Below are 57,671 nucleotides of genomic sequence, written 5' to 3'. Positions count from 1 at the left end.
TACTAACGCGAGCAGCATGATCGCAATTCCAATGGCAACTGCAACGGCAGAACGATACAAATTGAATTCGGAAAATCCAATCACGGAAAAACCGACAAGTACGGCGATTCCGGAGAAGAGGACTGTTTTGCCGGCAGTACGGTACGTGGCGGCAATCGCATCCCATAGATCGTCGTGCTTAGCGAGCTCTTCCTTATACCGACTGAGGAGCAGGATGCAGTAATCCGTTCCAATTCCGAATAAGACAGCCACCATAAAGATTTGCGTGAACGTCGATAACGGGAATTGGGTGCTTTCGACAAGAAATGCGACAATGGATTGTGAAATGATATAGCTCAGACCGACTGTTAGCAGCGGAATGAAGGCTGCGACGATTGAGCGGAAGACGAAAAATAGGATGGCTAGAATGAATACAACGGTAATCAGTTCCGACTTCTTCAAGCCCTCTTGTGAGCTGACGAGTTGGTCATTTTCAATCAGCTTTTGACCTGTAATGTAGTGCTCAACAGAAGTAGAAGCGAGTTCTTTATTGATTTGATCACGAATCTCTACGGGATTCGCTGTCTCGGTGCTGACTAATAGGGAGGTGAGTACAGTTTTGTTGTCTTTGGAAATTAATTTAGCCTTTAATTCCGACTGTCCGTATGGTTCGAGCATGGAGACGATATGAAGGCTGTTTTTGTTTTGATTGAGCTGTTGAATAGCTTGCTGAATGTCTTTGGTGTCCTTATCAGTCATTCCATTTGGATTATGGAAGACCAGTGCCATACTCGTTTCATGCACATTGCCTTTCGCATTGGACACTTCATCCATGATGCGGATCGCTTCTGCAGAGGAGTAGCCGTCAGGTACGCCAATCGTACCATGCTCCTTCACGAGCTCACTAAGCGACGGTGCTGCTATTGCAAGAATAACAGCAACCGCAATCCAGGCTGCCAATACAGCCCATTTTGCTCTCAGTATCATTCTCATTTTTGATTCTTCCCTTCTTTCATCAAGCGGGCGAGCTTCTCGTACGCTCCGATGAAGGCTTCAACTTCCGTTTCGCTGAAATGAATCAGATAAGAGGCGACAATATCCTGCACCTTTTTGTCCGCATGCTCTAATACAGTTCGTCCTTCCTCCGTTAAGGACAGTACGATTACACGCCGATCCTCCTCAGCAGGCGTCCGTTCAACGTATCCGCGATCGACAAGTCGATTAATAATGGCAGTAATAGAGCTCTTTACGACCTTGAATACTTCAGCCAGATCGGTGGAGGTGCATTGGCCTCGCTGATGGAGTACACACATGATCTGGTATTGGTCGATCGTTAGATGATCTGGAATCGCCTCTCCAATCTCATTAAATAAATGCTTTATTACAGTAAATTCTGCAGCAATATACCGTTCAATAATGGTTTTGGCATCTCGATTCATGAAAATAACTCCCTTGTCATTTATTATGGTTCGATAGTCGAACCATTCGATTGTAGAACTATAATAATTCATGCTAAATTCAGTGTCAATTCGATCGATGTAAATATTGTGTAAAGATAACTTCGATCCTGATGCGATGGAAGAGGAAGCAAAGCAATAGGCTTGCCTTCTTGGTGTATAATAAAACAATGAAATGTGAGGTGAACATCAGATGGCATTCAACATCGTATTAGTTGAACCAGAAATACCAGCAAACACAGGAAATATTGCGCGTACTTGCGCTGCAACGGGCACCCATCTGCACTTGGTTCGTCCACTCGGGTTCCGAACGGATGATGCAACCTTGAAGCGTGCGGGGCTCGATTATTGGTATGCAGTTACGATTCATTACTATGATTCGTTCCAGGAGCTGCAGGAGAAATATAAGGATGGACGTTTCTTCTACGCGACGAAAAAAGCAGATAACTGCTACAGTGACTTTTCCTTCCAGGATGGGGACTTTTTCGTGTTCGGCAAAGAAACGAAAGGACTTCCTCCGGAAATAATTGATGCGAATCCAGAGACATGCATGCGCATGCCAATGACAGACAAGGTTCGATCGCTCAACTTGTCTAATGCGGCGGCAATTGTCGTGTATGAAGCACTGCGTCAGGCAGACTTCATGAATTTGAGGTAATTAGCACCTAATTACAAGAATTGAATAAAAACGAATTGAATTGACAAATTTCAGCAGGATTTTGGATCGGAGCATCGAAGTAGTAGGGGCAGTAGTTTCGAGGGTAAACAAGAGAGAAGAGTATATACAAGAGAGGTGGAACTGATGAAACCTGCCGGTGTTGTCCGTAAAGTCGATCAATTGGGACGCATTGTACTGCCTAAGTCGCTTAGGAAGCGTTACCAGATGAACGAGGGGGATCCTGTTGAAATTTTAGTTCAAGGAGATCATATTATTCTCGAGCGCTATCGTCCGAAGTGCGTATTCTGCGGTTCAATGGACGGGGTAGCGGATTTTAAGGATCGTTACATATGCACGCAATGCATGCACGAAATGACCCACTTGGCAAGATAGAGAGAAACATGGAAGCGAAGCATCACATTCGGTGGTGCTTCTTTTTTATGGGTTATTTCTATTGTACAAAGATGCTCATGCGTTCACATGTCGGAAGCTTGTCCGCAGGAGTAGAGCATATGGTGAAAAAGCCAAGGATAGGGAATTCCCTATCCTTGACATTATGGCTTCCGTTCTGAGCCTTGTTCTATGCAAGTGCAGTAGATTGGCATGCTAGCAGATCAACATGCAGAATATCATTCGTTACAGGGTGACGTTGTATCTCTTGAACCTGTGCCGTAATTGGATTTGCCCCATCAATACTCAACTCCAGCTGGTTGTGAGCCGCATCTCTAACCCATAGGGCGAACGCTTTGGCATCCATGTGAAGGTTCACACTGGCTTGTTGTTGAAGGAGAACGCATGGAATTCTCCCTTCAGAGCGAAGCTGCCGGACTTCGCTTCGTTTTTCAATATTCCGTGTCACTGCTTGAAACTGCTGCATCATCTTTTATACTCTCCCTTATCGCAATTTGTGAGGGCAGCTATGGTTCGTGCTTCCCAGCAGGAACGCTAGCTGTCCGATAAACAACCAATATACAGCTTCTTTGCTCGGAGATATCGCGATTCAAGCGATACCCAGCCGAGTATTTAATCTCAATCACCTGCTCTTCCAGCAGCGTGGCCAAAAAATCATTAGCCTTCTCTTCTGCTGTTGCAGCACTTACATCCACAAACTCTTTAACCTGGATCATTGCATCATTCCTTTCTTCTGCAGACCATTAAATGTAAAAAACCTTACATATGCACGAAGGCACCTCGCCCCATCGGGGGCGAAATGCCTCGTTATTCCTACTGTATCAAGATAGGTAACGGGTGTCAATCGAACCTGATGTATCCAGATTTAGAAATCGTACATAAAGTCTCATCTTACATAAAGCATTCCAAGAATAAAGCATAAAAAAAGAAGCCTTCCGGATTCGGAAAGCCTCTTCTTCTTACAAGCCGCTCGTCTTATCCTCATTGTAGCCAGCAGTCAGCATAGCCGTAATGAACATGGCGAATACGAGCATAATAATCCAAAATGTTACGGACATGATATGCACACCCCCAATGGATGCTTTTATTATACCCAAAACATACCAAAATGAAAATATGAAAAGCAGGTTGTTGCGCAAGTTGTCACTTAAAGAATAAGAAATGAGTAGGAAGAGAGCGCATCTCACCATCAGATGGCGTATTCACAACCCGGCCATTGAACACAAGTGTCGATGATCCGCCGCCATCCAGGTTGTATGCATCCCTGATACCAAGATTGGCCAGCTTCCGCTGTAATTCTTCCAAGGTTGCTCCTGAACTTCCGCTTTCATTATATCCGTCCACAACTAAAATGAGCAGTTGATCATCCTTGTAATTGCCGATAACCGTGCGCGGGGCCCGTGCAGGAGATGTCTTCCACTTATCAGGGATCGTGAGACTTGCACCATTTTTGAGCAAGGCAGGAACGAACGTTGCCCCATACTTTGGCTGGAGCTTGTCCAATTCTTCCTTCTGATAAAATTTTCCCCCGATCAATCGAGAGTTAACATCCATCCCAACGAAGGACAAATTTTTGAAGCTCGGCTCAAAGGAAGAGATATACTTGCCATTCATGACGGTGGTTCCGAGCGGATAACGCTTGCCTTTGCTTTCTGCATAACCGCCAGCATTAATGCCAGCAACCGCGTTATAGCGCTTCACGGCCTGCATGGTTGTCTCCGAGCCGCCATATTCATCATGGCCAAGTGTCATTCGCATCGCTTTAGGATCCTTCAACTTGACCTTCATTGCATATCCGCGATAGGTTGGCTGATTAATGATATATAGCTCCGCACGCAGCTTCTCACTGTCGATGCGTTCCTGAGGAGTGCCCAGCCGAGCTGTAATCCGTTGATCATAGATTCGCTCCGGACGCTTAGCCTGTTGGCTTGCCGTTAGGACGATGTCATTCATCGTGGTCGTCGTTTGCTTATACAAGGTAGAAATATGACGCACGGATTCAACGGTGTGGACAGCTATCTCCTTAGCCTTATCTAATTGTGAGGATACTCGGGACTGCTTTTCATTGAATGATGCCGGCTCAGCAAGCGGCGCAGTCTCTAATTGAAGCGACACACTTTGCGAAGAAATCAGCATCCATATCATCATGCCAAGAAAGGGTGCGGTAATCATCATGAACATTCGGTTGACTACTTTAACTTGCAACTTCATAAAAACCGCCTCGCTTGTTATTTCAACAAATCCATCTTCTTCTGCAGCGCTGCCAGCTGCTTTTTCACTTCGTTCAATTGAGTATACAGCTTGTTGCTGTTGTCTGTTTTGTTCGAAGTATTATCTTTCGTAAACGTAAGTAGTTCATTGAACGATTGAACTTTGCTTTGCATGGCGTCCATCTTCTTATTTAACTCGCCAAGCTGCTTTTCATAGTCTAATTTGACTTGCTGCAGCTGGGCTTGGGTTTGCACTTGGAGTTCCTGAAGCATCGATTTCTTCATATGGGTGCTGTAGAAGTAGGTAGCAGTTACTCCAATGCCGATCATAATGACCCAGAAAAGGAGAAACCATTTGGCGCTAGCTCCGCTCGTCTTCGTTCGGGAGCGACGTGCACTGTCGCGTTCTGTCTGTGCTGTTGGTTGCATTGAATCACCTCGAAAGAAGTCGAATGGTAAGATAAAAACAATACTCATTCTAGCATGAATTCTATCATTTTTGGTGGTGAAAATGCAAAATTCATACAAATCCTGCATTGAAGTTACAGGAGGGGTTCGATAGAATAAAGGAGGGTTTATGATGAAAAATGTCGATAAATGATACTTCCGTCAGGGGTAAAGAAAAGGGATGGAAAAAATAGATATCATATCAAAATACTTGAAAACGTTTACAAAAATAGGATTAATTGTATTACTTCTATTACAATGCTGGTTTGTTTTTATTACGGTTCGATATCCGTACCTAGGGCTTCGCGTAGAGATTGAGCAGGGAGAATGGAAGATTGCTGAATTTTCCAATGGCCAATTTGCGAAGCGTCAGCAACTAGAGGTTGGAGATCGCATCGTAAGCATTAACGGCAAGCCGCCGCAAGAGCATCCGACCGTACGTCGATGGCACACCGTTGAACAAGCTGAATATATCGTTATCGATCATCTTGGGCATAGCAGGTTAATCGATATGGCGAATGAACCGCGCCATCCATTTTCCGGTGTGCTGCCTTTCGCAAGTGAATTCATTTTTATTGTGCTTGCAGGATACATATGGTGGAAGAAACGTTCTGCTTTATCCATGAGGATGCTGTGCTGCTTGCTGCTCATTATGATCATCATTTATATGAGTATGGGGGCTACCTTCCGTGGAGATCTGATTGGGCAAATCATTATTTGGTCTGCTGTTGCCTTAATGCCGATCGTACTACTGCACTTCATTGCACAATTTTTCTATGAGAAGGCTGGGATTACATACTCGCGTCGAGGCATTTATTTGTTCTATGGAATCGTCGGCATGTATTTCGTATTGAAATCAACATTCTTGTTGACCGATTATGTGTATGATGTATATCAAATCGATAATTTTGTTGCAGATTGGCTCTTTTTGAGCGGTGTCGCTTACAACTTCTATTGGGTTGCGTCGACCTATTATCGCAATCGTCAAGGTTCCCCTCATATTGCAGCGGTCATTCGTTATGTATGGATATGGATGGGGATTGCGTTTGCACCAATTCTTTTATTGACCTATGTTCCAATGCTGTTCCGGCAGGATCCGCTTGTATCGCCGCTGCTGACGGGGTGGTTCACGCTGCTGATGCCGTTAAGCTTTGTGTACTTGAATCAGTTCCATAAATTATCCGACCTCGAGATCGTAATCAAACGTGTAGTGGCGCTTGTCCTTATTGCGATGGTTCCTGGAGCGCTCGTGGTTGGACTAAATGCGATCATTTTCGTTGAATCGCATACGATTGTACAGCATGTGTTCAGCTTTGGTTTTATTGTTATTTTACTGTCTGTAGTGTTGTACAGCTTCCCTTACTTCAATCGGAAGCTCACGACAGCGATTTTTCCTAGCGATGAGCGGCTGAAGGAGTCTCTGCAATTGATTACGGGTCAATTAACGGCACTTGATACGATGCAGGAATGGGGGAAGGCTATCCTTTATTCCATTATTCAAAATTTGAACGTTCGAGGAGCGGCGCTCGTCATCAAAAACCCTCACAATGATGTGGAACTCTATATTGATGGTGCACTGGATGCAACGGAAGTGGAGCGTCGGGTTCGCTCGGGTCAATTTTCTTCGGAATCGGCTTATTGGTTCGAGGTTGAGCGGCATGATGTGTATATTGCTTATTTGGTAGTCGCACATCGTGAAGATGGGTCAGAGCTGAACATGGAAGAGCAAGAGTGGATTCGCCAATTGATCCGCTATATGAATATCGGCATGAAAAAAGTAATGATGATTCATATGCTGAATACGCAAATCGAACAATTAAAGCAGGAAACCGAGCGGCAGCCTGTGACCCTCCAGTCCTTAACAACAGGACCATGGGTAATCGAGAAAATGTTTGGTTCCATAGAGAAGGATAAAGGGAAGCTGTCTAACATGCTGCAGCATACCGTTATGCGACGTTTGCATGATATTGGGATTCAGCTTGATGCGATCCGAATGAGCACGGAAGCGGATGATGCACGGCAGCAGGCAGTCGAAATTGAAAAGCAGCTGACCGATGTAAATATGAAGCTGCGGCATACCTGCTTGGCACTCGATCCTCAGCTTATGCACACGGCGGGATTCGCCAATGCGGTACGGCAATTTATCGAAGGAGAATGTTCAGAGTGGGCGGAACGGGTGCAGTTCCAGGTTGATCCTGAAGCAGGGATAGACGCACTGTACCCCGTTATGAAGCTCCATGTATTCCGGATGGTGCAGGAGCTGCTGTATAATTCTTTTTACCATGCTTATGCACGCTCGATTGAGCTTCAATTGTACAAGGTAGATGGGCAAATTGTTATTTTGTATGAAGATGATGGAGTCGGCTTTGAAGCGGCAACTGTGTTCAATGAGCGTGCCAAGGTGCGGGGGCTGAAGCTTCTCCGTGCACGTGTATTGCTGGTAAATGGCAGTATGACATGGAAGGCTTCCCCTGGAGAGGGTGTCTGCATTATTATTTCGATTCCATTCCGAACGATAAATGGTTTGCTTCACAGTGGAGAGCCGACTGTTTAGAATGGGTGGATATACCAGAAAAAAACATATTCGTGTTGATCGCATAAGGAGTGCCTAATCATCTTATTTATAGTGGTAGGGCACTCCTTATTATTCGAAATGAGTTACGTATGATGGCAAGTTAAATGTTACAGTAGCAAGCATACAGGCATACAAGAATACAAGCATGGAAGGAGATAATGCACGAAAGTTTGCTGTTCCTTAATCGATAGCTAACTAACATGTATTGGGGCATAGATTTCGCTTTCGCTTAAACATATAATTGAAGTAGTGAAACAGCCTGTACGGGTGCTTACACAATGAGAACGATCACTATATAATGTAATTATGATGCCGGATACGCTTACACAGGTGACAAGATTGTGATGACTGCAAATCATACTGACCGTTGCATTAATAATGCGTTGGGTGTATCATTTTTGGAAATAGGAAGGGATGATACGTTATGCAATATAATTTTTCTGCTCGTGTGCGCTCTGTAGAGAGTTCGGTAGTACGCGATATACTTAAACTGACACAAGGCAAGTCGATAATCTCATTTGCTGGTGGATTGCCTGCAGACGAATTGTTCCCGATCGATGCGATTCGTGAAGCTTCTGGGCGTGTATTTAGCCAAGGTCCCCAAGCCTTGCAGTACGGATTGACTGAAGGGGCCGTTGTGCTGCGCGAGAGACTGGCAGCTCGTATGAAGGTGAATCGTGGCATTCAAGCAGAAGTGGATGAGATTCTAGTTACATCAGGCTCTCAGCAAGCGATAGATTTATTCGCAAGAGCGTTGTTGGATCCAGGTGATGTTGTTCTGGTGGAGAACCCAACATATCTTGCATGCCTGCAGGTGCTTGGTTCCTATAATGCCCGCATCATTCCGGTGGAAAGCGATAGCAACGGCATGGTGCCAGAAGATTTGGCTGCTAAGCTGAAAGAGCACAATCCGAAGTTTGTCTATATCGTACCAACGTTCAGCAACCCAACAGGGCGGGTATGGAGCTTGGAACGCAGACAAGCGCTGTTGAATCTGTGCCTTGAGCACGAGGTTCTCGTATTGGAAGATGATCCGTATGGCGACTTGAAGTTTACAGACAATAACGTACCGAATATTGCTTCCTTAGAAGGCAAACCGGAGGAGCGAATCGTTGCATATACGAGCACATTCAGTAAAACGGTTGCCCCAGGTCTGCGTACAGGATGGATCGTTGCTGACAAGCAGGTGATTCGCATGATGGCAAGAGCGAAGCAATCTGCGGATCTTCACTCCAGTGTCCTGGATCAGCTGATCCTAGGCGAGATGCTTCTTCCTGAAGTGTTTGATCTGGATGGACATATTCGCAAGCTGTCTGGAGTATATAAGGAACGCATGGAAACAATGGCGTCCGAGCTGCAGCAAGAAATGTGGAAAGACGCGAAATGGAATACTCCGCAAGGTGGCATGTTCTTCTGGGTAGAGCTTCCAGAAGGTTTGGACGCGCAAGCATTGTTGAAGGTTGCAGTAGAGAAGGGTGTTGCGTTTGTTCCGGGAACTTCCTTCTACGCTGGGGAGCCAAATCGCAATACGATGCGTCTCAACTATTCATTTGCGGAGCCTAGCGTAATTCGTACCGGTATGGAGCGCCTGACAGATGCTGCATCCGAATTCCTTGGCCGCTATTCTGGTGTATAAGTCAGTATACTGAAAATTGAATCTTTCGCAGTTGCACAGAAGTGCAGGTGGAAGCGATGGAATAGATAAAAACAAGCATCCCTTTTGAGGTGCTTGTTTTTTTATGGAGTCAGGATAGCGGCTATTTGATACAGAAAGTAAGTGGAATAGGATACTGTCATCAGAATTTGCAACTGTTTTTGATTCTGTTTCTATTTCTGCTCCTGTCCTCGCCCCTTTTCTCTCTTCCGCTGCTTTGGTACACTCTCCCCTTCGCTCAGTTACTGTGGATCGTTGCTGCGATTCCGAATCGTTGTTCTGCGAATTGATCTACTGAGAATTGCTGTTCTGCGAATCGTTGTTGTTCGAATTGATGTATTGCGAATTGATGTATTACGAATCGTTGTTCTGTAATCACTGTTCTGCGAATCGTTGTTGTTCGAATTGATTTACTGTGAATTGCTGTTCTGTAATCGCCGTACTTCGAATTGTTGTACTTCGAATCGTTGTCCCGCAATCGTCGTACCACAAGTCAACTGACCCATGGGGATAGTGGAACAAAGGGAGGAAAGGACTACATACGTGCTGAAATCATCCATTTATCTTATTACTGAGATAGTCCGGGCAGCTTCGCGATAATGTTCGCATACTGCGTGACGGCCGTTGTCCCTTCAGGTGTAAGTGTGTAAATACCACGGCTTTGGCGCTCGAACCAACCGTAATAGTTTCGTTGCAGTATGCTCGCCGCATCACCAACTCCCGCTCTGCTGCGCACAACAGCAGCTCGAAGAGGGCCCTCCTGCAAGACATTCGCCACGCGCAGTGCCTTCTCGCGATAGGCCGTAACGAGTGGCTGCTTCGTCGTACCGCCAACATTATAGTCACCGCTCCGCGCATGGAATTCACGAACGAGCCGGGATGTTCTGGCCTTGACCGTTTTAACTGGTTTAGGCTTATATAAGCTCCCTTGCTCTGTGCTTGTCCAGCCAGGAGGATGGCATATAGCCTCTACAAATGGTGCCTTGCGTTTGTAGAAGGTGACGAGAAGGAAGCCTATCCCAAGGCGTTCGCACAACTGACGAAGTCCATGAATAGAGTGGCTGCTTCGGGTTGCTTTTTTTTTGGCAACAGCAACGTATACTGTCGAGGACAATTTCATTCGATCTAAGGCCTGCAGCAGCAGTGTAACATTAAAGGAAGATTTCAGTTCTATAATAATGGGCTCTGCTTCTGGTGCACCTGGGCGGATGGCAACCATATCGCAATGGCGAACCTCGCCGCGAACTTGATATCCAATCGCTTCGAAGTATGCCTTTATAGGGGCATACAGCTCTGATTCCTTGCGGATTGCCCTCGAAAGCTCTGCTTGCTGCTCCTGTTGCTCAAGCCGCCCAGACGACAATGGTTGATTGATGATTAGCTCTGCACTTGACGCTTCGGTCTGCAGATTCTCAGATTTTTTTGCTCTACCGATTCGAGTAGTTGATGCTGTTGATTTGCCCATACCCAAGATATACTCCTTTCCCGATGAAAAAAAGGGGAGCTAAACATCATTATGACTCCTCCTCCCCCTAATTTCCTACTGCTCATTGCTCCATTATATCACGCTCGAGATCTACCTGAGGTTCGGAAGTATATGCAGTAAATTTTCGTGATATTCATAGGCTTGTTCCGCATAGTTATGTAGTACACTAATTTTTTCTCTAAAGTGAGACAGACGCAAAGCGGCGATAATGGCTGAGTTGCAAATCGGGAGCAATGGAGGTTTAAAGGGATGGACATATTCAAACGGATTTCAGAACATCGCGCCGAAAGTGAACAATTGGCCTGGACCGGAACATTCAAACAATATGTCGAGATGCTGCGTCGTGACCCCGCTCCGGCGATGACGGCACATGCGCGCGTGTATGAAATGATTGCGTCGTATGGTGTGGAAGAGGTTAACGGGCAGAAGAGATATAAGTTTTTCGATAAAGAGATTTTCGGTCTCGACCGTGCCATTGAGAAACTGGTGGAAGAATATTTCCACTCAGCTGCCAAGCGGCTTGATGTGCGGAAGCGGATATTGCTCTTGATGGGGCCTGTTAGCGGAGGGAAATCAACGTTGGTCACGATGCTGAAGAGAGGCATGGAGCAGTTCTCCCGAACCGAGCGGGGAGCTATTTATGCAATTAAGGGCTGCCCTATGCATGAAGAGCCGCTGCACTTGATACCGAATGAGCTTCGATCTGAGGTGGAGCGTGAACTGGGCGTCCGCATTGAAGGGAATCTTTGCCCGTCGTGCCAACTGAAATTAAAAACGGAATATGACAACGACATCGAGCAAGTGCTGGTGGAGCGGGTAATTGTATCCGAGGAGAATCGGATCGGGATCGGAACGTTCAGTCCATCAGATCCAAAGTCGCAGGATATAGCGGATTTGACCGGGAGTATTGACTTCTCCACGATAACGGAATACGGTTCCGAATCCGATCCGAGAGCATATCGGTTCGATGGAGAACTGAACAAGGCGAATCGTGGGCTGATGGAATTCCAGGAGATGTTGAAGTGTGATGAGAAGTTTCTATGGAATTTGCTGTCACTTACACAAGAGGGAAATTTTAAGGCAGGGAGATTTGCGTTAATTTCGGCGGACGAACTCATTATCGCACACACGAATGAGGCCGAGTATAAAGGTTTTATCGCCAATAAGAAAAATGAGGCGCTGCAATCTCGTATGATTGTCATGCCGATTCCGTATAACTTGAAGGTATCGCAGGAAGAGCGTATCTATTCCAAGCTGATCGGTCAGAGCGACATGGGGCATGTTCATATAGCACCTCATGCCTTGAAGGCAGCCGCCATTTTCTCTATTTTGACCCGTTTGAAGGAAAGCAAGAAGCAGGGTATGGATTTGGTGAAGAAGATGCGAATGTACGACGGTGAAGAGGTGGAAGGCTATAAGGAAAATGATCTGAAGGAAATGCAAAGTGAATTCACCGAAGAAGGAATGTCAGGCGTAGATCCTCGGTATGTCATTAATCGGATATCGAGTGCGCTTATTAAGCAGAACCTTCAATGCATTAACGCATTAGATGTATTGCGTGCCCTAAAGGATGGATTGGATCAGCATGCTTCAATTACCAAGGAAGAGCGGGAACGCTACCTCAACTACATCTCGATTGCTCGCAAAGAATATGACAGTCTTGCGAAGAAGGAAGTGCAGAAGGCATTCGTCTATTCGTTCGAGGAGTCGGCGAAAACACTGTTCGAGAATTATTTGGACAATATTGAGGCGTTCTGCAATTGGAAGAAGTTACGTGATCCGCTTACAGACGAGGAGCTGGATCCGGATGAGCGGCTGATGCGTTCCATCGAGGAGCAGATTGGCGTATCGGAAAATGCAAAAAAAGCGTTCCGTGAGGAAATTCTCATACGGTTGTCCTCATACTCTCGCAAAGGACGCAAGTTCGACTATAACAGTCATGACCGGCTGCGCGAAGCCGTGGAGAAGAAGCTATTCTCTGATTTGAAGGACATTGTCAAAATTACGACGTCCACGAAAACGCCGGATGAAACGCAGCTGAAACGCATTAATGAGGTCTCGGCCAGACTGATGGAGGAGCACGGCTACTGCCCGGTCTGTGCAAATGAATTGCTTCGTTATGTGGGGAGCTTGCTTAATCGCTAATTTAATGAATAACTGTAACTTTAACCTGCAGCTTAATGCTTGCAGGTTTTTTTATGAGGTCGACTGAGGCAAGAACTGTAAGGCAATGACGAGTGAGGGATGCCGAATTGCACTGTAAATCGAATCTACGAATTGAATAAAACGGTAAAAAGTAGTGTGAAAGGCGAAATTACACTTCTTTCGACATGAATAGACATCTTATTTGTTGTACTTTGTAGAATAATGTTGAAAAATGTTCACAAATATCCTCTTTCATTTCTCTTATTTTCGCGTAAAAAATAAGTAGAAGGAGTGGAGAGATATGGAAGAGAGAGAAACTAGAGCAGGATTGCAATGGAAGAGGCGGAGACACCGCTTACGATTTAGAAAGCCAAGCGATGCCCCATTGCTCAGTGTGTATACGGATTGTTCCGCACCATTTTATGTAACAGAAATTGAGCCGTGGGAGCGGGAAGAACGGTGTCAGATTACACCGGATGAGTGCATTATGGACGATGAATATTACTATATACACAGCAGATTGACCGTCCCGTTCCGCAATGGAAGAGGGCAAGTGAGTTGGGACGTATGGGTTCAAATTGAGCCGGAGCATGCGCAGCATTCTTCGTCCAGCAAGGTGCGCCATGTGAAGGGCCGCTTATCTTCCGCAATTCCTGGTTACCCAGACACGCTGACCTTGCCTGTGCAATTGACATTCCAAGGCTCATCGAACTTGCCAGAGGCGCATCTTGGCGAGACCGAGCATCCGCTCTATGATGAGCAGCGGGATGGTCTATCGTTCCAACGCTGGCTGGAATTGCGTCCGCTGCATAGCCAGTATCATCAACTGTCAGATGCCCGTTAGAGGAGCAGCAGCACAACAAGTAGAATGTCACTTACCTAACTGAAAACCTATACCGTGCATTCATACAACAAGGCACCTGATCTTTTGCTTTTGCAAATAAGATAAGGTGCCTTGCTGTCGTTTATATATAACAATTTGTTCGAAGCCAGCTTTATTGTTGTGGCTGCTGCTTTCCTAGCACGTAAGCTGCAATAAATCCGAGTATCATCGTAATAACGCTCACAGCCAACGTTCCAAGCGAGCCATTAAGCCCAGGATAGACCACGACTAACGAGCCGACCACCATCCCAATAATAATGGCATACATAATAGACGGGAATTTCGCAAGCAAGAATCGGATGAACTTGGTGCTGACAACAAATCCGACTATGACACCCGCACCAATAATGGCAATGAGCGGCAAGTTCAGCGTAGACAAGGCGTGAATAGCCGTCGGATATGCGCCAAGCAGAAGCAATACGAACGATCCGCTTACACCAGGCAGTATCATCGCCATGCTGCCAAGCCATCCAGCGAAAAATAGAAATATACCAGACGATGCAGTAAGCTCGATAATTGTGTTGTGATCGTCTGGTTTGAAAAATGCAGTACCCGCCACGGCCGCAGCTGCAATAAGCAGTAAAATATAGTGGATAGGCTTAAAGTTACGGGATCCATCAGCTTCTCTCCATAAAAACGGCAATATACCAACGATTAGTCCAAGGAAAAAGAAGAAGGTTGGCTGAGGATGTTCCGCCAAAAGCCATTTCATCACTTTGCTAAGCAGCAAAATAGCTGAACCAACACCGATACCAAGCGGGATAAGGAAGCCAAGATGCTTCTTCCATTCCCGGCTGAAGAACCCGCTGATCGAGGCGATCAGTTTCTCATAAAATCCGAGTACAACCGCAATTGTACCACCGCTTACTCCGGGAATTAGGTCACTTGCCCCTATTAGAATCCCGCGAATAATATTTTTCCACTCAAACACGTATCTATCTCCTTTTCTAGTACTTATCACTCCATTGTACATAAAAAGGACGCCGAGTCCAAACGAAGGGTGACTCCTATTAGAAAACTTTACTTGAGTTAATTTAAATACTTAGGTATATTTATTGTATTGCCGGCAAGAAAGGATTGAACTACCCGATGGGGATGACGAATATCCCGCTGAGAGAGCGGAAAAAAGCGAAAATTAAAGTTGCTCTATATGAAGCTTGTTTAGATATGAGCATAGAGCAATCATTTCGCGACATGAAGGTGGAAGAAATTTGCGCTCGAGCAGAAGTGTCGAAGGTTACCTTTTTTAAATGTTTTCCGAAAAAGGAAGATGTGCTTGTTTATTACATGTGTGTCTGGTTGACGAAGCGTTGGCTGGAAATTGATGAGCAAGGTCTTCAAGGATGGGAAGCAGCGAAGCATTTATTCGCCTGCGTAGCAGAAGATGACCGTCAAAGGCCAGGTATTATGCTTCGCTTAGTTGGACTGCTCGCTGAAGAGAAAATGCATCCATCTATGCCCCTTTTGTCGGATGCAGAGATATCTCTGCTTTTTCCGGAAAAAGAACAGCAGGCCCGGGAGATAGATCCGAATTTATATATTCTCATGAAGCGGATTGCGGAGGAGGCGATTTCAAAAGGAGAAGCCACGGAACGTTACAGTATCAAGCAGATGACGGAAATGTTGTTTACGATTTTTTATGGAGGGTATTTAACAGCCCATCTCATGATGAGGAGTCATGAGATTATGGCTTGTTATATGGAGCATTTAGAGGTTCTTGTTAAATAGGGGGGAGAGAATATGGGGATTCATGTAGGTCGTTTTGCTGCAAGGATGGAAGGATCGTTCGTCGTATTCATTATTGGAATGCGGGTCAACCGCTGGTTTGCCATTCATAAATGGCTTCCGGTCATGCAAGCAATGCCGCGCATGATGAAGGAGCTGTATCAGGATAAGGAGCACGGATTTTTGCATGCTGAATATTTTATAGGTCGAAATGGTCCGATGCTGGTGCAGTACTGGCGATCCTTCGATCACTTGGAGCAGTATGCCAAAAAGGGATTCCATAAGGAAACATGGCGCAAATTCCATCAGACAGGCAAGGGTGGGAAGGTCGGTATTTTTCATGAAACCTATCGCATTGAACCTGGGCAGTACGAAGCGGTATACAATCATATGCCAGCATTTGGGCTAGGAAAGGCAGGCCAGCTTATACCAGCGGATGGGGAATATCATGGAGCTCGCCAGCGTATGAGCCAACCACGCGAAAAGAAATAAGTGCGTAAGAAAGACGCAGTATAAAATTTAGTATGAAATACATAATTGTTCCTCCTGTTCACATACTAACATCGTGCGCCGTGAAGATGAGAACGGCATGCGGATAAGATGAGAACGTATAGGAGGAATAGGCAAATGTCGAACGAATACTACTTGCGTCAGCCAGGTCAACAGCAATTTCGGGATTTGGAGCAGCAAGTGAACGCAAGAACGTCCAACCCGGTATCTTATACAAGCGATAGCAGCAACAGCTATGGTACGGGAACTACTTCGGGTTACGGAATGAGCAACTATGCGGGGACAGGAAACTATGGAACGTTAAGTGGTGGCGTGGCTAGAAATAGTTCACAACAGTCGACTGGATATGTACATAGTTATACTGCGCAAGATTCGCAACAAAGCGTGGTTCCAAATAATTTTCAAACAAGTGGTTATGTTGGCGATATTTCATTTGGAACGTAGGGTAGGGTATATGCTCGGTCAAACCCACAGAAGGCTATGTGCAGAGTTAGGGGCACGATTCCGTCCATATGATATGACGATTGAGCAGTGGGGAGTGCTGATCCGACTCATTGAAGAGGAAGGCATTACGCAAAAGAAATTAGCAGAACGATGCGGCAAAGATCAGCCGACTTTAACGCGAATTATACAGTTATTGATGCGCAAAGGCTGGGTAGAACGAGCGATCTGTAAGCAGGATCGACGTGCATATCGATTAGCAGCTACCCCTGCTGGCCGAAGTGTTGTGGAGCAGCTTGTGCCGATCGAGCAGGAATGCATCGCACAAGTAATGGCGGGGTTCACAAGTGAAGAGGAGCAGCGATTGCTGGAGTCTCTGCAGCGAATCCAGAATAACGCAGCATTGGCGGAGAAGGAACGCTTGACCGCTTCCAGTAACGAAAGCGGTGAGGATAGATGAGGGCAAATATTGAAAAATGTAATCCTCAGAGCGAGGAAAGGCAGCCCTTATGGACAAAGTCCTTTATTGTGCTAGCCGGATCGAATTTTCTAGTGTCGTTGAATCTGCTGATGATTACCCCAGCTCTTCCAGCTTATGTGAAGGAAGCTTATCAAGCAGACAGCATGACCGTGAGCTTCGTCGTGAGCTTATTTGCGTTATCGGCTATCGTAACCCGCTTGTTCGCAGGGCGATTTTTTGATCGATTCCAAGCAATGAGCATATTGATTGTAGGCCTGCTCATTTATGCGTTGTCGACGGGTGCCTATGCATTTGTTCCATCCTTAGCCTTGTTCATGTTAGTTCGCATGATTTACGGCGCTGGATTTGGCATTGCGAGCACCGCACTAGGAACGCTGGCCACTCGCATTATTCCGCCACGCCGAATGGGTGAAGGAATGGGTTACTATGGCCTATCCAATAGCCTATCGATGGCAATTGCTCCAATTATCGGCTTGTGGCTGCTGCAAAGCTTCGGGTATGAGTACTTAATTGGAACGACGTTTGTACTAATCATTATTATTTTTCCAATGCTGCCCTTGTTGAAGAACAGAAAAACAGCAAAGAGCCATGCAACGGTTCGAGCGACAGGTTCATGGATTGACCGAAGGGCATTGCTGCCGTGTATTCTTAACTTTCTAGTCACAATAACATACGGAGGCATATTGTCATTCATCACGATGTTCGGTCAAGAGAAGGGGATTGGCCATGTGAGTCTTTTCTTCTTATTCAATGCTATTTCGATATTGGTTGTTCGTACGTTTGCTGGCAAACTGTATGACAGTAAGGGCCATATTGCGGTGGTACCTGCGGGAGGAATTGTTTTGGCTGTCTCGCTAGTCGTTCTAGCTTACAGTACATCCACTTGGATGCTCTGTGCTGCCGCTATCCTATATGGACTTGGTTATGGAAGCCTTCAGCCGGCATTTCAAGCATGGGCTGTTCAGCGAGTGCCTGCCGATCGACATGCTGCTGCTACAGGGATGTTCTATAACTCCATCGACCTAGGTGTTGCGATTGGCTCATTAGCGCTCGGGGCAATTGCTTCTGTAACGACGTATAGCAACACATATCTGGTGTCTTCCATGTCCGCTGTAATCTTGCTTCTTATTTATATGTCCGTAGTGATACGTGATCGGGCTTCACAGTTTAGTGGAGAGGAAAGCACTGATGGTACCTCCATAAGTGCAGCAAAATAACAATTAAAGATTCTCAAATGGTTCATTGCTTTGGTCGTGAAAATAAATTTAACTCATTTACTTGACAAAAGTAAGTATGGAGTTTATTATACTTACATAAAGTAAGTAAATGTTATTAAATAGGCGGACAATGCTGAGTCAACATCAACAATTTGCCGCATGCTATGAGTTGTCTTATCGGAATGAGCATGTATCCGTAAGTTAACGAAACAAATCCATTTTTGAGGTGAACTGATGAAAAAGGTACTTGTTATTAACTCCAATCCAAAACCAACTGAATTGTCTTTCGGTCTTCGTCTTGGTGAGCACTATTTGGCTGCTCTTCAAGCAGAAGCTAATGTTCAAGTCGAACGCGTAAATTTGTATGAAGAAAACATTCCATTGATCGACGGCACAGTATTGGATGCTTGGGGTAAAGCTGGAGCAGGCGAAGCTTTGTCTGCTGAACAAACAAACACATTGGGCCGCATGAATGAGATTTTGGAGCAATTTATTGCAGCAGATGTTGTTGTATTCATTACTCCAATGTGGAACTTGAGCTATCCGCCGCTTCTTAAAGCATATATCGATAACGTGATTATCGCTGGCCGTACATTCAAGTACACAGCAGAAGGCCCACAAGGCTTGCTCGGAGGCAAGAAAGTGGTACACATCGAAGCGCGCGGCGGCATATACTCCGAAGGTCCTACAGTTGGTCTTCGCTTCGCAGACACTTATCTGCAAGCGATCATGGGCTTCATCGGCATTAGCGATTACGAAAATATCGTTGTAGAAGGCATGGCTGCGACACCTGATCGTGCAGAAGAAATTCTTGCTTCCGCGAAGCAACGTGCTGAGCAAAGCGCTAAAAGCTTGGCAGCATCTATGAAATAAATAAATTGTAACAAATGATGAAAGTTCGCACTTGACTATAAGTCGGCTCCAATTGGAGCCGGCTTATTTTTCGTTGTCACCAAATGGGCTCTTGCACATATGATGGTATCGAGTGACAGGAGGAAGGAGGTTGCAGATGGCGGTCATTAAGGTGAATTCAGAAGATGTCAGGCTCCTTGCACGCTTATGCGGGCTGAAGCAGAAGATGAGGGGGAGCCTGGCATGCTCACGGTAGGCAATGTCGGGTAAACCGAATCCGTGGGACTGCTTAGATTTCCAGGATATTCGCTCAATGAGGGATATGGTATCAAAATCCAGGGGATTGAGGCGGCGCAGAAGGGTTATTCCGATCAGCGTGCCCGTGATGCCGATATTCGGTTGGCGCAGCGAGCGATTAATGGAAACGCACCTGGCCTGCTTCATAATGCACTATGTTCTTCAGACCAGTTGGAGATTGCCCGGATACGTGGTTCAATCAACAAAATTCAGGTCGCTATAGGGCACATAGTTTCTTTTCTCCATCTGGAGACGACTGTCCAGAAGTATACAGTGGGTAATGGTTAGTCATTATAAAATCAGTCCATGTAGAGACTGTAAAGGAGAGAGTGTTGCATGAATTACATGAGTTATGGTAATCCAACTCCAAACCAATCCGATTTTCATTCGATTTCTCCAATGAGCATGTCAAAAGGCGGGTCTTGCTGCGGCTCAACAGCTCCGACTAGCCCAACACCGACACCATATCCTGCTCCGTGGACGCAAGGTGTAACGATGCAGCATATGGCAATGCACCACCCTACTGCAAATCAGCCTATGGCGATGCAGCCGATGGGAATGCAGCCCATGTCAATGCAGCCTATGGCCATGCAACAGCCTATGTCAATGCAGCAGCCTATGTCAATGCAGCAGCCTATGGCGATGCAACAGCCTACGACAATGCAACAACCAATTGCTATGCAGCAAGCTACACCGCCTATGGTTTCCAGCGGAGATTTGATGACACCTTCCGGCACAATTACGGGGCTTCCTCAAGAGCAATCTTTCATCGAAAATATTTTACGTTTGAACATTGGCAAGGTCGGGACGTTCTATATGACATATGAGAACAACTCGGAATGGAACGCTAAGATATTCCGTGGAAAAATTGAGGCTGCTGGCCGTGACCATCTCATTATTAGCGATCCAAGAACAGGTCAGCGCATTATGCTGTTGATGGTTAACTTCGATTATGCCACATTTGATGAGCCTCTTAACTATCAGTATCCTTTCCGTGAGACTGAATCCACAGAAGAGCAATAATCAATGAATAGAAGGTAAATCCGCCAGCAAGCCGCCGCCTCTCAGAGGGACTGGGCGGCTCTTTGCTTTCTATTCACAAAACATCCAACTTCCGTTAAATCTCTGATGAGGATGAAGCGTTATAATCCGAAGGAAAGGAGAGAAAAATAAAATATCCGAAGGAAAGGAGGAAAAATAAAGAATGCAGAATGCTGCTTACAAGATCATGATCTTAACGTCCCGATTCGGGGAGGGGCATTGGATGGTTACACACGCACTCAAAGGTCAGTTGGAGAGGCTGGGGGCGCAGGTTATCGTTGTAGATTTAATGGCAGAGGCGCATCCGATGATGGATGCGATGTTTCGTTTTTTATTTGTGCAAAGTCAGACGTTGTCGCAATACGGCATTCATTATTATGGATGGAGCTACTATTCAACCCGTCGAATAGAACGAACACATCCTCTTGTGCGAACTGGCTTTACGCTAGGCAAGCGAAAACTCAAGCAGCTTCTGGTGGAGCATCGGCCAGATGGCATTATTAGTACTTTTCCCTATTTTGATGTATCCTCTGTTGTCCGCAAAATGAACAAGCATATCCCTACGTTTACAGTAATAACTGATTATGATCTGCATCATCGCTGGATATTGTCCACAACGGATCGGTACTACGTCGCTACGGACGATCTAGCTGAACAAATGATTCTCTCAGGCATCTCTCCAGAGCTTGTGCATGTAAGTGGGATTCCCATTCGCGATGAATTTGAGATGCAGCCAGCAGCCTCGAACAAGCAGCATTTTCTTTGTTCTAGCCATTTGAAATCAGAAGCTATGTACCGTAAATATGGATTAAATTCGAATCTTCGCACCACTTTAATCATGTCAGGTGGACTCGGAACTCAGGCGTTATCGAATCGATTTCTTCGCTTGCTTGAAAGAATACCGAATCATCAGACTGCGATCGTATGCGGCAGAAATGAACGCCGGGAATCAGAGCTTCGGGCGAAGTTTATCTATGCTGGGAATGTCCATATATTCGGCTATGTGACAGCAATTCACGAGCTTATGTCTTGCGCCGATGCGATGGTGACGAAGGCAGGAGGCGTTACGTTGACCGAAGCACTTGCCCTGCAGGTTCCGCTATTTATTGCACGTCCCCAACCGGGTCAAGAGCGAGAGAATGCTCGATATTTCGCCCGACATGGGGCAGCCCTTGTTGCGCGGCAAGATATAGAGCTGGCGATAAGATTGTGCGATGCGTACAATCAGCCTTCACTGCTAGAAACGATGAAACGCAGTATGGCGAGTCTAACGCACCCGCATGCTGCACAGCGGATCGCAGTTGACATCCTGGATACGATTACGACGGAACGGCCGTACTCATTCTTGTTTGCGGGCAAGCCAATGCTTAGCCGCAATGGTCAATAAAGCTACACATACAAGCAGCGAAGAAACGGCGAACGCGGCAGAAAATTGATATTCGTTATATAGAATTTCAATATGGAGCGGCATCGTGTTCGTCTCGCCTCGTATATGACCCGATACGACGGATACTGCTCCAAATTCCCCCATTACCCTTGCATTGCAAATGATTATACCGTACAACAGCCCCCATTTTATGTTCGGCAACGTTACGCGCCAGAACATGCGCCATCCACTAGCTCCTAAGGTTGCGGCTGCCTCTTCTTCCTGTATGCCCTGCGTCTGCATAAGCGGGATGAGTTCTCTTGCTACGAAGGGAAATGTAACAAATAGAGTAGCTAGCACAATGCCAGGCAGCGCAAATACGATCCGAATGTTATGATCATCCAGCCATTCACCGAACCACCCGTTAGCGCCAAAGATCAGAATAAATAAAAAACCTGCAATGACAGGCGATATAGAGAAGGGGAGATCCATTAAGGTAATAAGCCATTGTTTGCCGCGAAAGGAGAACTTGGTTATGCACCAAGCTGCAGCTAGACCGAATAGGGCATTCAAGGGCACAGTAATTGCCGCAGTGAACAGCGTAAGCTGGATAGCTTGCAAGGCATCCGGATCAAGAAGTGCTGCCAAATAGACATCCGCACCTCGCTTGAAGGCTTGCACGAATACGGCCGCTAATGGGAGCAGCAGGACGAGACTAATAAAACCAAGTGCAATCACAATAAGTGTATATCGGACGACGGGTGATTCCGTGGTGCAGTTGTTAGCTTGAGAGGCTGACGGTGGGCGATGATTGCGATGCGACTCCAATTCCTGCAGGAGTTTGGGCTGAAACTTGGAATGGCCGTGCAGCAAGGGAATATGTGTCATTCAGATGTTCTCCTCCTTAGGAAATAGATTTATGAAATAAGACAGATCTGGGTAATTTGTTCTAGCTGAAAGTTCGAGCGCTCATCCGCCATTGAATCAGATTGATCAGGAAGAGGAGGATGAAGGAAATGACCAGTAAAATAAGCGCGATTGCAGTGGCTGCGGCATAGTCGTATTGTTCCAGCTTCGTCATAATGAGCAGCGGAGCAATCTCGGTCTTATACGGCATATTGCCGGATATGAATACGACAGAACCATATTCGCCAATTCCTCGCGCGAAGGCGAGCGCAAAGCCTGTCAGCAGCGGTGGAACCAACTCGGGAAGAATAATTTTCATAAATACGGAGGAGCGCTTGGCGCCTAATGTGGCAGCTGCTTCTTCGACTTCTGTACCCCATTGTTCCAGAACAGGCTGAACCGTGCGAACGACGAAGGGAAATCCAATAAAGGTAAGTGCTATCATAATGCCAAGCAGTGAATAAGCGCTGTGAATGCCGAGTGGGTACAGCAGCTGGCCAACCCAACCGTTCTCCGCGTAAATGGATGTAAGAGCAATGCCTGCTACTGCGGTAGGCAGCGCGAACGGCAGGTCAATCAGTCCGTCGATCCACCGTTTTCCGGGAAATGAATAGCGGACAAGCACCCAAGCGACGATGAGCCCAAATCCAACATTCAAGAGCCCCGCGGCAAAGGAAAAGATAAAGCTGATTCGATAAGCAGCGATGACGCGCTCATCAAGAATCGTGTTCCAAAACTCATTCCAGCTCAGTTCCGATGTTTTCAAGACAATCGCTGATAATGGGATAAGCACAATAAGGGACATATACAGTAAAGTATAACCCAATGTAAAACGGAAGCCGGGAAGCACGGAGTAGGGGCGCTTCCGCGGCGGTTCTGGAGAGCGGCTCAGGGCGGTGGAGTGTGAGGTCATGATTACCGTGCTCCCTTCTACTTTTTATAGATTTGATCGAATAATGCTCCATCCGCGAAGTGCTTTTGATGTGCCTCTTCCCAACCGCCAAAGTCATCTTGCATGGTCAACAGCTTCAACTCTGAGAACTGAGACGTATGCTTGGCAGCAACAGCCTCAAGCCGTGGACGATAATAATGCTTCGCAGCGATCTCTTGTCCTTCCTCTGAATAGAGATACGCTAAGTATGCCTCTGCAACTTTACGTGTTCCTCGCTTATCGACGGTTTTGTCGACGACAGTTACAGGCGGCTCTGCCAACACACTCAGCTTCGGCACCACGATTTCGAATTTGTCCTGCCCCAGCTCGTTCGTGGCCAGAAATGCTTCGTTTTCCCATGAGATGAGAACATCGCCAATCCCTCGTTCGACGAAGGTGGTTGTTGCCCCGCGCGCTCCCGAATCCAATACAGGGACATTGGCATATAGAGCTGAGAGAAATTGCTTCGCCTTTTTTTCATCCTGATTGTTCTCTGACAACGCATAGCCCCATGCAGCAAGATAGTTCCAACGTGCTCCTCCGGAAGTCTTGGGGTTCGGCGTGATTACTTGAATACCGGGCTTGATTAAATCATCCCAATCATGAATTTCCTTCGGATTGCCCTTACGCACCAGAAATACAATCGTGGAGTAATACGGGGCGCTATTATGCCCAAATTGGGACTGCCAGCCGTCCTGGATTAGGCCAGCCTTGCGAATTGCATCAATATCGTACGCGAGCGCCAAGGTTACGACATCGGCCTTTAAGCCGTCGATGACAGCACGAGCCTGCTTGCCGCTGCCGCCATGAGATTGCTTTATGACGACATTTTGTCCAGCGACCTCCTTCCAATGTGCAGCAAAAGCTTTATTGAAGTCTGCGTACAACTCGCGAGTCGGATCGTAGGATACGTTCTGCAGTTCAACCGTCTCCTCGGAGGCAGGCTGCTTGGCGCCTTCCGCTGCTTCCGGCTTGCCTGCTTCTGTTCGGCCGCAGGAGGCGAGAAAGGCTAGCGTCAATACGGACAGCATGATTACGAAGCGCACCGGCAATCGTTGTGTCTTCATCGAGAATGCCTCCTTCCCTTCGTACTTTCCAGCTCGAAGCGGGTGCGTTCTGTACGTTCCATTTGTACAATGTGGCCGTCATGAATCGTAATGGTCAGTGATCCGTAGTTCAAGCCTTTCAATTGTTCTGCGATGCGATCCAGCCATTTCGGATGGATGCTGTTCAATTCAAGCTGCGATGGTTGACTGTTCATGCATGTTCCTCCCTTATCGTTGTAATAAATACAAAAAACCGAAGACACCCCTAATCATGCAGTTAGGTATGCGTCTCCGGTGATCCGGTCGACTGAAATCATAAGTCGTCGTTGTTGGGAATTATTATATTTCCTATAAGATAACTGAGGTATTGGTGTTATGGCAGTATGTTATCAGCATCCGATTGGGAAGTCAATGCAGTAGTCTACTTATTTCCAAAGTTATATTAAGTTCTTCAGATGTGCCGGGTGCAACGATGTTGTACGCATTTGCCATATCTTTGTAAGGAGATCCGACATGATGGTTTGCACCAGACTGCGGTTTAATACTATACTAAAATGGATGAATCAATCTGCTTGGCGGTGCCTAGAGCGATTCAAGAAGATGGAGCGGAGAGGTCGGATTAATGACCGAGTTCGTTACAGGGATGAAGGAGGCAATGAACATGCAAATTACGTTGAATAATGGCTTGAGCATGCCGCAGCTAGGACTTGGGGTATGGCGCGTAGAGGAAGGACAGCAGGTGAAGGATGCGGTGAAGACTGCATTGCAAACAGGCTATCGCTTAATTGATACGGCCGCTATCTACAAGAATGAAGCAGGCGTTGGCGAAGCGATTCAAGAGTCAGGCGTGAAGCGCGAAGATATATTCTTGACAACGAAGGTATGGAATTCTGATCAAGGATACGATGCTACCCTGAAGGCATTTGAAGAGAGCTTACATAAGTTGGGGACAGACTATCTTGATTTGTATTTGATTCATTGGCCAGTACCTTCTCAAGATTTGTATGTAGATACGTACAAAGCGTTGGAGAAGCTGTATGCAGACGGTCGCGTACGTTCGATCGGTGTATCCAACTTCCATGTTCCGCATTTGGAACGCCTCATGCAGGAGTGCAGCGTGAAGCCGGTTGTGAACCAGGTGGAATGCCATCCTCGCTTGGCTCAGAACGAACTCCGTGAATTTTGCCAACGCCATGATATCTATTTGGAGGCTTGGAGCCCTCTTATGCAGGGCGGAGACATTTTGCAGAACGAAAAAATCACAGCAATTGCTGCCGCACACGGCAAAACACCAGCTCAAGTCGTGATACGCTGGCACTTGCAGCACGGACATGTCGTGATTCCAAAATCGATTACACCGTCGCGCATCCGCGAGAACTTCGACGTATTTGATTTTGAGTTAAGCAGCACGGAGCTGAGCAGCATTGATGCACTGAATGAGGACAAGCGAGTGGGCCCGAATCCGGATGAGTTTGCTGTTTTGTAAAAGCTAAAAGCAATCACACTGAGACGGAATCATAGATATAACATTTAAATAAAACACGGTTTGCCCCATATGTTGGGACAAACCGTGTTTTATTTGTCTTCTTCGTCCTTATTCCAATTGGCAAGCGCTGCGAAAGGATTGTCTCGCTCTTCGTCGCCTGTATCGTCCCGGTATACGACATTGCTTTCATAGCTTGGATGCTCTTGAACTTCATTGCGAGTCAGTTGTATGTGTTCCTGCATGCGGATATATATGAGTGCCGTGTTGTAGGCATCATCCAGCGCCCGATGCTGATTACCGACGAACGGGACGTCCAATGCCTCCAGCGCAGACTTGAGTCCAATTTGCTGGTTATGCTCACGCTTCATAGCGGTCGATACTTGCTTCTGCAAATTGTTATGGTTGCGCAGCCAGTGCAAAGGAATCTTCTTCTGGCGGCATTCTTTAAGAAATTGTGTTTTGTCATCAGGGCCCCAGGAGCAGAGTGCATAGTCATCTGTATCGATCCATGCGATGAATTGATCCAGTACATCCTGCAGGGTTGATGCGTTTGTAATATCCTCTTGTGTAATACCTGTAAAATTAACCGTATCTTCCGTCAACTTTGGGGAAAGAGTCGGTTTGACGAAGGCTTGAAACGTATCGGCAATGACGAATTTATCGTCGCTCTCCGTTACCTTAACCGCTCCAATTTCAATGATTTCGGCAAACGCCCCTTTTTTACGCTTCACGGTCATTTCCAAATCATAAATAATTGCTAACATGATGCCGCTCCTATCCTTTTTGACAGCGTATGATGGTTCTATTGTAACACAAGTTGCGCCGGTCGTTGGAGGAACTACTTGGATTCCACTGTCGCCCGGAGGGGAAGCAATTGATTGACATCGTGAACGATGCTTACTACAATGGAGTTGCATAAATAGAACGGTATGCACCAAACTCTGTTCGCAGCCCCGGCAGCGGAGAGAGAGGCGAAATTTTGCAAAGGCGTGTGAATGGCCGCGTTCTCAGGTATAACGTACTGACTCGTAATGCCATAGTCCGATCCCTTTGGTTTCGTTCGCCCCCTGCCAATAGCGCAGGGGGCTTTTTTGCGTGCATATAGTGAGAGGAGCCTAACATCATTATGAAATTGCTTCAGTATGCACTTCTTGTATTCCTTGGTGCTTGCAGCTATGGAACCTTATCATCGATCATGAAGCTGGGAATCAGAGAAGGATTTACTGTTCCAGAAATTGTAGGGGGACAATATTTCTTTGGATGGCTAATGCTAGTTGGAATGGCATTACTTTTCTCACGGTATAAGCTTCGTTGGAAGCAAGCAGCGGTTTTGCTGGCTTGTGGTTTGTCTGTTAGCTGCACATCAATTACGTACGGTCTTGCCGTCGGGGAATTGCAAGCATCTATCGCTGTTGTATTTCTATTTCAATTTACATGGATTGGTGTATTGCTTGAGTCTATTGTTACGCGGACACGCCCTGAGCGCATGAAGGTCATTTCGGTTGTCATTTTGCTTGTGGGAACTGTCTTCGCGGGAGGTTTGGCTGATCATGGACTGTCTGGGCTGAGCTGGAAAGGGGCGATATTCGGAATGATTTCCGCGATCTCCTTTGCCGTTTATATTTTCGTAAGTGGAAGGGTTGCAACCGATGTACCAATTTTAACGAAAAGCCTGTCGATGATTACTGGAGCGATGCTGGTTGTATTCGTTATGTTTCCTCCAGCCTTCATTTTTGACGGCACCCTGAGCAGTGGCCTGTGGAAGTTCGGCCTGCCAATGGGCTTGCTCGGCATTATTATTCCGGTCATCTTTTTCGGAATCGGAGTTCCGAAGATTGGATCTGGACTAGGAACCATATTGGGAGCGGCTGAACTGCCTGCGGCGGTAATTATGTCTGTACTTGTTCTTAGGGAGCAGGTAACCGTATTGCAGTGGGCAGGGATCGTGCTTATTTTTGCAGGTATTTGTTTGCCGCAGTTGACGCTATTCCAACAGAAAAGATTGAATACCGAAGACGTGACAGAGCGTGCAGGCGCTTAATTAGGAAGTATATGGCATAACTTCGCAGCAATGTCAAGTGGAGTGAGAAGGGGAAAGGGGACACGCTGTCGAAATGAAAGCTAAGTAACTGAACAACATGTGGAAAAGGGAGAAATGCGAACATGCATCATGTGGTGTATCGGAAACAAAAAGCAGTTGCCCAATTGTTCATTGCACTTATTTGTATTCTATTTTCGGCAGGCCTTCTTACTCTGGCCATTCTCGATTTCAAATTGACGCTCAGCTTGCGGATTGCTCTTGCAGCTGCTGCATGCATTGGGTTTGCCTATTGCGGCAGCAATCTTGTTGTATCATTACGGGCATTGACTGCACGAAACAATAAGATATTGTCCTACGATGACGAGACTATATGGAATGAATATGGGCTTCGTGCCGCGTGGACTGATGTAGCAGATATTCGTATAGAGCAAGGACGTGTAGGAATTTTGTTCATACCCGTATTTCCTAAGTTCGTCGTCCTTTTCAAGGACGGTTCAAGCAAGAAAGTAGATAACTTCCACACATTGTCTGACCAAGAGATGATCGAATGGAGAATGCACATGAAGCGGCATCAAAAGTCGATTCAGGACAATTTGTAGACGGGGAGTCTTCTTGGAAAATGAAACGAGAGAAGATTAATGCAATTAATTAACTATATATCTAATGTTGGAACGTTAAAGAGGCTGGTGCATTCCTTACGAGCAGGAGAGCAGCAGCCTTTTTATTTGTCCATTATTTTTTGTTACAAGAGCAGATGTCTTAGCTTATCATTCTGTTTCGAGCCATAGCTCTACAGGGCGTTTCACTTCTGCATGGAACGGCAGCTCGATCTTGCGGCCTAATCTGGCGGATGCATAAGCCGCATAGATGATTTCGAGTACGGCTCGCCCGTCCTCTCCTGTCACGCAAGGCTCCAAATCATTTTGCACGCATGCAATGAAATGCTTCAGCTCCTGTGGATATCCTTGATTAAATGCTTCTTCATAGATCGTAAATGACCACCCCTGCGTGGAGCCAGCCTTCTCCATCGCATAGTCATATCCATGCTCACTGTAGGTCAGCGCAGAGTTGCCTTGAAACAAGTCTGCATAGCTAACCCCTTTCGTACCATATACCTCTATGTTGTCCGTCATGCCGCCAGGTTTCGCCCAGCTATCCTCTGCTATGGCCGTAACGCCATTCTCGAACTCCACTATCGTGATCGCATTATCTTCTCCCTTCGTTATCGCTCCATGCCGTACCGTAGACATTGTTGCATATACGCTTTTCACTTTGGCTCCGCCCAGCATCCAGCGGAACCACTGCAGTGCATGGCAGCCCAGATCCATGAGTACGCCGCCGCCTGATTGCTCGATATCATAGAACCAGTCGCTGTGCGGCCCCGAATGCTTTTCTGTTTGCTTCAGCATATAAACATCACCAACAGCGCCCAACTCAACCAGCTTGCGTACCCGCTCGAATTTCGGCGCGAAGCACAGTTCCTCCGCATACATAAGCTTTACCCCAGCGCTTCGGCAGGCATCGATCATATCATCGGCTTCTTCCAGGGTGACGCAGAGCGGCTTCTCCACAATGACATGCTTGCCGGCCTTTGCGGCTGAAATGCATGCGCGATGGTGAAGGAAATTCGGCAGACAAATATCGACCACATCACATTCGGAATGCGATAATAGTTCAGCTATAGCTGTATACACCTGCGGAATTCCATGCCGAGCTGCGAAGGCCTCTCCTTTTTCACGATTTCGGGCATATACAGCAACAACCTCTGCTTCTGGAACGAATCGAGCATAGGATTCCATATGTATATCTGCCACGAAGCCCGCTCCGAAAATCGCTACTTTTACTTTTGTACGATTCATTTTGTTCATCTCCTTTCTAATGTAGCACCTTGCTGATGTGCAGCAGGTGCTGCTTCTTTCGACTTGAATAGCAGCAAGAACAACAGCGCTACGACGAGCGCAGCTCCAGCTGGATACAACCAGAATCCCTTCCATTGCTCGAGCGCCGCCGCTCCGTTGGTCGTCACGGTCTGATTGAACAGGCTTCCGGCAATGAGCGAACCGAAGTAGATTCCGATGCCCTGGGTGAAGAGGAGCAACAAGCTTTGCGCTTGGCCTTTTACTTCGTCGCCTGCTTGCTGCTCTGCATAAATAAAACCGGTTACAAAGAAAAAGTCATAACAAATGCCGTGAAGGGCAATGCCTATTATCATGAGCGGTGCAAGCTGATCAGGCGCGCCGAAGGCAAACAGTACGTATCTGAGTGTCCAAGCAAGCATGCCTATCAAAAGCATCACTTTGATGCCGAAACGGAGAAAAAAGAAGGGAATGAGCAGCATGAAGGCGATCTCTGACATTTGGCCAATTGTCATGACACTGCCCACATTGGCGAATCCAGCGGCCTCTAAAAATGGGGAAGCGAATGAATAGTAGGCGGCCAGCGGGATGCAGATCAACATGGAACAGACGATAAAGATACAGTAGCTGCGATCCTTCAGCATATAGAGTGCATCCAGGCAAAGCAGATCGCGGGCAGACAAAGGCTTCCCTTTAACAGGTGCGGGTGTGTGAGGCAGTGTAAAGCTAAATACGCCCTGAAGCACGGAAGCGATGGCGGAAATATAGAAGATGACGGAGCTGTCCGAATAGCCCAGTTGTCCAATTAAAATGCCTGCGACAATCCAGCCGATTGTGCCGAACACGCGGATCATAGGGAACGTCTTCGCAGCATCCGCAATATGGTGAAAAGCTACATTGTTGCTTAACGCGAGAGTGGGCATATAACACAGCATATACAAAAATAATATCCACAGCAGCGTCGTTCCGCTGCCAGCTTCGACTTGCTTGCCAACTACCCAGAGAAGCAGGCCTCCAACGCAATGAAGGAGCCCCATTACTTGTTCCGAGGCGAAAAAGCGGTCAACAATCATGCCAAGAAAGAATGGAGCAATAATGGATGCAATCGCACCAACGGAGTAAGCGGTTCCAATAATGGACGACAAGCCGTATTTGCTGAGCGCGAGGCCCGCGGTTGCGTACCATGCTCCCCACACAAAAAACTGCATGAACATCATGACGGATAAGCGTGGAATGACAAGCCTTTGCTGCATGTGTATCCTCCTCAACATGGTTTTCAAAGGATGAATGTCTAGGCTGTAACGCTATTAATATTCATATTCAGCATCATTGTCTACTAGGCTTGAAACGTATAACTTAGCTTTGTAGGGGAGATAGCTGCAGTGTTGGACGCTGGCAGCAGCTTGTTATGAAGCAAAAAAAGATAAAAAATAAAAATACGAAATTTTAGGAAATTTACGATTGACAATTTGTAAGCGCATACAATAAACTATCTCCAACAAGACTTTGTTAATAATTTTAACTAACTTAGATGGGAGGGGGAGGGCTTTTTGATTGGCAGGGGCCAAACGGGAAACGCAAAATTGGTGAAGCATATTAACCGTGAGGGAATTCTTCATCAATTGCGAGATAACCCTCGAGTATCGCGAGCCGATTTGGCGAAGTTAACGGAATTAAGCCGGCCATGCGTATCCGCACTAGTGGATGAAATGATTATGGAAGGCTTGATCAGCGAAGTCGGCTACGGCGAATCGAAGGGCGGCAGAAAGCCGATTCTTCTGGAATATAACTTCGATGCATATGGTGTCATCGGCGCGGTATTTGAAGGCAGCACTTTGCAATTGGCGATTGCGAACTTAAAGGGGGAAATGCTCGTTTCGCGCACGACGAACTTACAGCATTCCATGAATGGCGAGACGGCAATTCAGAGCATTCGGCGGGGCCTAGACACACTGCTTGCCGCAAGCGGCTTTCCGAAGGAGCGTCTGCTTGGAATGGGACTTGGTCTGCCGGGAATTACCCAACGTACTGCCGGAACCGTCAGCTACGCCCCCAGTACAGGCTGGATGGGACTTCCGGTGCAGAAGGAGATCGAGGAAGCGCTGGGTCTGCCTGTTGTCATTGAGAATGACGTAAACTTGATGACACTGGGTGAATTTCATAAGGGGATCGGCGTAGGTCATTCCAATCTCATCTACATGTATGCAGGTACGGGAATCGGCGCTGGCATGATTATTGACGGACAGCTATATCGAGGAGCTAATGAGGCAAGCGGCGAGATTGGATACATGATGATCGGGCCCATTGGCAATCAAGTCAAAGGCGAGTATGGCGTGTTCGAGCGCAATTATTCGGTAAGGGCGATCTACGATAAAGCTATTAAGCTTCTCCCTTCTATGGAGACAGGAACAAGCATCATCAAGCAGATTGTTGATTTGTCCAATCAAGGAAACGAAGCAGCCCAATTGTTATTCGATGATGTCTGCCGGCATTGGACATATGGGATTGCGAATGTAACAAGTGTGATGGATCCGGCGCTGCTTATCTTAAGCGGTGAAATGCTGCATATTGGGGACGAAGGCATTCGCAAAATGCAACATTGGCTGAATGAATGGGTTCCTTCTGTTCCGATCATGAAGATGGCATTGCTTGGCGATCAGGCCGGCTTGATCGGGGCTATTCATTGCACGCTGGAGGCTTTCCCCTCTACGGCCAAATTTCAAAGATAAATGATGCGATATTTCCCGCACATATTGCTTTATGACATAGCTGGCTTCAGAATTTGTAAGAATCACACCTATCACATTGACATCAAGTCAACTCTACTTCTATTGCAGAAATCCAACTTAGATGGATGCACTACTCACAAATGCAACTCTCCCTTTTATCAACGTAGAACGACTACTCATTTGATCGATATTCTACTTAGTCACTTTACCACCTTACGCATCTTACATATTTTACACATACACACACTTCGCATTTACTCACACCGACACTCATCATAGAGAAAAAGCAGATCATCCCTGTATTCCTGCAACAGCAAGGCGAATTCAATCGTGATTTTTTATGGTGAAAAGGGATTGCCCGCAAGACGAATAACAAGCACACATGGCTGTTTAGTTGGATGAATTCAGGCTATTGTATTGTGCATTCGCATAGCTTTTATCCATATTGCTTAGATTCATTTCGTCCATTGAAGATGAATTCATTCGATACAGTGCGAAACCAGAATCAAAAAAATGAATGGTAGGGGGAACGTCATGAAACATTCGAAGGGGAACGCAAAAACTTGGTTGATGAGCTCTGTGCTTGTCCTTGCAATGCTGGCACTTACGGCTTGCGGCGGCGGTTCCGGGACTGCATCTGAAGGCGGACAACAAGCGGGGGAAAAAGCATCATCAGGCAAAGAAAAGCTGGTTATCTACACAGCGAGAGACAAAAACGTCGTTGATGAAATTATCCCGAAGTTCGAAGCGAAATACCCGGATATGGAAGTAGAAGTGCTCACGATGGGTGCGCAGCAAATCTTGGAGCGCGTACGTGGGGAAAAGGCGAACCCGCAGGCGGATTTCTGGTGGGGCGGTACGCAATCGGCGCTGATGACCGCAGCAGGTGAAGACCTGCTGGAAAGCGTGAAGCCAAGCTTCGCTGACAGCATTCCTGCTTTGTACAAGGACAGCCAGGATCGCTGGTATGGAGAGATGCTGCTGCCTGAGGTCATTATGTACAATTCCCATGCCTTGAAAAAAGAAGACGCCCCAAAAGACTGGGACGATTTGCTCGATCCAAAATACAAGGACAAAATCATCATTCGCGGGGTGCTTGCCTCCGGCACGATGAGAACGATTTATTCGTCGATGATTTATAAGCAGGATGCCAATGACCCGGCGAAAGGCTTTGACTGGCTGAAGAAGCTGGATGCCAATACGAAGGAGTACGCTCAAGATCCGACTAATCTGTATTTGAAGTTGGCTCGCGAGGAAGGCACCCTGTCACTGTGGAACCTGCAGGACATTATGATTCAGAAGGAATTGCAGAATCAGCCGTTTGATTTTATTTATCCGGCTAGCGGAGCGCCAATTTTGGTTGACGGCGTCGGTGTGGTGAAGGGGGCCAAGAATAAAGAGGCAGCTATGAAGTTCTATGAATTCCTTTTTGACTCTAAATTGCGGGTAGAGCTGGCTGAGAAGTTGTTCCAGATTCCAACGCGTACAGATATCAGCAAGGATACGCTTCCTGCTTGGCTGAAGGGCTTGGAATTGAAGCCGCTTGACATGGATTGGGCGGTAATGGCGCAGAAGGAAAAAGAATGGATGCAGCATTGGGACGAGAACATCAAGGGCAAAGGTTCAAAATAAAGTGTTCAGGCGGAGGATGGGCCCTTCGCCTGACCTTGATCAGTTTACCGACAGGAGGGAGCCAGCTTGATAGAGGTTGCACTAGAGCATGTAAGTAAGCAATTCGGGAACGTTAAGGGAGTTACGGACGTGAATATCCGAATTCAGCCGGGGGAATTTTTTACTTTCCTCGGACCGAGCGGCTGTGGCAAAACGACAACACTGCGCATGATTGCAGGATTTTATTTTCCGAGCGAGGGGCGAATCGCATTTGGCAATCAGGATGTGACAACGGTTCCGCCGAATAAGCGCAATACAGGAATGGTATTTCAAAATTACGCTTTATTTCCGCACATGACTGTGTTTGAAAATATCGCATTTGGCCTTCAGGTGCGAAAGGTTCCAAAATCAGAAGTCGTGGAGCGCGTGGAACGCGCGCAGCGGCAGGTTCATTTGGAGGGCTACGGCAATCGCCGCAGCGACCAATTGTCCGGTGGACAGCAGCAGCGTGTTGCCTTGGCGCGAGCGCTGGTCATAGAACCGCAAATTTTGCTTCTTGATGAGCCGCTGTCCAATCTGGATGCGAAGCTCCGTGAAGAAACGAGAATCGAAATTAAGAGACTGCAATTAGAATTGGGGATCACGACTATCTACGTCACTCATGATCAGGCCGAGGCAATGGCAATGTCTGATCGCATTATGGTGATGCAGGGCGGGGTTGTGCAGCAGATAGGCAGTCCTGAAGAAATATATAATCGGCCGGTTAACCGATTCGTTGCCTCCTTTATTGGGGAGTCCAATCTGTGGGAAGGTACGGTAGAGCAGATTGAAAATGATGAGGCGGTCGTTCGCGTAGCACCCGGGCTGAGCTTGAGAGGGCTCGCAGCGAATGTATCTCCAGACTGCACGTTGGAAGCAGGCAGGCAGGTGACATTGTCGATTCGCCCAGAATCGATCCGCGAGGCGCGGCAAGATGACATCGGCGACAACATCGTAACGGGCAATGTGGTTATATCTGAATTCACTGGTGTTAGCGTGAACTATGTATCGCAGGTGGCGGATCAGCAGCTGAAGGCGATGTTCGTCAATCAAGGGCATCGGGTTCGCGGGCGTGGCGAAGCCATCTCCCTGCTCATTCCGAAAGAAAGCATTTACTTCTTAGGATAGAGAGGGGATGAATGATGATAACGAACACACCTAACGCGCCTCGTCCATCCAAGCCAAGAGTGGGCGTACTCCGCCGATCGGGCCCGATTACGCAATCGCCGTATTTTGTATATGTACTCGTAGCGCCGCTCTTTCTTGTTCTCTTGGCATATGTCGTCTATCCGCTATTTCAAACATTTGTACAAAGTATTCAAGTCGAGGACGCATTTTCGCTGGCGAACTACACGAGATTTTTCAGTCTGGAGCATACGTCTAATTTGGAAGCATTGTGGACCAGCATTTATATTTCGGTGTTAAGTGTGATTACGTGCGCGATTGTGGGTGTATCGATGGCATTTTTGCTGGAGCGGTATGAGTTTCCCGGCAGGAAGGTGCTGGCTGTGCTTGTGCTCGTTCCGATGGCGCTGCCGCCGCTTGTCGGCGTATTGTCATTTACGTTCTTATATGGGGAGAGCGGGATCATTCCGCGCGCACTTAAGGAACTGCTGCATCTCGACCAAGTTCCTTTCTATTTGAAAGGGATTTGGGGCGTGCTGGTGGTACATACGTTTACAATGTACACCTATTTTTACATGACGGCTTCATCTGCAATTCGAGGGCTCGATCCTTCGCTCGAAGAAGCGGCAGCAAGTCTTGGCGCTGGGAGATTGTATATTTGGCGGCGAGTAATCCTGCCGATGCTCACGCCGGCACTCGTTGCGTCATCGCTCCTTGTGTTCATGATCGCTATGGCATCATATACAGCGCCGCTCATTTTCGGCATTGAACGAACGATGACGATGCAGATTTATTTGTCCCGAACGAACGGCAATTTGGATATGGCTGCTGCGCAGTCGACGATTCTTTCCGTTGTTTCCATCGTATTTCTGCTTGTCATGCGTTGGTATCAAGGATTGCGCAACTACCAGAACATGAGCAAGGGCATCAGTGTTCACCGTACTGAGGTGAAGAGTGCATTCGGCAAGTACATGGCGATGATTTTATCGATTATTGGTGTCATCATTTTGCTGCTTCCGATCTTTGTGCTGGTGCTGATCTCTTTATCAACGAATGGCACATGGACGACGCAAATATTACCGCCAGAATACACATTTGAGCATTATATGAAGCTGTTCACGGACAGTAAAACATGGAGACCAATAGCGAACAGCTTCCAGATGAGCTTCGTGGCGACGATTGGAAACGTCATTTTTGGCGTCGCGGCTGCATATGCGATGGTTCGCTTAAGGTTTAAAGGAAAGACGCTGCTGGATGTCTTGATTATGCTGCCATGGGCACTACCGGGTACCGTCGTCGCGGTCAACCTGATTGCGGCCTTTAGCGAGCCTACTGTATTCAGCTTTAATCAAGTCCTGATCGGAAGCTTCTGGATTTTGCCGCTGGCGTATTTCGTGCGTCACTTGCCGCTTGTGTTCCGTTCGACTTCGGCAATCTTGGTGCAAATGGATGCATCTGTCGAGGAAGCGGCGCGCAACTTGGGCGCATCGTGGTGGTACAGCTTCCGGAGAGTCGTGTTCCCAATGGCATTAAGCGGCATCTTGGCGGGAACGCTGCTCGCTTTCGTTCAGGGGATTGGGGAATTCGTTTCTTCCATCTTGCTCTTTACTGCCAAGAGCACGCCGCTTTCGGTCGAAATTTTCCAACGGATGTATTCATTCGAATTCGGCACGGCTTGTGCCTATGGTGTTCTGCAAATTACATTGATCATCATTGTGCTGTTCGTATCCCGCAAAATAACGGGCGACAACACGGCTATATAATCGATGGTCATTGCGTGGGAACCGCCTAGGGGTTCACTTTCCACGTTATGATATACAGCTGGGAAATGGCCATTTCCAGCAGAATAACTATTCCACCATTCGAGGAGGGATTTGATGATCAAAGGTAAGTCGGCCTCAACGTTCTGTTCCATCGTATTAAGCGTTGTATTGGGAAGCAGTGTGCTGCTGTCCACGCAAGCCGAGACCGTATCAGCGGATCGGGGGATTGTTGATTTATGGAAGTCGATCAAGCCGCTGACGACGATCGCAAGTGCGATGAACACGGGAGCTCACCCTGATGATGAGCACAGCGCGACCTTGGCGTACCTTTCCCTGGGAAGAGGAATCAATACGTCAAGTGTGATCGCTGTCAGAGGGGAAGGGGGACAGAACGAGATTGGAAGTGAGCTTGAACAGGGTCTTGGGGTTATACGAACTCGGGAACTGCAGGAGGCATCCAAGATCACGAATGTGACATTGGGAATGCTCGGCGAGCAACTGAATGATCCAATCTTCGACTTCGGGTTCTCGAAGAGTGTAGAGGAAACGCTGGAGAAATGGGGGGAATCAGTTGCGTACGAGCGCTTAATTCGCAAAATACGCGAGCTTCGCCCAGATGTCATCATTCCTGCATTCTTGAATGAAAACTCTACACATGGTCATCATCGGACGATTAACGTGCTTACGGTGCGTGCGTTCAAGGATGCAGCAAATCCTGACGTATATCCTGAGCATCTGAAGCAGGGGCTTCAGCCGTGGCAGATCAAGAAGCTGTATTTGCCTGCTAACGACAAGGATTATACCGTAAGAGCCCCAATTGGGGAGTACAACAACATCTATGGGGCCTCTTACCTGCAGCTCGGGGAAGAGTCGCGCTTCATGCACAAGAGCCAAGGAATGGGAAGGGTGTATGACGAGGGGGCCTCTCAAGGGGATAGCTACTATAAGCTCGATTTGAGCACGGTGAAGACGAAGGAAAAGGAGCAAGATTTCTTCGACGGCATCGCATTTACCTTTGCAGATTTGGCGAAGGAAATTAGCTTGAAGAGCAAGGACAATCAAATTGCGAAGGATTTGCAAGCTCTACAGCAGGATGCAGACAGGATTGTGGCGGCTTACCCAAGCTTCGCCAACGTCTTGAAGGAAGTCCACGGCATGAAGGCAGACGTGCAGACTGCGCTTGCTGATGTCAAGAAATCAAGCTTGGATGCAGTGACGAAGGAGGATTTGCTCCACCGCCTTCATGTGAAGGAAGAGCAGTTGAACAAGGCGAGTATGGAAGCGGCATCTGTTGTGGTGAAGGTTAAGCCAGATGCCAACGAACTTGTAGCTGGCCAGACGACGAAGGTCGTCGTCACAGCATTTAATGGCGGTTCTACCCAGTTGAACAGCTTAAAGCTCAGTTTGAACGTGCCCGCAGGCTGGACAGCAACGCCAGTCGGAACGACCAGCGTAGGGAAGCTTGGCTATAATGAGACAGCTTCAGCTGTATTCGAGGTCAAGGTTCCGGCAGATGCTCCATTATTCAAACCATACGAGGCTTCAGTGTTCCAAGGGAAGGTTGATTATGAAGCGTATAAGACGGCAACAACCTTGGAGGCAACACCGCAAAATGCAGTTGCGGTGCTGCCTCCATACTCAATGACACTCAGCCCAAGTGCTACGATTCTGAATACGCTGAAGCCGGGAGAGCCGATTCCTGTGAAAGTTACGGTACGCAATTATACGCCGGGTGCATCTAAGGCGACTGTCTCTCTAAATGTTCCAGCAGGCTGGACATCCGAGCCTGCCGCTGAGGAGCTAAGCTTTGCAGCGAAGGGAGAGACGAAGTCTGTTGCTTTCTCTGTTAAGGCAGCGTCGAATGTAAGACCAGGCAAGTTCACGGTTACAGCAACTGCAAAGAACGGCAATGTGCAGAGCATGCAAGGCACGCAGGTCATTCAATATCCGCATATCGGCAAGACCTATCTCGTGCAGCCCGCAGAGCTCCAAATTCAAGCCTTCGATTTGAAAACACCGGAGAAGTGGAAGGTAGGCTATGTATCCAGCGGCTTTGATAATATTGATCAATATTTGCGTCAAGTAGGCGTCAATGTGGTCAATTTGGATGCGAAGGATATTGAGTCGGGCGATCTCTCTCCATACAATGCGATTGTGCTTGGCATTCGCGCCTATGCCTTCCGTCCAGAGCTGATCCCGAGCAACCAGCGCTTATTGAATTATGTGAAAAATGGCGGAAATCTGGTCGTGCAATATCATAAGCCGGAGGATAAGTGGTCGCCGGATCTTGCACCGTACCCAATCAAGATCGGCTCGCCGCTCATTCAATGGCGGGTGACGGACGAGAATTCCAAGGTTACAACGCTTGCTTCGGAACATCCAATGTTCAGCGCTCCGAACAAAATCTCAGATCAGGATTGGAACAACTGGATTCAAGATCGTTCGGCCTATAATCCGTCGGAGTGGGGCAAGGAATACACGGAGCTTATATCCAATGGCGATCCGGGCGAGAAGGAATTTACAGGTACATTTCTGACCGCGAACTATGGCAAAGGTGTATATACGTACAGTTCACTCGTGTGGTATCGCGAGATTCCGGCACTGGTTCCGGGCTCTATTCGCATGTTTGTGAACATGATTAGTCAGCACCAGTAATCGTGGTTCTTCACGGATCACTGGAATCGGATAGTAAATTGTCTCATTGAGCTTTATCCATCAGGATATCGGCAGGGAGATCCCATGGGCCGGGGCTACACACGTACTACAATGGCTGGTACAACGGGAAGCGAAGCCGAGGCAGGGGTTCTCCCTGCACGATGCAGACGCAGAGGGGGAAGGAGCATATGGATGTAATATCGGAGTTCATGGGCCCATCACGAACGGTTGCAGAATCAGCAACTGGAGCCTATCCCGATGCCAGCTTCCTTCTGATCAACTAGTAGCAGATGGAAATTGTCGAATATACGCAGCGATGCGGACTGTTCAAAGGCCAGGCAGGAAGAGGACATGGCGGGCCGTATGAAATGTCTGCCGTGAAGGCGCTGCATCCGGAGATGGTAACCGTGAAGGAGTCGGACTTGGAATTAGATTCATGTCCTCCTTTATCTTCACTGCCTTATGTATTGGTAAAAGGAACCCCTCAAGGCTGGGATGGATATACCAGAAATATACATCAATGCTCTTTAGAGTCAGGCCAGCTTATTGCAGAAGAGGCTAACCGAAATATGAACCTGCTCATACGAGAGTGGCTCGATAGGAGAACTATGTTACAGATGAACAAGGAGGCTTATTAAGCGATGGGATACCGTGAGACATGGATGGAAACAGAAGGGACTGCTTTCCCGGGGAAAACATATACCGAGGTTGTGCTTGAACCAGCTTTTAATGAAGCGAAAGCTCACCTGCTTGATCCCATGATGGCGATCAATAAGGCGCATCTGATCATGCTGGAGAAGCAGCAGCTTATTACGCATGAGGAAGCGGAAGCCATTGCTCGGGCCATTCAGTCGATTGACCTCAAGGCGCTCCAGCAGACCAGCTATACGGGACAATTCGAGGATTTATTTTTTCAGGTAGAGCATCAATTGCTTGAACATGCAGGCGATATCGCGGGCAACCTGCATTTGGCTCGCAGCCGCAATGATATGGGAATTGCAATTTATCGAATGGTGTTGCGCGAGAAGCTGATCGTCACATTATCTTCCGCGCTGCAGCTTAATGAACAGCTTCTTTTGTTTGCTAAGGAGCATCAGGATACGCTCATGATCGGCTATACGCATACACAGCAGGCGCAGCCAACGACGCTTGCTCACTATTTCATGGCTGTTGTCGATTCGCTCAATCGCGACATTCGACGAATGATTGCGGCATACAAGAATTGCAACCGAAGCAGTATGGGAGCGGCGGCGCTTACGACATCAGGCTTTGCGATCAGCAGAGAGCAGATGATGGAGTTGCTCGCCTTCGATGAGCTCATCGATAATTCATACGATGCGATCGGAGGCGCCGACTATTTGGGTGAAGTAGCGACTAGTGTTCAACTGGCAGCGATTAATTTAGGCCGTGTCGTTCAAGATATGCTGCTGTGGTGTACGCAGGAGTTCAGTACGCTGAAGGTGGCTGCCCCTTACGTACAGATCAGCTCCATTATGCCGCAGAAGCGCAACCCGGTGTCGTTCGAGCATATGCGCGCATTGCTGTCAAGCTGCGTAGGGAATGCGAATACGGTGCTGACGATGATTCACAATACCCCGTTCGGAGACATCGTCGATACGGAAGACGATATGCAGCCTTATGTGTGGAGAAGCCTGGCGATTATGGATAAAATGTACCGGCTATTCGCTGCTGTTATCGGCACGATGGATGTGAATAAAGAGGTGCTGCGCGAACGGACACGGGGCAGCTTCGCAACGGTAACAGAGCTGGCGGATACGCTAGTTCGGACTGATGGATTGTCCTTCCGCAAGGCTCATCATATCGTGAGTGATGTCGTTCAGCATTCCGTGGCGCAGGGCTTGGCAGCCAATGAAATTACATTGTCGATGGTCAATGAAAGTGCTCGTCATCATATCGGACGGGATACTGCACTAACGGATGAGACACTGCGCGAAGCACTCGATCCAGATCATTTTGTAAATATACGCTCCTTGCCAGGCGGGCCGAGTCCGAAAGAGATCAGCCGTATGATCGAGCTTCGATGGAAGGATCATAGCGGTTATGCGAATTGGCTCGGTCAAGCGGAAGGAAGCATACAAGCAGCAATGATCCATCTGGATCAAGTCATCATGGAGTGGAGTGGTTCTTGATGGAGACATACCGCATTCCTCTGCTGGCGGTAGATGGCGGAGGAACGAAATGTCTGGTGAGGCTGCTGGATCGAGAAGGGACTGTTCTTGGACAGGGCAAGGGAGGATCCTCGAACTATCAGGGAGTTGGCGGGGACGAAGTCATTCGCGCGTTGTCTCATGGTATTGAAGCAGCACTGCATGATTACTGCCGCAGGCATGAATACAGAATGTCGTACGAGGCTGTTGCGATCGATTGTGCCGTATTCGCCCTAGCTGGTCTGGACACTGAGCATGATCGCCAAATCATAACAGGCCTTGTGCAGAGCGTATTGAATAAGCTGTCCCTTGAAGCGGATCACGTTATTGTGGAGAATGACGGCTATGCAGCTCTTCTTGGCGCGACAGGCGGTGAGCCCGGTGTATTGGTCATTGCCGGGACAGGCTCGATTATTTTTGGCGTCAATGACGATGGGCAGACCGCTAGGGCAGGCGGCTGGGGTCATCGCGTCGGAGACGAGGGAAGCGGATATTGGATCGGCAAGGAAGCGATACGAACCATTTTGAAATCGTATGACGGTAGAGAAACAAGCACAGGGCTCGGAGAATGGATTCTTTTGCATTTGGGGGTGAACAACGAGGAGGAGCTGTTTAATTGGACGTACAGCAAGGAATATTCCATTGACAAGGTAAGTGAACTAGCGGAAATTGTGAACCGAGCTGCGGTTGCAGGCAATCGGGAGGCATCACAAATCCTTGTAGCGGCAGCAGATGAGCTATTTCAAGGTGCAGCAGCGGTAATAAACCACTTGTCCTTGTTGAATACTCGGTTTACAATGGTTTTACAGGGCGGCGTCCTTCGACATGAAGGACACGTTCGCAATCGACTCATGCATAAGATAGAAGCATATGCGCCGAAGGTATCCTTTCACGAAGCAAGCAGGGAGCCCATTGATGGCGTAACAGCCATGGGAATTTCCTATTTGCAGAAGAAGATGCCTGCTCGGTCATAAGGAAGATAAGAACAGCAAGGGGCTGAAGGAACATGAAGAAAAGATGGCTATTCGTTTTCGCCCATCCCGACGATGAGACCTTCGCAGCGGGTGGGACGATTGCCAAGCTTAGCAGTACAGGGCATGAAGTATATTTGGCATGTGCCACATCGGGATGTAAGGGGAAATCAGGCGAATTCCATTTTTCTTCCCGTGAAGAGCTCGCCCGATTTCGAGAACAAGAGATGCGCAGTGCCTGCTCGATTTTAGGCGTGGCCGATATTGCACTGTATCGTTATCCTGACGGCGGATTACAGTCTCTCGATATAAATGAATTGGCGCAGCGCATTACATCGACGATTATCGAGCTGCAGCCGGATGCGATTGTGACCTTCCCGCCAGATGGAGTGACCGGACATCTCGATCATATAGCAATTTCCAAAGCAACGGTGATGGCAACACAGTTGGCGGAGGCCCATTTTCAGCAAAATAAGCAGCCGTCGCTATATTACACGTCAATCCCGCATTATTATGATTACTGCAAAGAATCGGGCCCGAAGGATAAGTGTCCAATCACGGCCAGAATCGATATTAGCGATTATCGCGAGCATAAGGGTAAGGCGCTTCAAGCATATCGAAGCCAGATTTACTCCGTGAATCGCGCCTACCCAGGCGTCATGGAGAACGATTATTCCGTCATTTGCAATTATGAATTTTATACGTTAGTCCGTGCGAACGGTCAGCCTAGACAGGAAAAGACAGCACTTCCGCTGGATGAGCTGCCGATGCTGGATTTGATGGACTAAAACTAGAAATACGCGAAGAATTTGATATCCCGTTACATTACCGTTCCGCAATAGATTACAAAATGAAAGAAGCTGGCGCCCTTGAGGTAGGGAAAGCCAGCTTTTTTACTGGGCTAAATAAACTTCCGTGACACCTTCTTGCCATCGTAGGTGAATACAACATGCTTGTCATCGACGGTCGTTTCTACGTGTACTGGCTTGCCCCACAGGGTAAACACATAAGGCAGCGTCCGCTCTACGTATTTTAAATCCAGCTCAACGCCTTCATATTGATGCATGAGATACAGCTCGCCGGAACGCTGGTAGTCTCCATCCTCAACTGTAATGTAGGGGAATCCCCCGTTGACGCGTGAATAGACGAGCTGATCACGAATATTTTCCCAGGACTTATCGGTTATTTTCCACTCTGGCCCCTTTTTCTCAAAGATGTACAGATCCAGTTCCTCGGTCAGCTTCTTCGTCAAATAATTGCGAAGGAACGATTGATCGGATTCGAGTTCACGCACCTCGAAGATTTTGGCGCGGCCTTGGCCGGGCTGACGGCCATACCGTTCCCGTTCTTCCTTGGTAGGATTATCCCATCGCTTCTCTATATCCTCGAACAGCTTGATTCCTAAATAATAAGGGTTCAGGCTATGGCGCGACGGCTGTACGACGGAGCTGTTCAGCTTTGCATACTCAATCGTTTCTTCGCTGCTTAAATCAAGTTCGCGGATAATACGCTGATGCCAATACGAAGCCCAGCCTTCGTTCATGATCTTTGTCTCGATTTGCGGCCAGAAGTAGAGCATTTCATCGCGCAGCATGGACATCATATCGCGCTGCCAATCCTCCAGAACGGGCGAGAACTGCTGGATGAACCAGATGATGTCCTTCTCCGGCTCTGGAGGGAAAGGGCGGTTCGCAAACTCATGGAGATTTGACTTGGATGATTTAGCAGCAGAGCCTCCATTGTCCAGCTCCCACAAGTCATCGTATCGGCCAGGCTTGCTTGGCTGTGCTTCTCGCAGCTCGCGCTGCTTCAGCTCCATATAACGCTCCTTATCGAGATTGCGCGGCTTGACGACATTCGGATCGATATGCTCCTGTATGCCGAGCACTGCGTCGATGAAGCTTTCCACCGCTTGCGTGCCATACTCCATCTCATATTGATTGATACGTTCAGCCGTAACGGACATACTCTCTACCATATTACGGTTTGTATTCGAGAAGCGGGCGTTATTTTTGAAAAAATCGCAGTGAGCGAGCACATGCGCCACAATCAACTTGTTTTGGATGAGTGAATTGCCTTCTAGCAGGAAGGCGTAACACGGATTAGAATTAATGACGAGCTCGTAGATTTTGCTTAGCCCGAAGTCATATTGCATCTTCATTTTATGGAAGGATTTACCGAAACTCCAGTGACTAAACCGGGTAGGCATGCCGTAAGCCCCAAATGTATAAACGATTTCGGCCGGGCAAATTTCATAGCGCATCGGATAGAAATCGAGTCCGAAGCCCTCGGCGATTTCGGTAATTTCGTCGATGGCATACTCTAATTCCTGCATGTTATTTGCACTCATGTACGGCTCCCTCCCGGCTGTTTTTTAAAAAAGTGCTTCAGCGCCCGGTACACCTCTCCCTTTTCCTTAATGACATAGTGCATAAAATGGGGCAGTTGAATATTGCGGTAGGCAGACATGAGGGTGCTGCTGCGGTTGTATTGATTTACTTCGCCGTAGCCGAACATGTTGGCTCTCTTTAGGATTTGGCCGATCAGCTTCACACAGCGCTCGTTATCGCTCGTTAGGTTGTCACCGTCAGAGAAATGGAATGGATAAATATTGTAGCTGGCAGGCGGAAAACGTGAATCGATGATCTCCAGCGCCTTCACATAAGCGGATGAGCAGATCGTGCCGCCGCTCTCGCCACGTGTGAAGAACTCCTCTTCGGTTACTTCCTTGGCTTCGGTATGGTGGGCAATGAATACCAATTCGACCTTCTCATACTGCTTGCGCAAGAAGCGCGTCATCCAGAAGAAGAAGCTGCGCGCACAATACTTTTCGAAGCTGCCCATGGAACCAGAGGTGTCCATCATCGCAATAATGACGGCACTCGATTGCGGCTTAATGATTTCCTCCCACGTCTTGTAGCGCAGGTCGTCAGGGCTGATGTGGTGAATGCCAGGCTTGCCGGTTAGGGCATTGCGCCGCAAATTTTCTAAAATCGTACGCTTCTTGTCTATGTTGGACATAATGCCCTTCTTACGGATGTCATTGAATCGAATATCGGTAACCTCGACCTGTTCTTTGTCTTTCTGCTGAAGATTAGGCAGCTCCAATTCGTCGAACAGCATGGTTTCCAAGTCTTCGATACTGATCTCAGCCTCAATAACATCCGCACCGGCCTGATCGCCAGCCTGCTTTCCCTTTCCTTGCCCTTGAGATGAACTGTCCGTGCCGAGCACATCTCCAACCTCACTGTCACCGTCTCCCTGACCGACATGCTTCTTCTTGTTGAAGTTATAGACGAATCGGAATTCGTCCAGACTGCGAATAGGAACTTTAATGATTTGCTTGCCATCGGACATGATAATGTTCTCTTCGGTAACAAGATCGGGCAGGTTTTGCTTTATCGCTTCACGCACCCTCTGTTGATGGCGCGCTTGATCTTGATAGCCTTTGCGATGGAGCGACCAGTCCTCGCGGGACACAATGAACGTCCGTTCATTCAATGGCTGACACCTCCTGTTGGACGTATTAACTAATGCCTGTGCTGCTAGTTATGATCAATATATTCACGGGTTGCCGGGATAATGAAACGAGTGCTGTGCCAGCAGCGCGATCTCAGCATGCAGAGTGTCGTATGCGTACGATATTTACAAATGAGGTAGACGAACAGGTTGTGATACAATACAAGGTACTTGACAACCTATTTCAGAGTAAGATGTAAATGAAGAAAAGGAGGGACATAGGATGACTGTTGGTTCAGAAGAAGAAGTACAAGGATTGAAGGAAATCGGCAAAATTGTAGCGTTGACTATACAAGAAATGAAGAAAAGTGCAAGACCAGGGATGACGACCAAGGAGTTGGATGAAATCGGCGGTGAAATTCTGGCCCGCCATGGGGCAGTGTCTGCACCAATGAAAGATTATAACTTTCCCGGACATTCGTGCATCAGTGTAAATACAGAAGTTGCGCATGGAATACCTGGCAAGCGGGTTCTAAAACCTGGGGATTTAGTGAACGTGGATGTATGCGCGAAGAAGAATGGATTTGTGGCCGATTCGGGACAATCGTTTCAACTTGCGCCTCTAGATACGAAAATTACTGCACTGTGCCGATATACGCAAGAAACGATGATGAAGGTCATTTCTTCATTGAAACACGGGGTGAAAATAAACACAATTGGGAAAATGTTTGAGAAGGCTGCTGAACAAGGAGGATATACGGTCATTCAAAATTTGTGCAGCCATGGCGTAGGCAGAGCGGTGCATGAAGAGCCAAGCATTCTTCCGATCTATAATCGACTTGATACGAGGATCTTGAAGGAAGGCATGGTCATTACGATTGAGCCATTTTTATCAACAGGTGCGGATTATGCAGTACAGCAGGCTGACGGCTGGACATTATGCACACCGGATGGAAGTATTGCCGCACAATTCGAGCATACGATTATTATTACGAAGCAAAAGCCTATTATTGTCACGGTTGCATAGCGCTTCGCACGAGACTTCGAACGATCCAGACTTGCTTCATGTATAGAAGCAGCTCTGGGTCGATTCAGCTTAGCTTCCTTAAAGCTTGCAGAGTAACGAAAAATCTACATTTATAAAAGTGGGAGAGAATGCTAGGTTTGACATGAAACCATTTGGTATCCTATAATCATAACACCAATACGAAACCATTTGGTTCCGTAATAATGTACTTATCGTTGGTACATGCTGACAATACAATGATGAACTGGAGGACTGACATCCATGACAAATCAAGCATCTCAATCTCCACAAGATATCCGCAAAACGATTACATTGAACGCACCGATCCAGAAGGTGTGGGACGCAGTTGCCACATCGGAAGGAATAGCTGCCTGGTTTATGCCAAATGATTTTCGGCCTGAGCTAGGTTATGAATTTCATTTGAATGCAGGGCCGTTCGGGAATTCACCATGCAAGGTGACAGAGCTAGACCCGCCAAATCGTTTGTCATTCCGTTGGGGCAAAGACTGGACGCTGACGTTTACCTTGGCCGAAATGAACGGGGTAACGGAATTTACCTTAATTCACTCTGGGTGGAGTCCAGAGGGAGTTACAGAGTTTGGCGAATCGCATGCGATCGTACGCGAGCGCATGAACAATGGATGGGACGGTCTGGTTCAGAAGCTGCGGTCCTACATTGAGGCGTAACATGGGAGCATCTGCACCGAAGCATGATGTCTTTCAGGCGATAGCAGACCCTACAAGGCGCAAGCTGCTGGAACTGCTCGCAGATAACGAGCTTCCAGTTACAGTCATAAGCGGGCATTTCCCCATGACTCGAACTGCAGTGTCCAAGCACTTGCGAATTCTTGCAGAAGCGGGACTTGTGAAGGATCGAAAGATCGGCAGAGAGGTCAGATACCGGCTCGATCCGGATCCGCTGTTGGAATTGAAGCGATGGCTGGCCTATTATGACCGTTATTGGGATAATAAGCTGTCCATGCTTCAGCATTATGTAGAGAGTATAGGGAATTCGGAACGGACTGAGGAGAGTGCCGGCTTGCAGGAACTGATTAATAACAGCAATAGTAACAGTAACAATCGCAGTGACAGCGAGAAATAAACCGTGATGTAGCTGTTTACTAAAAGTTTCGACCAGTCAGTACAAGTAAGTACAACTTCGCAATCCGCCAATCCGCAGCAATCTGCTATAAGCAGGGCGTTGCGGATTTTTTTATATTGAACGGGAATGTCTATATGATGTCCACCTTCTTTCTCACCTTGCCAAACAGACTAAAATGATCTAACAAAAATTTGAAAAACAACCGATAAATAAGTAAATAGTTCTGAAGAGGACGTACATGTGAATTGTGCCGACAGCGCATCTGTAGATCACGATGGATCGAGGAATTGCCGTATGGACAACCCTTGTCCATACCTATGTTATCAATGTCATATGATGTGTTCCTCCAAATCGATATGATTACCTCATATATATAATGAAGCGAAATGTTGAGGTCGATCAAAATGACAAAACATCACCAACCACAGGAAAGCATGCCCCTGCCTCCAGTGCCGCATACAGCGCACGATAGCACCGAAGGGCCGAGAATACGGAGAGAAAAGCGGACTGTTCTATTGATGATTCGCATATATTGTCGTAATCATCATTTATCAGAAATGTCTCATTATGAAAATGGAGATCATGGGCATTGCAGTTTATGCCCCAACTGCAATGAATTGCTCGCCTATGCATGGAAGCGACTTACTCATTGCCGATTCGGTGAGAGCAAGACGACTTGTGAGCGTTGTACCGTGCATTGCTACAAGCCAGATAAGCGTGACGCCATTCAGCGTGTCATGCGTGAAGTAGGACCCAAAATGCTGTATAAACATCCGATTGTTGCTCTCCGGCATGCATGGGATCATTTCCGCCCATCTAAAAGAGGAAAATAAAACCACAGGCTGAGAACGCCTTGTCCTACTTGAATTGTTAGTGGAAAAACCACAGTAATTCAGATAATATAGTAACGTATCTAATATAGTTAAAAATTGCCGAAATGTGGCATGAAGGGGCGAACATCATGTTGCGACGCTATACAATTATAGGAAGTATAAATATGCTTTTATCTGTCGCTCTTGGGGCATTTGGGGCGCATGTCATGAAGGGGCTGCTGACGCCGGAGCGGATGGCGACTTTCGAGACAGCTGTTCAATACCATATGGCGCACGCGCTTGGATTGCTTTTTATTGCAATATTGGCAGATAAACTGGCTGATCAGAAAAAGGCTGCATGGTCAGCAAGGCTGATATTTATCGGTATCATTGTGTTCTCTGGCAGCTTGTATCTGCTTTGCTTTACGGGGATCAAAGTGCTAGGAGCGATTACACCGATTGGAGGAGTTGCATTCATCGCTGGTTGGTTGATGCTTGCTCTTGCTGCACGTCGATGATCGTTCGTATTGACTTCAACGCTGGAAGGAAGATACTTAGTGAGTGACCGTAAGGTACAGAATGAACGGCAATTGCAGAAGCGGGATCGCTCAATTCGATGTGCTTTAATTGTAATGGCTGTCTCTTTAATTACGGCAATCGTATGTACAGGGTTGGCTTTGCTTCAGCTGGAAGGAACGGCGCGATTGTGGATGCTTGTGCTATTAACAGCGATGCTTGGATATGCTGCAGCTGCGAAGCTTAAATCTTCTTACGACCAGGGGCTCAAACAGGCACATCATCCTTCAGATGCAAAGATTGCGCCGGATTCCTCCGAGCAGCCAACTTGGAAGTCTTATTACGATCATCTGCCTGTTCCGATGCTATTTGTTCGCCAAAATGGAGAGGTTGAGGGGATGAACCCTTCCTTTCAAGAGGTGACTGGATTTGATGTGCCACCCCGCTCGATTAGTCAATGGATGGAGGAACGGGATTGTACGAAGCTCCTTCGGGCAATGCCTCAGGCGATGAGCGGGCAAGAAGTGGAACTGGAAGTTGTTAGTTGTTCTAAGGATGGATTTCCTCAGGACTGGGTCATTCAAATGGCTCAGCTGCCTTTATTGTCACATTACTCCGAGCAGGATGTGATCTTTTCAGTAAGCCTTCGAGATCCAAGTCCGAATCGATATATGGAAGAACGCATTCGTTACATGGCTTATTATGATGATATGACAGGTTTACCGAATCGGCGCATGTTCATGCAGCGGTTGGAGGAAGCACTTGAAATGGCCGCTTATGCCTCATTTTCCGTTGCAGTGCTATACATGGATCTTGATAGGTTTAAGCGCATTAACGATACTTTTGGCACGGACTTCGGCGATATGCTTCTTATGCAAATTGCGGATAGATTGCTCAGGTCGATGACAGAAAACGATGTCATTGCCCGGATGGAGGGCGATGAATTCATCTGCTTCATGACGAATGCAGGCTCTGAGGACGAAGTAACTGAACGTATTCGTCTACTATTATCGGTGTTGGAGGAGCCGTTCGAATTGAACGATATCCCCGTTCACGTTACGATGAGCATTGGCGTGAAGCTTATCCATGAAGATATGCGCATTCATGATGCAGGTCTTGCCGTTCAGCAGGCGGATTATGCCTTGTCCCGGGTAAAGGAACTGGGGAAGAACGGATACCTTTTTTTCGTTCCAGGCATGAACGATCGTCCGCTTGAGCGCATTACATTAGAGCATGACATGCGCAAGGCACTCACAAGAGGCGAATTCGAGCTCTATTACCAGCCGCAGGTAGATATGTCTACTTGCCGCATTGTAGGGATGGAAGCTCTTGTACGCTGGAACCATCCTGAGCGTGGGCTTATTCCTCCGGGGGAATTTATTCCCTTGGCCGAGGAGAACGGCTTCATCGTATCACTAGGAACTTGGATCATGGAAGAAGCCTGCAGACAAAATAAGAAGTGGCAGGACAAAGGGCTTGAACGTATTCCAGTATCCGTCAATCTGTCGGTTAGACAATTTGAAATGAACAACTTAACGGAGACGGTTCAGGATGTACTGCGGCGCACCGGTTTGGAGCCGCAATATTTAGATTTGGAAATTACAGAAAGCATGACAATGGAAGTGTCTCGTGCATCTCAAACATTGCGTAAATTGAAGGATATGGGTGTGGCAATCAGTATTGATGATTTCGGGACGGGTTATAGTTCTCTTCACTATTTGAAAAATTTCCCGATTCATCGTTTGAAAATTGATCGATCCTTCGTCCGTGATTTGCAGCAGGATCCGAATGACGCTGCAATTGTATCCGCAATTATTGCCTTAGGGCACAATATGAACATGCAAGTGATTGCTGAGGGAGTAGAGACGAAGGAACAGCTGGTATTTTTACAAAATAACAACTGCGACAATATACAGGGCTATTATTTCAGTCCTCCATTGCCGCGAAGTAGCTTTGAATCGCTATTCCGCAAACATTCGCAGCATGCTGGGAACAGTACAATGCTGAATACATAAGTGAATCAACGAGAAATGCAACAGCCGCAATGGGAGTCGACTGATCTGACTTCATTGCGGCTGTTGTGCATTCATGAGCTATAGAATTAGGGCTGCATGTCTTCTATTTCATTCAGATTAAAAGCGTATACCTGCTTTTCATCGACATGGTATACGTTCAGCAGCTGATTCGAGGCGTCATAATTGAGGATTCGGCAGGGGAGACTCATCGTTATGCCTTTTCCTTTGTTAATGCGCAAGCGCAGTAAGCAATTCTGATCGATGTAGTTCCGAAGCTGCTTTTCAACATCCTGCAGGCGGGCATCATCGGCTTGTTGCTTGTTAGTCTGATTAGGTTCATTGGCTGCGTTTTGTAATGCTTTGTCCGCTGTGGACCCGGAGCCTGTTGCATTTTTCTTGCTATGAGTCCGAGCTGCGGGGCTGTCCATCCGAGTATCAACAGTCGTGGAACTGGCCTGAGCTGCATGCGTCTGAGTCAGTTTGTCAAACGGTGATTGCTTCATATTATGCTGCTGCATAGCTTCGGCAAGCTCCAACAAAGAACCGAGCTCACTCCCAGATTGGACACGAGCATCCAGAATGTCAGGGTGCTGCTGCAGCAGTTGCAGCAAAGCTTCTAGCGCAGCCACGTTGGATTCGCCTTGTACAAGGATGTCTACATTGAACTTGAAGACGGATCGTTGAGATGAAGTAGGATAAAGCATGATCTGTAATTCCTCCAACCTGGACATTTTGCCTAGATGATTACATTATAATACGGGAGAAATTCCGACAAATATAGTTCATTAGTACTAAATATTGATTCTCGACTCAATCGTTCCAAAAATACGGTAAATGCATAAGATGATACCATCCTGTTATGACAATAAGGAGGCATTTGGAGTGATACGGTTAATACCCATGCATATTGGCGAACAAACCGTGTTGGGCGTAGAAGTATTGTTGCCCAAAACGACACTATTGTCTATCTCTACAGATAAGGGGTACATCATGTGCGGGGCGCTTGATGTAGAGTTGTTGAATACGAAGCTGCAAGATCGAGGGATTATTGCAGGGCGCGCCGTTGGTGTGCGAACACTAGAGCAACTGCTCGAAGCTCCGCTTGAATCCATTACCCATGAAGCGGGAAATTTGGGCATATTTGTAGGCATGAAAGGCCGCGATGCGCTGCAACTGATGTTCTAATCTACATCTAAAACAAGGGTATGATCTATGCGCTAGGGACACATAATATTGGAGAATTTTCAATTTTGCGTGTATGAAGTGTCATAGCTGATTGGAAGAGCTTGCGTTACACTAATGGCCTCAAGTCCTTATGGGACGCCGTGTTGCGATGATTCATTTCACGTGGACACGGGTACATATATAGTAGCCGAGCAGTATCTGTTGGTAAGGAAAAGATACAAGTTTCACCAGAAAATATTACCAAACAGGTTTGTGTAAGAAAGGCTTGAAAAATAGTTAATATTACTTTAGAATTATTATCAATAAGAAATTGATATCAATTAGGAGGCGTATCGATTATGGCAAATAACGAAAAACTTCAATCTCTGTTGAATCAACAAGTGGCAAACTTGAATGTATTGTATGTGAAGCTTCATAACTACCACTGGTATGTAAAAGGTCCATTGTTCTTCACCCTGCATGAGAAATTCGAAGAATTCTATAATGAAATTACAGCGAAGATGGATGATGTAGCTGAGCGCTTGCTTACAATTGGAGGCAGACCATACGCAACAGTGAAGCAATATTTGGAGCATACAACACTGCAAGAAGCGACAGGCAATGAAACAGGAGAAGAAATGGTAAAGCAGCTTATTAAAGACTTCAATCAATTGATTGCAGAATGCGGCGTAGCTCAAGAAGCGGCGCAAGCTGCTGGGGACGAGCCTACAAATGATTTATTCATCGGCATTCAATCCGATCTTGAAAAGCATGTATGGATGTTGAATGCACTTCTTGGGTAAGCAAGGCTGCATAATATAAATGACTAACCTTGATGAGAAACATATAAGCGCATCCTGAGAAGGGTGCGCTTTTTACTGAAATTATATATAAAATTGGCAGGCGATGTGACTCTAGCAGATTGCGCGCTTTTGTAACGAATAAAGGAGTTATTTGGCGAAAGATAGAGGCAGCATGGGTGGGGCGCTGGTTGATTTATACAAATGATTGTTTTAAAATTATATTGAGAATCAATGATAATCATTTTATAATGATTACAATGTGATAAATCTTATAGCGTGGATAAAGATTTATTGTTCTTTCAGTATACATCTTTTCTACAAATCCATCAATCTGGAGGTTACAACACAATGTCAACTCAATTCGTCATTAATGGTTTAAAGGCGACCATTGAAGGTAAAGAGATTCTGAAAGGAATCAATCTGGAAATGAAGGGTGGCGAGGTACATGCTATCATGGGTCCTAACGGAACTGGTAAAAGTACACTCGCTTCTGCTTTGATGGGCCATCCTAAATATGAAGTAACAGAAGGTTCTGCTACAATTAACGGAGAAGATTTGCTTGAGATGGAAGTTGACGAGCGCGCTCGTGCGGGTCTGTTCCTTGCGATGCAATACCCAAGCGAAATCGCAGGTGTAACGAACTCCGACTTCTTGCGCAGCGCAATCAATGCTCGCCGCGGTGAAGGCAACGAAATCTCCTTGATCAAGTTCATTCGTCAAATGGAAGGCAAGATGAAAGAACTGGAGATGAATGAAGAATTCGCTCATCGCTACCTGAACGAAGGCTTCTCCGGCGGGGAGAAGAAGCGTAACGAAATCTTGCAAATGATGATGCTGGAACCGAAAATCGTAGTCTTGGACGAAATCGACTCCGGTTTGGATATCGACGCATTGAAAATCGTTGCAAATGGTGTAAATGCTATGCGTAGCGAAGATCGCGGATTCTTGGTTATTACGCACTATCAACGTTTGCTGAACTATGTGAAGCCTGACTTCGTACACGTTATGATGCAAGGTCGTATCGTGAAATCCGGCGGTCCTGAACTGGCTGAGCGCCTTGAGGCCGAAGGTTACGACTGGGTGAAGGAAGAACTCGGCATTACAGACGAAACAGTTGGACAAGGCGAGTAATTCATTCTAGCAAACGATTGACAGGAGGAGCGATAGACCGATGAGCACGAATACGACATTGCCAGTGAGCCGTGAAGCGGTCGCTGCGCTTTCGAGCCGCAAGAGTGAGCCTGCATGGCTTGCTGAATTGCGATTGCAAGCGTTGGATCAAGCAGCGGCACTGGATTATCCGATATTTGAAAAAACAAAAATTGAACGCTGGGATCTTCAAGCATATGGTGAGTATGTAGACAGCCAACAAGTTTCTGCTTTTGCTGATATTCCGGGAGAAGTTCGTACTATATTGACTGGGGATGAGTCTTCCGCACAGGTAGACAACGTATTGGTTCAGCACAATTCCGGGGTAGTATATCGTCAATTGCAAGCAGAACTGGCAGCGAAGGGCGTTATCTTTACAGACTTGGAAACGGCGGCTCGTGAGCATGAAGAGCTGGTGAAGCCGCATTTGATGCAAGCGCTGAAGGCTGACGAGCATCAGTTGGCAGCTTTGCATGCCGCAGTATGGAATGGCGGCGTATTCTTATACGTGCCGAAAAACGTAGAAGTAGATATTCCGCTTCAAGCATTGTTCTATACAGATAATGCAAAGGCTACATTCGCACCGCATGTATTGATTGTTGCGGATGTGAACAGCCGTGTAAACTATGTAGACAACTACGTATCTGGTGCTTCTACTGATGCTTATGTTCATAATGGTGTTGTAGAAGTGTTCGTGAAATCCGGAGCGAAGGTAACTTACGCATCTGTACATCATTTGGATGAGAAGGCAACGGATATTACGATTCGTCGCGCAGTAGTTGAAAATGACGGCCGCATTGAGTGGGTTGTAGGCGAAATGCACAACGGCTATGCAGCGTCTGAAACGAACTCCATTCTCGTAGGCAACGGTTCTACATCCGATACAAAAGTAATATGCGTAGGAAATGGCGATCAAAAGCTGAACATTACGACGAAAGCTGTTCACTTCGGTAAGAGCTCTGACAGCCAAATGATTACACGCGCAGTTATGCGCGAAAATGCTTCCGCAATCATCAACGGAATTACGAAGATTGAAAAGGGAGCAACCAAAGCAAATGGTGAGCAAACAGAGCGCGTACTTATGCTGAGCCCGAAAGCGCGTGGAGATGCGAATCCAATTTTGCTTATTGATGAGGACGATGTAACAGCGGGTCATGCTGCTTCTGCTGGTCAAGTGAACCAAGAACAGGTTTATTACATGATGTCGCGCGGTATTGCTCGTGAAGAGGCGGAGAACTTGATTATCCGCGGATTCTTGGCACCAGTTGTAGCTGAACTGCCAGGAGAGCATTTGCAGCAATTGCTGAAGCGTTACATCGAAAGGAAGCTGGGACAATGATTGGACGCGAGCTTCGTGAGCAATTCCCGATTTTAAATCAGGATGTTAATGGTCATCCGTTGGTGTATTTAGACAGTGCGGCAACCTCACAGAAGCCGAGATCCGTAATTGATGCGATACAAGCGTATTATGAAAAGGACAATTCCAACGTACACCGCGGCGTCCATACGCTCGGTTCCCGAGCGACAGACGCTTACGAAGGTGCGCGGGAGAAAGTTGCCCGGTTCATCAATGCGAATCGTACGGAAGAGATTGTATTCACTCGCGGTACGACAAGTGCGCTTAATCTTGTTGCATCTTCCTATGGACGCAGTGTATGCGGCGAGGGTGATGAAATTGTCATCACACAAATGGAACACCACAGCAATCTGATTCCGTGGCAGCAGGTCGCGAAAGCGACAGGGGCTACGTTGAAATATATCCCGATGCAGGAAGATGGCACGCTTTTGCTTGCAGATGTGGAGCAGACGATTACGGCTCGAACGAAGATTGTATCGATTGCGTATGCATCCAATGTGCTCGGAATCGTAAATCCAGTCAAACAAATTGCGGAGATCGCACATCGCTATGGGGCAGTTATCGTGGTAGATGGCGCGCAAAGTACGCCGCATATGCGGATCGATGTTCAGGAGCTGGATTGCGACTTCTATGCATTGTCAGGGCACAAAATGTGCGGACCAACTGGAATCGGGGCATTATATGGGAAGATGGCACTGCTCGAGAAAATGGAACCAATCGAGTTCGGCGGCGAAATGATTGACTTCGTTGATTTGTATGAATCAACGTGGAAAGATGTTCCTGCCCGATTTGAAGCGGGAACACCGATCATAGCAGGTGCTGTCGGACTAGGCGCTGCGATTGATTTCCTAAACGAAATAGGGCTGGACAACATTCATAAACATGAGATGCAGCTTGGCGCCTATGCGGTCGAGCGTTTGTCTGAGATTGATGGACTCTCGATCTATGGCCCTCGCCGCGAGCGGATCGGGCTCGTTACATTCAATTTGGATGATATCCATCCGCATGATGTAGCTACCGTTCTGGATGCGAAGGGGATTGCCGTACGTGCCGGACATCACTGCTGCCAGCCGCTGATGCGTTGGCTCAAGGTAAGTGCGTCGGC

Annotated in this window: 56 protein-coding genes and 1 pseudogene (2 of these 57 cut by a window edge); 38 read left to right on the top strand and 19 right to left on the bottom strand. The window is 47.2% G+C overall.

The genetic code is table 11. The features are described 5' to 3' along the window. On the bottom strand, window positions 1-972 hold the 5' end (the start) of the coding sequence (locus NO352_RS15980; RefSeq protein ID WP_289356114.1) for an MMPL family transporter. The gene continues 2,190 nt to the left of window position 1, outside the view; 972 of the gene's 3,162 nt are visible here — the first part of the coding sequence; it begins with the start codon at window positions 970-972; its stop codon lies off the left edge, out of view. Beyond that, a complete protein-coding gene (locus NO352_RS15975) occupies window positions 969-1,418 on the bottom strand; it encodes a MarR family winged helix-turn-helix transcriptional regulator (protein WP_005552210.1) in 450 nt (149 codons plus the stop codon). Before NO352_RS15975 ends, NO352_RS15980 begins: the two co-directional genes overlap by 4 nt. Window positions 1,419-1,629: 211 nt before the next feature. On the opposite strand from NO352_RS15975, the gene trmL reads away from it, so the two are divergent. After that, entirely contained in the window at window positions 1,630-2,094 is a 465-nt protein-coding gene (gene trmL, locus NO352_RS15970; protein WP_289356113.1) for a tRNA (uridine(34)/cytosine(34)/5-carboxymethylaminomethyluridine(34)-2'-O)-methyltransferase TrmL, read from the top strand. A gap of 144 nt (window positions 2,095-2,238) precedes the next feature. After that, window positions 2,239-2,487 (top strand): AbrB/MazE/SpoVT family DNA-binding domain-containing protein, encoded by a 249-nt coding sequence (locus NO352_RS15965; RefSeq protein ID WP_005552205.1) that lies wholly within the window; start codon window positions 2,239-2,241, stop codon window positions 2,485-2,487. A 187-nt stretch (window positions 2,488-2,674) separates the two neighbouring features. Here NO352_RS15965 and NO352_RS15960 read toward each other — a convergent pair whose 3' ends face one another. The 4 genes from NO352_RS15960 to NO352_RS15945 form a co-directional block, all read right to left on the bottom strand. After that, complete coding sequence (locus tag NO352_RS15960; protein WP_005552202.1) at window positions 2,675-2,974, bottom strand: 50S ribosomal protein L25; 300 nt, start codon at window positions 2,972-2,974, stop codon at window positions 2,675-2,677. Window positions 2,975-3,011: 37 nt separating this feature from the next. After that, a complete protein-coding gene (locus NO352_RS15955; protein ID WP_005552201.1) occupies window positions 3,012-3,221 on the bottom strand; it encodes a sporulation protein Cse60 in 210 nt (69 codons plus the stop codon). Between the two features lie 427 nt (window positions 3,222-3,648). After that, complete coding sequence (locus tag NO352_RS15950; protein ID WP_268621661.1) at window positions 3,649-4,716, bottom strand: phosphodiester glycosidase family protein; 1,068 nt, start codon at window positions 4,714-4,716, stop codon at window positions 3,649-3,651. A 17-nt stretch (window positions 4,717-4,733) separates the two neighbouring features. Next, the gene (locus NO352_RS15945; RefSeq protein ID WP_005552197.1) at window positions 4,734-5,144 is read right to left on the bottom strand and encodes a hypothetical protein; all 411 of its coding nucleotides are present in this window, start codon (window positions 5,142-5,144) and stop codon (window positions 4,734-4,736) included. Window positions 5,145-5,343: 199 nt separating this feature from the next. Here NO352_RS15945 and NO352_RS15940 point away from each other — a divergent pair, with 199 nt between their 5' ends. Then, window positions 5,344-7,716: a sensor histidine kinase gene (locus NO352_RS15940; protein WP_005552196.1), complete on the top strand. Its 2,373-nt coding sequence runs from the start codon at window positions 5,344-5,346 to the stop codon at window positions 7,714-7,716. A gap of 445 nt (window positions 7,717-8,161) precedes the next feature. Beyond that, a complete protein-coding gene (locus tag NO352_RS15935; protein WP_289356111.1) occupies window positions 8,162-9,373 on the top strand; it encodes an aminotransferase-like domain-containing protein in 1,212 nt (403 codons plus the stop codon). 256 nt (window positions 9,374-9,629) lie between these two features. On the opposite strand, the gene NO352_RS15930 is transcribed toward NO352_RS15935, so the two are convergent. Both NO352_RS15930 and NO352_RS15925 read right to left on the bottom strand, forming a co-directional pair. Beyond that, entirely contained in the window at window positions 9,630-9,881 is a 252-nt protein-coding gene (locus NO352_RS15930) for a hypothetical protein (RefSeq protein ID WP_289356110.1), read from the bottom strand. Between the two features lie 78 nt (window positions 9,882-9,959). Further along, window positions 9,960-10,856, bottom strand: coding sequence for a DUF2161 family putative PD-(D/E)XK-type phosphodiesterase (locus tag NO352_RS15925; RefSeq protein WP_268621668.1), 897 nt, complete (start codon window positions 10,854-10,856; stop codon window positions 9,960-9,962). 270 nt (window positions 10,857-11,126) lie between these two features. Between NO352_RS15925 and NO352_RS15920 the strand changes: the two genes are divergently transcribed. Continuing rightward, a complete protein-coding gene (locus NO352_RS15920; protein WP_289356108.1) occupies window positions 11,127-13,022 on the top strand; it encodes a PrkA family serine protein kinase in 1,896 nt (631 codons plus the stop codon). A 301-nt stretch (window positions 13,023-13,323) separates the two neighbouring features. Continuing rightward, window positions 13,324-13,866 carry a DUF2199 domain-containing protein gene (locus tag NO352_RS15915; RefSeq protein WP_289356107.1) on the top strand — a complete coding sequence of 181 codons (543 nt, stop codon included), beginning with the start codon at window positions 13,324-13,326 and terminating at the stop codon, window positions 13,864-13,866. 151 nt (window positions 13,867-14,017) lie between these two features. On the opposite strand, the gene NO352_RS15910 is transcribed toward NO352_RS15915, so the two are convergent. Continuing rightward, window positions 14,018-14,878: a DUF368 domain-containing protein gene (locus tag NO352_RS15910; protein WP_268623033.1), complete on the bottom strand. Its 861-nt coding sequence runs from the start codon at window positions 14,876-14,878 to the stop codon at window positions 14,018-14,020. Between the two features lie 116 nt (window positions 14,879-14,994). Between NO352_RS15910 and NO352_RS15905 the strand changes: the two genes are divergently transcribed. From NO352_RS15905 to NO352_RS15865, 9 genes and pseudogenes are all read left to right on the top strand, one after another. Further along, on the top strand, window positions 14,995-15,633 hold the full coding sequence (locus NO352_RS15905; protein WP_005551465.1) for a TetR/AcrR family transcriptional regulator: 639 nt from the start codon (window positions 14,995-14,997) through the stop codon (window positions 15,631-15,633). Window positions 15,634-15,645: 12 nt separating this feature from the next. Next, the gene (locus tag NO352_RS15900; protein WP_005551464.1) at window positions 15,646-16,122 is read left to right on the top strand and encodes a DUF4188 domain-containing protein; all 477 of its coding nucleotides are present in this window, start codon (window positions 15,646-15,648) and stop codon (window positions 16,120-16,122) included. A gap of 135 nt (window positions 16,123-16,257) precedes the next feature. Next, a complete protein-coding gene (locus tag NO352_RS15895; RefSeq protein ID WP_289356106.1) occupies window positions 16,258-16,584 on the top strand; it encodes a hypothetical protein in 327 nt (108 codons plus the stop codon). Then, window positions 16,574-17,041, top strand: a complete 468-nt coding sequence (locus NO352_RS15890; protein ID WP_289356105.1) for a MarR family winged helix-turn-helix transcriptional regulator — start codon at window positions 16,574-16,576, stop codon at window positions 17,039-17,041. Before NO352_RS15895 ends, NO352_RS15890 begins: the two co-directional genes overlap by 11 nt. Further along, entirely contained in the window at window positions 17,038-18,279 is a 1,242-nt protein-coding gene (locus NO352_RS15885) for an MFS transporter (RefSeq protein WP_289356104.1), read from the top strand. The genes NO352_RS15890 and NO352_RS15885 overlap by 4 nt, the downstream gene beginning before the upstream one ends. 234 nt (window positions 18,280-18,513) lie before the next feature. Further along, entirely contained in the window at window positions 18,514-19,152 is a 639-nt protein-coding gene (locus NO352_RS15880; protein ID WP_289356103.1) for an FMN-dependent NADH-azoreductase, read from the top strand. A 136-nt stretch (window positions 19,153-19,288) separates the two neighbouring features. Then, window positions 19,289-19,709, top strand: a pseudogene (locus NO352_RS15875) (cell wall hydrolase). Window positions 19,710-20,010: 301 nt separating this feature from the next. Next, the gene (gene gerQ / locus NO352_RS15870; protein WP_409347772.1) at window positions 20,011-20,451 is read left to right on the top strand and encodes a spore coat protein GerQ; all 441 of its coding nucleotides are present in this window, start codon (window positions 20,011-20,013) and stop codon (window positions 20,449-20,451) included. A 181-nt stretch (window positions 20,452-20,632) separates the two neighbouring features. Continuing rightward, window positions 20,633-21,856 (top strand): MGDG synthase family glycosyltransferase, encoded by a 1,224-nt coding sequence (locus NO352_RS15865; protein ID WP_005551453.1) that lies wholly within the window; start codon window positions 20,633-20,635, stop codon window positions 21,854-21,856. On the opposite strand, the gene cysW is transcribed toward NO352_RS15865, so the two are convergent. The 4 genes from cysW to NO352_RS15845 all read right to left on the bottom strand — a co-directional run bounded on the left by cysW (window position 21,809) and on the right by NO352_RS15845 (window position 24,933). After that, entirely contained in the window at window positions 21,809-22,723 is a 915-nt protein-coding gene (gene cysW / locus NO352_RS15860; protein WP_289356102.1) for a sulfate ABC transporter permease subunit CysW, read from the bottom strand. The two genes, NO352_RS15865 and cysW, sit on opposite strands and share 48 nt — an antisense overlap. Before the next feature lie 61 nt (window positions 22,724-22,784). After that, window positions 22,785-23,654, bottom strand: coding sequence for a sulfate ABC transporter permease subunit CysT (gene cysT, locus NO352_RS15855; RefSeq protein WP_289356101.1), 870 nt, complete (start codon window positions 23,652-23,654; stop codon window positions 22,785-22,787). A gap of 17 nt (window positions 23,655-23,671) precedes the next feature. Beyond that, window positions 23,672-24,739: a sulfate ABC transporter substrate-binding protein gene (locus NO352_RS15850; protein WP_289356100.1), complete on the bottom strand. Its 1,068-nt coding sequence runs from the start codon at window positions 24,737-24,739 to the stop codon at window positions 23,672-23,674. Next, complete coding sequence (locus tag NO352_RS15845; RefSeq protein ID WP_005551446.1) at window positions 24,736-24,933, bottom strand: YezD family protein; 198 nt, start codon at window positions 24,931-24,933, stop codon at window positions 24,736-24,738. The genes NO352_RS15850 and NO352_RS15845 overlap by 4 nt, the downstream gene beginning before the upstream one ends. A 446-nt stretch (window positions 24,934-25,379) precedes the next feature. Here NO352_RS15845 and NO352_RS15840 point away from each other — a divergent pair, with 446 nt between their 5' ends. Continuing rightward, window positions 25,380-26,204: an aldo/keto reductase gene (locus tag NO352_RS15840; RefSeq protein ID WP_005551442.1), complete on the top strand. Its 825-nt coding sequence runs from the start codon at window positions 25,380-25,382 to the stop codon at window positions 26,202-26,204. An 89-nt stretch (window positions 26,205-26,293) separates the two neighbouring features. Here the strand turns inward: NO352_RS15840 and NO352_RS15835 are convergent, their stop codons facing one another. Continuing rightward, a complete protein-coding gene (locus NO352_RS15835; protein ID WP_163979642.1) occupies window positions 26,294-26,968 on the bottom strand; it encodes a 3'-5' exonuclease in 675 nt (224 codons plus the stop codon). 362 nt (window positions 26,969-27,330) lie between these two features. On the opposite strand from NO352_RS15835, the gene NO352_RS15830 reads away from it, so the two are divergent. Together NO352_RS15830 and NO352_RS15825 are read left to right on the top strand one after the other, a co-directional pair. Next, window positions 27,331-28,245, top strand: a complete 915-nt coding sequence (locus tag NO352_RS15830) for an EamA family transporter (protein ID WP_289356099.1) — start codon at window positions 27,331-27,333, stop codon at window positions 28,243-28,245. A 122-nt stretch (window positions 28,246-28,367) separates the two neighbouring features. Further along, window positions 28,368-28,844: a hypothetical protein gene (locus tag NO352_RS15825; protein WP_289356098.1), complete on the top strand. Its 477-nt coding sequence runs from the start codon at window positions 28,368-28,370 to the stop codon at window positions 28,842-28,844. A gap of 168 nt (window positions 28,845-29,012) precedes the next feature. Here NO352_RS15825 and NO352_RS15820 read toward each other — a convergent pair whose 3' ends face one another. Together NO352_RS15820 and NO352_RS15815 are read right to left on the bottom strand one after the other, a co-directional pair. Further along, window positions 29,013-30,104, bottom strand: coding sequence for a Gfo/Idh/MocA family protein (locus tag NO352_RS15820; RefSeq protein ID WP_268621734.1), 1,092 nt, complete (start codon window positions 30,102-30,104; stop codon window positions 29,013-29,015). A 5-nt stretch (window positions 30,105-30,109) separates the two neighbouring features. Continuing rightward, window positions 30,110-31,354, bottom strand: coding sequence for an MFS transporter (locus NO352_RS15815; protein WP_289356095.1), 1,245 nt, complete (start codon window positions 31,352-31,354; stop codon window positions 30,110-30,112). 297 nt (window positions 31,355-31,651) lie between these two features. On the opposite strand from NO352_RS15815, the gene NO352_RS15810 reads away from it, so the two are divergent. From NO352_RS15810 to NO352_RS15770, 9 genes are all read left to right on the top strand, one after another. Further along, complete coding sequence (locus NO352_RS15810; RefSeq protein WP_268621738.1) at window positions 31,652-32,830, top strand: ROK family transcriptional regulator; 1,179 nt, start codon at window positions 31,652-31,654, stop codon at window positions 32,828-32,830. 534 nt (window positions 32,831-33,364) lie between these two features. Beyond that, a complete protein-coding gene (locus NO352_RS15805; protein ID WP_005551430.1) occupies window positions 33,365-34,462 on the top strand; it encodes an extracellular solute-binding protein in 1,098 nt (365 codons plus the stop codon). A 66-nt stretch (window positions 34,463-34,528) separates the two neighbouring features. Then, complete coding sequence (locus NO352_RS15800) at window positions 34,529-35,608, top strand: ABC transporter ATP-binding protein (protein WP_289356094.1); 1,080 nt, start codon at window positions 34,529-34,531, stop codon at window positions 35,606-35,608. 14 nt (window positions 35,609-35,622) lie between these two features. Beyond that, window positions 35,623-37,368, top strand: coding sequence for an ABC transporter permease (locus NO352_RS15795; RefSeq protein WP_051135237.1), 1,746 nt, complete (start codon window positions 35,623-35,625; stop codon window positions 37,366-37,368). A 114-nt stretch (window positions 37,369-37,482) separates the two neighbouring features. Beyond that, entirely contained in the window at window positions 37,483-40,023 is a 2,541-nt protein-coding gene (locus tag NO352_RS15790; RefSeq protein ID WP_289356093.1) for an NEW3 domain-containing protein, read from the top strand. A 290-nt stretch (window positions 40,024-40,313) separates the two neighbouring features. Beyond that, window positions 40,314-40,661 carry a hypothetical protein gene (locus NO352_RS15785; protein ID WP_289356092.1) on the top strand — a complete coding sequence of 116 codons (348 nt, stop codon included), beginning with the start codon at window positions 40,314-40,316 and terminating at the stop codon, window positions 40,659-40,661. Window positions 40,662-40,664: 3 nt separating this feature from the next. Beyond that, on the top strand, window positions 40,665-42,173 hold the full coding sequence (gene argH, locus NO352_RS15780; protein WP_289356091.1) for an argininosuccinate lyase: 1,509 nt from the start codon (window positions 40,665-40,667) through the stop codon (window positions 42,171-42,173). Continuing rightward, window positions 42,173-43,165, top strand: a complete 993-nt coding sequence (locus tag NO352_RS15775) for an N-acetylglucosamine kinase (RefSeq protein ID WP_289356181.1) — start codon at window positions 42,173-42,175, stop codon at window positions 43,163-43,165. Before argH ends, NO352_RS15775 begins: the two co-directional genes overlap by 1 nt. A 32-nt stretch (window positions 43,166-43,197) precedes the next feature. After that, window positions 43,198-43,950 carry a PIG-L deacetylase family protein gene (locus NO352_RS15770; protein ID WP_289356090.1) on the top strand — a complete coding sequence of 251 codons (753 nt, stop codon included), beginning with the start codon at window positions 43,198-43,200 and terminating at the stop codon, window positions 43,948-43,950. Between the two features lie 113 nt (window positions 43,951-44,063). On the opposite strand, the gene NO352_RS15765 is transcribed toward NO352_RS15770, so the two are convergent. Next, complete coding sequence (locus tag NO352_RS15765) at window positions 44,064-45,512, bottom strand: SpoVR family protein (protein ID WP_289356089.1); 1,449 nt, start codon at window positions 45,510-45,512, stop codon at window positions 44,064-44,066. Further along, on the bottom strand, window positions 45,509-46,663 hold the full coding sequence (yhbH, locus tag NO352_RS15760; protein ID WP_005551281.1) for a sporulation protein YhbH: 1,155 nt from the start codon (window positions 46,661-46,663) through the stop codon (window positions 45,509-45,511). Before yhbH ends, NO352_RS15765 begins: the two co-directional genes overlap by 4 nt. Before the next feature lie 241 nt (window positions 46,664-46,904). On the opposite strand from yhbH, the gene map reads away from it, so the two are divergent. From map to NO352_RS15730, 6 genes are all read left to right on the top strand, one after another. Beyond that, a complete protein-coding gene (map, locus tag NO352_RS15755; RefSeq protein ID WP_005551280.1) occupies window positions 46,905-47,648 on the top strand; it encodes a type I methionyl aminopeptidase in 744 nt (247 codons plus the stop codon). A 261-nt stretch (window positions 47,649-47,909) separates the two neighbouring features. After that, window positions 47,910-48,335 carry an SRPBCC family protein gene (locus tag NO352_RS15750; protein WP_289356087.1) on the top strand — a complete coding sequence of 142 codons (426 nt, stop codon included), beginning with the start codon at window positions 47,910-47,912 and terminating at the stop codon, window positions 48,333-48,335. A 1-nt stretch (window position 48,336) separates the two neighbouring features. Further along, on the top strand, window positions 48,337-48,750 hold the full coding sequence (locus tag NO352_RS15745) for an ArsR/SmtB family transcription factor (protein WP_005551278.1): 414 nt from the start codon (window positions 48,337-48,339) through the stop codon (window positions 48,748-48,750). A gap of 386 nt (window positions 48,751-49,136) precedes the next feature. Beyond that, on the top strand, window positions 49,137-49,583 hold the full coding sequence (locus NO352_RS15740) for a nitrous oxide-stimulated promoter family protein (RefSeq protein ID WP_326100960.1): 447 nt from the start codon (window positions 49,137-49,139) through the stop codon (window positions 49,581-49,583). 128 nt (window positions 49,584-49,711) lie between these two features. After that, window positions 49,712-50,080, top strand: coding sequence for a DUF423 domain-containing protein (locus NO352_RS15735; RefSeq protein ID WP_040737014.1), 369 nt, complete (start codon window positions 49,712-49,714; stop codon window positions 50,078-50,080). Window positions 50,081-50,119: 39 nt separating this feature from the next. Further along, a complete protein-coding gene (locus NO352_RS15730; protein ID WP_262866877.1) occupies window positions 50,120-52,093 on the top strand; it encodes a putative bifunctional diguanylate cyclase/phosphodiesterase in 1,974 nt (657 codons plus the stop codon). An 86-nt stretch (window positions 52,094-52,179) separates the two neighbouring features. Here the strand turns inward: NO352_RS15730 and NO352_RS15725 are convergent, their stop codons facing one another. Beyond that, complete coding sequence (locus tag NO352_RS15725; protein WP_289356085.1) at window positions 52,180-52,797, bottom strand: hypothetical protein; 618 nt, start codon at window positions 52,795-52,797, stop codon at window positions 52,180-52,182. Window positions 52,798-52,975: 178 nt separating this feature from the next. Here NO352_RS15725 and NO352_RS15720 point away from each other — a divergent pair, with 178 nt between their 5' ends. From NO352_RS15720 to NO352_RS15700, 5 genes are all read left to right on the top strand, one after another. Beyond that, window positions 52,976-53,278: a YunC family protein gene (locus tag NO352_RS15720; protein WP_005551272.1), complete on the top strand. Its 303-nt coding sequence runs from the start codon at window positions 52,976-52,978 to the stop codon at window positions 53,276-53,278. A 338-nt stretch (window positions 53,279-53,616) separates the two neighbouring features. Next, window positions 53,617-54,060 carry a Dps family protein gene (locus tag NO352_RS15715; RefSeq protein ID WP_005551270.1) on the top strand — a complete coding sequence of 148 codons (444 nt, stop codon included), beginning with the start codon at window positions 53,617-53,619 and terminating at the stop codon, window positions 54,058-54,060. Between the two features lie 348 nt (window positions 54,061-54,408). Then, window positions 54,409-55,191, top strand: coding sequence for a Fe-S cluster assembly ATPase SufC (gene sufC / locus NO352_RS15710; protein ID WP_005551268.1), 783 nt, complete (start codon window positions 54,409-54,411; stop codon window positions 55,189-55,191). Window positions 55,192-55,231: 40 nt separating this feature from the next. Further along, window positions 55,232-56,548, top strand: coding sequence for a Fe-S cluster assembly protein SufD (gene sufD / locus NO352_RS15705; RefSeq protein WP_268600690.1), 1,317 nt, complete (start codon window positions 55,232-55,234; stop codon window positions 56,546-56,548). Then, on the top strand, window positions 56,545-57,671 hold the 5' portion of the coding sequence (locus NO352_RS15700; protein ID WP_005551262.1) for a cysteine desulfurase. The gene runs 100 nt beyond the window's last position; the window shows 1,127 of its 1,227 coding nt (coding positions 1-1,127); it begins with the start codon at window positions 56,545-56,547; the stop codon falls past the right edge of the window. Before sufD ends, NO352_RS15700 begins: the two co-directional genes overlap by 4 nt.

Origin of the sequence: Paenibacillus sp. S-12 (assembly GCF_030363895.1) — a bacterium.
Taxonomy (GTDB): Bacteria; Bacillota; Bacilli; order Paenibacillales; family Paenibacillaceae; genus Paenibacillus_B; species Paenibacillus_B alvei.
Note: the sequence above shows the minus strand (reverse complement) of the source record. Positions and strands in the feature narration are given on the sequence as shown.

Excerpts from the sequence above, each read along its gene's own strand:
- NO352_RS15715 (WP_005551270.1), top strand. The coding sequence starts at position 53,617 with ATGGCAAATAACGAAAAACTTCAATCTCTGTTGAATCAACAAGTGGCA.
- sufC (WP_005551268.1), top strand. The coding sequence starts at position 54,409 with ATGTCAACTCAATTCGTCATTAATGGTTTAAAGGCGACCATTGAAGGT.
- map (WP_005551280.1), top strand. The coding sequence starts at position 46,905 with ATGACTGTTGGTTCAGAAGAAGAAGTACAAGGATTGAAGGAAATCGGC.
- NO352_RS15770 (WP_289356090.1), top strand. The coding sequence starts at position 43,198 with ATGAAGAAAAGATGGCTATTCGTTTTCGCCCATCCCGACGATGAGACC.
- NO352_RS15740 (WP_326100960.1), top strand. The coding sequence starts at position 49,137 with ATGTTGAGGTCGATCAAAATGACAAAACATCACCAACCACAGGAAAGC.
- NO352_RS15935 (WP_289356111.1), top strand. The coding sequence starts at position 8,162 with ATGCAATATAATTTTTCTGCTCGTGTGCGCTCTGTAGAGAGTTCGGTA.
- NO352_RS15975 (WP_005552210.1), bottom strand. The coding sequence starts at position 1,418 with ATGAATCGAGATGCCAAAACCATTATTGAACGGTATATTGCTGCAGAA.
- NO352_RS15865 (WP_005551453.1), top strand. The coding sequence starts at position 20,633 with ATGCAGAATGCTGCTTACAAGATCATGATCTTAACGTCCCGATTCGGG.
- NO352_RS15785 (WP_289356092.1), top strand. The coding sequence starts at position 40,314 with ATGGAAATTGTCGAATATACGCAGCGATGCGGACTGTTCAAAGGCCAG.
- NO352_RS15835 (WP_163979642.1), bottom strand. The coding sequence starts at position 26,968 with ATGTTAGCAATTATTTATGATTTGGAAATGACCGTGAAGCGTAAAAAA.
- NO352_RS15805 (WP_005551430.1), top strand. The coding sequence starts at position 33,365 with ATGAAACATTCGAAGGGGAACGCAAAAACTTGGTTGATGAGCTCTGTG.
- cysT (WP_289356101.1), bottom strand. The coding sequence starts at position 23,654 with ATGACCTCACACTCCACCGCCCTGAGCCGCTCTCCAGAACCGCCGCGG.
- NO352_RS15745 (WP_005551278.1), top strand. The coding sequence starts at position 48,337 with ATGGGAGCATCTGCACCGAAGCATGATGTCTTTCAGGCGATAGCAGAC.
- NO352_RS15775 (WP_289356181.1), top strand. The coding sequence starts at position 42,173 with ATGGAGACATACCGCATTCCTCTGCTGGCGGTAGATGGCGGAGGAACG.
- NO352_RS15955 (WP_005552201.1), bottom strand. The coding sequence starts at position 3,221 with ATGATCCAGGTTAAAGAGTTTGTGGATGTAAGTGCTGCAACAGCAGAA.
- NO352_RS15920 (WP_289356108.1), top strand. The coding sequence starts at position 11,127 with ATGGACATATTCAAACGGATTTCAGAACATCGCGCCGAAAGTGAACAA.
- gerQ (WP_409347772.1), top strand. The coding sequence starts at position 20,011 with ATGGCCATGCAACAGCCTATGTCAATGCAGCAGCCTATGTCAATGCAG.
- argH (WP_289356091.1), top strand. The coding sequence starts at position 40,665 with ATGGGATACCGTGAGACATGGATGGAAACAGAAGGGACTGCTTTCCCG.
- NO352_RS15840 (WP_005551442.1), top strand. The coding sequence starts at position 25,380 with ATGCAAATTACGTTGAATAATGGCTTGAGCATGCCGCAGCTAGGACTT.
- NO352_RS15880 (WP_289356103.1), top strand. The coding sequence starts at position 18,514 with ATGAAAAAGGTACTTGTTATTAACTCCAATCCAAAACCAACTGAATTG.
- NO352_RS15885 (WP_289356104.1), top strand. The coding sequence starts at position 17,038 with ATGAGGGCAAATATTGAAAAATGTAATCCTCAGAGCGAGGAAAGGCAG.
- NO352_RS15940 (WP_005552196.1), top strand. The coding sequence starts at position 5,344 with ATGGAAAAAATAGATATCATATCAAAATACTTGAAAACGTTTACAAAA.
- NO352_RS15850 (WP_289356100.1), bottom strand. The coding sequence starts at position 24,739 with ATGAAGACACAACGATTGCCGGTGCGCTTCGTAATCATGCTGTCCGTA.
- NO352_RS15895 (WP_289356106.1), top strand. The coding sequence starts at position 16,258 with ATGTCGAACGAATACTACTTGCGTCAGCCAGGTCAACAGCAATTTCGG.
- NO352_RS15735 (WP_040737014.1), top strand. The coding sequence starts at position 49,712 with ATGTTGCGACGCTATACAATTATAGGAAGTATAAATATGCTTTTATCT.
- NO352_RS15925 (WP_268621668.1), bottom strand. The coding sequence starts at position 10,856 with ATGGGCAAATCAACAGCATCAACTACTCGAATCGGTAGAGCAAAAAAA.
- NO352_RS15965 (WP_005552205.1), top strand. The coding sequence starts at position 2,239 with ATGAAACCTGCCGGTGTTGTCCGTAAAGTCGATCAATTGGGACGCATT.
- NO352_RS15945 (WP_005552197.1), bottom strand. The coding sequence starts at position 5,144 with ATGCAACCAACAGCACAGACAGAACGCGACAGTGCACGTCGCTCCCGA.
- NO352_RS15900 (WP_005551464.1), top strand. The coding sequence starts at position 15,646 with ATGGGGATTCATGTAGGTCGTTTTGCTGCAAGGATGGAAGGATCGTTC.
- NO352_RS15765 (WP_289356089.1), bottom strand. The coding sequence starts at position 45,512 with ATGAGTGCAAATAACATGCAGGAATTAGAGTATGCCATCGACGAAATT.
- NO352_RS15905 (WP_005551465.1), top strand. The coding sequence starts at position 14,995 with ATGGGGATGACGAATATCCCGCTGAGAGAGCGGAAAAAAGCGAAAATT.
- NO352_RS15910 (WP_268623033.1), bottom strand. The coding sequence starts at position 14,878 with ATGTACAATGGAGTGATAAGTACTAGAAAAGGAGATAGATACGTGTTT.
- NO352_RS15845 (WP_005551446.1), bottom strand. The coding sequence starts at position 24,933 with ATGAACAGTCAACCATCGCAGCTTGAATTGAACAGCATCCATCCGAAA.
- NO352_RS15950 (WP_268621661.1), bottom strand. The coding sequence starts at position 4,716 with ATGAAGTTGCAAGTTAAAGTAGTCAACCGAATGTTCATGATGATTACC.
- NO352_RS15960 (WP_005552202.1), bottom strand. The coding sequence starts at position 2,974 with ATGATGCAGCAGTTTCAAGCAGTGACACGGAATATTGAAAAACGAAGC.
- NO352_RS15750 (WP_289356087.1), top strand. The coding sequence starts at position 47,910 with ATGACAAATCAAGCATCTCAATCTCCACAAGATATCCGCAAAACGATT.
- NO352_RS15830 (WP_289356099.1), top strand. The coding sequence starts at position 27,331 with ATGAAATTGCTTCAGTATGCACTTCTTGTATTCCTTGGTGCTTGCAGC.
- cysW (WP_289356102.1), bottom strand. The coding sequence starts at position 22,723 with ATGACACATATTCCCTTGCTGCACGGCCATTCCAAGTTTCAGCCCAAA.
- sufD (WP_268600690.1), top strand. The coding sequence starts at position 55,232 with ATGAGCACGAATACGACATTGCCAGTGAGCCGTGAAGCGGTCGCTGCG.
- NO352_RS15825 (WP_289356098.1), top strand. The coding sequence starts at position 28,368 with ATGCATCATGTGGTGTATCGGAAACAAAAAGCAGTTGCCCAATTGTTC.
- NO352_RS15915 (WP_289356107.1), top strand. The coding sequence starts at position 13,324 with ATGGAAGAGAGAGAAACTAGAGCAGGATTGCAATGGAAGAGGCGGAGA.
- NO352_RS15815 (WP_289356095.1), bottom strand. The coding sequence starts at position 31,354 with ATGCAGCAAAGGCTTGTCATTCCACGCTTATCCGTCATGATGTTCATG.
- NO352_RS15795 (WP_051135237.1), top strand. The coding sequence starts at position 35,623 with ATGATAACGAACACACCTAACGCGCCTCGTCCATCCAAGCCAAGAGTG.
- NO352_RS15725 (WP_289356085.1), bottom strand. The coding sequence starts at position 52,797 with ATGCTTTATCCTACTTCATCTCAACGATCCGTCTTCAAGTTCAATGTA.
- trmL (WP_289356113.1), top strand. The coding sequence starts at position 1,630 with ATGGCATTCAACATCGTATTAGTTGAACCAGAAATACCAGCAAACACA.
- NO352_RS15790 (WP_289356093.1), top strand. The coding sequence starts at position 37,483 with ATGATCAAAGGTAAGTCGGCCTCAACGTTCTGTTCCATCGTATTAAGC.
- NO352_RS15820 (WP_268621734.1), bottom strand. The coding sequence starts at position 30,104 with ATGAATCGTACAAAAGTAAAAGTAGCGATTTTCGGAGCGGGCTTCGTG.